The sequence below is a fragment of the Mesorhizobium sp. WSM4815 genome, assembly GCF_055811575.1.
Window position 1 is genome coordinate 1 of record NZ_JBVVQS010000083.1, and the last position, 56,696, is coordinate 56,696.

Here is a 56,696-nt window from a genome sequence, read left to right on the forward strand (position 1 = left end):
AATGCCCTTGCTCGATAGGATGGCAAACTGTTCGCGATGTCCTCGCACACCTGTTCGCGATGTCTCCGGTCCAAACACCCTTGTGGGAGAAGGTGGATCGGCGCGTGCGCCGAGACGGATGAGGGGTGTTGGACAGAGTGCCGGCAGTGCCAAGCTGGAACACCCCTGCCATGAAAGTAACTTCAAACTCTGCTTTATTTCAATGAGATAGCGGCTTGGGCCAAGGACTCGATTTTAAGCCGATATACCAGAGAAAGCGGCCCGCGCACCTTTCATCTACGATGGCGCCCGGTGCCGGGCGATGTGTCTCATCCGACCTCGCTTCGCGAGGCCACCTTCTCCCACAAGGGGAGAAGGGGGAGTCAATCGCGAAGGTCGGCGATTTGCGTGACGATGGTGCTGGACGGAGCGCCAAGGCCGGGTAATCTCGCCCGATGCCGCATCAGCCCGTCGCTCCAACCAAACGTCGCTTCGCCCGCTCGATGCGGCGCAAGCCAACAGAGGCGGAGGACCGCCTGTGGCACGAGCTGCGCGGACGCAGGCTCGACCGCATCAATTCCGGCGTCAGGTTCCTATCGGCAGATTCATTGCCGATTTCGTTTGCGCCGAGGCCAGGCTGATCGTCGAAATCGACGGCAGCCAGCATGCGGATTCAAACTATGACCGGGAGCGAGACGCCGAATTGAAGGCGAGCGGCTTTCGTGTGTTGCGCTTTTGGAACGACGACGTGCTGCGCGATTTGAACGCCGTCTGCGACACCATCATCGCTTACGTCGGCGACCAGAGTTTGCAGCCGTGGCGGTAAAAGCGCTCTTCCTTCTCCCCTTGTGGGAGAAGGTGGATCGGCGCGTAGCGCCGAGACGGATGAGGGGTGTTGGACGGAGTGCTGGCGATGCCAAGCTGGAACACCCCTCATCCGACCTCGCTTCGCGAGGCCACCTTCTCCCACAAGGGGAGAAGGGAAGATCGCGCCTTGAATTAATTAAACGTTCGTTTTATTCTTACCCTCTCAACGAGGCCTTGCATGGCGCGCACGACCGGTTCCGACGGCGAAAAGACCGAAGCAGCGGTCCGCGAGGCGGCGGTCAGCCTGATCGCGCGTCTTGGCTATGAGGCGATGTCGATGCGCCAGCTGGCCGCCGAGGTCGGCGTCCAGGCGGCGGCGCTCTACCGTTATTTTCCGACCAAGCAAGACCTGTTGTTCACGCTGATGCGTGAGCACATGCAAGGGCTGATCGAGGCGTGGGACGCGGCCCGCCCGGCCGCAGCCGATCCGACGACACGGCTCGCCGCCTATGTCGAAAACCACATCGCCTTCCATGTCGAGCGCCGCCATTCCACCCATGTCTCGAACATGGAATTGCGCAGCCTGTCGCATGACCGCCTGACGCGGATCCTGCGTATGCGCACCGCCTATGAGAAGGAGCTGCGCGTCATTTTGCGCGACGGCACGGAAGCCGGCGTCTTTGACGTCGAAGACACAGGGCTGACCGCCATGGCGCTGATCCAGATGATGACCGGCGTCATCGTCTGGTTCCGGCCGGGCGAGCGGCTATCGATCTCGGAGGTGACCGCCACATATCTTTCAATGACGATGCGCCTGGTTGGAAGCAAAGGCCCATGGCGCGACAACGACCTGCAGCGCCGCAGCCGGCGCGCAAAGGACGCTGTAGCACTTTGATTTTGCGCCCTTCCCGAAATTGAATTCGATTTCGGGGCCGTGCGCCGGGAGGAACGGCATGTACACGCACACACTCAACTTCGGGCTTGACGAAGACATCGAGGCGCTGCGCGACCTGGTGCGGCGCTTCGCCCAGGACAAGATCGCCCCGATCGCCGCCGAGATCGACCGCTCGAATGAATTTCCGGCGCATCTGTGGGCCGAGCTCGGTGGGCTCGGCCTGCTCGGCATCACCGCCGATCCGGAATTCGGCGGCACCGGCATGGGTTATCTCGCCCATGTCGTGGCGATGGAGGAGATTTCGCGCGCCTCGGCCTCGGTCGGCCTCTCCTACGGCGCCCATTCCAACCTCTGCGTCAACCAGATCAATCGCTGGGCGACACCGGCGCAGAAGGAAAAATATCTGCCTGCGCTGTGCAGCGGCGAAAAGGTCGGCGCGCTGGCAATGTCGGAATCCGGCGCCGGCTCCGACGTCGTGTCGCTCAAACTGCGCGCGGAAAAGCGCAATGATTGCTATGTGCTGAACGGCACCAAGATGTGGATCACCAACGGCCCGGATGCCGAGACGCTGGTCGTCTACGCCAAGACCGATCCAGAACTCCAGTCGCGCGGCATCACCGCCTTCATCGTCGAAAAGGATTTCGCCGGATTTTCCGTCGCGCAAAAGCTCGACAAGCTCGGCATGCGCGGCTCCAACACCGGCGAACTGGTTTTTTCGGATGTCGAAGTGCCGTTCGACAATGTGCTGCATGAGGAGGGGCGCGGCGTCGAGGTGCTGATGTCGGGTCTCGACTACGAGCGCACGGTGCTCGCCGGCGGCCCGCTCGGGCTGATGGCGGCGTGCCTCGATGTGGCGGTCCCCTATGTGCACGAACGCAAGCAGTTCGGTCAGCCGATCGGCGAGTTCCAGCTGGTGCAGGGCAAGCTCGCAGACATGTATACGACGATGAACGCCGCGCGCGCCTATGTCTATGCCGTCGGCGCTGCCTGCGACCGCGGCCAGACGAGCCGCAAGGACGCCGCCGCTTGCGTGCTGTTCGCTGCCGAGAAGGCGACGCAGATGGCGCTCGACGCCATCCAGCTGCTGGGCGGCAATGGCTACATCAACGACTATCCGACCGGCCGGCTTTTGCGCGACGCCAAGCTCTACGAGATCGGCGCCGGCACCAGCGAGATCCGCCGCTGGCTGATCGGGCGGGAAATCATGGCGGAACGAGTCTGATGGCACTATTTCCTAAATTTGCCATGCTGGACAATTTGCCCCATATTTCTCCCGAGATGTCATATTTCCGGACCGAGGCAGAACATGGCGAACGGAACCGAAAAGGTTGGGTTTGACGAGAACCCGCCGACACAATTCGACGCAGGAGCTCAAAAAACTCCGCTCCGGATGCCAGCGAAACGCGAGCGCGTCAGACTTGGCGAGGGCGGACGCTTCGTGATCCCGGCTGCGATGCGCGAGGAAATGGGCGTGAAGCCTGGTGAAGACTTGATCCTTCATGTCGAGAACGGCGAGTTGCGGGTAAGGTCGTGGCTTCGGAACCTGCGGCGCGTCCAGGCCGAATTGTCAGCGTTGAAAAAGCCCGGCGAAAGTGTCGTCGACGAATTTCTGAAGGAGCGGCGGGAAGAACAGCGTCGAAGCGATAAACGTTTGGACCGGCTTCATGCCGAAGGAACGGCGGGGAAGGGAGCGAAGTGAAAGCTTACGTCATGGACAGCTCGGCGGCGCTTGCGATCCTGCTTAACGAGAAAGGCACCGATGTTGCCTTGGGTTTCGCGCCGGATGCGCAATTCAGCTCCGTCAATGCGGCCGAAATTATCGCCAAGCTGATCGACAAGGGACGCAGCATGGAAGAGGCCGCGGACGACCTCGCCAGTCTCGGCATGCCGGTCGCTGCTTTCGACGAGATGATGGGCATCGCCGCCGGTCAGCTTCGCGAGCTGACGCGGCATCGCGGCTTGTCGCTGGGCGATCGGGCCTGCCTGGCCCTGGCAATTCGCGAGAACGCCATAGCCGTCACCGCCGACCGCGGCTGGGGCGACCTGGATATCGGCTGCAAGATCGAACTGATCCGGTAACGCCAATGGCCCCCCTCACCTCGCAAATCTCGCCAGCCTCAGACACCTTCCGCGCCAATGCCGAGCGCATGCGGGCGCTGGTCGCCGACATTGCGCAAAAGGCGGCAACCGTCGAGCGCGGCGGCTCGGAGGAAGCGCGTGAGCGCCACCAGAGCCGCGGCAAGCTTTTGCCGCGCGAGCGCCTCGCCCAATTGCTCGACACCGGCTCGCCATTCCTCGAGATCGGCCAGTTCGCCGCGTGGTCGATGTATGGTGAGGACATCGCATCGGCCGGCATCATTACCGGCATCGGCCGCGTCGAAGGCAGCGAAGTGATGGTCGTCGTCAACGACGCCACGGTGAAGGGCGGCACTTATTATCCGCTGACGGTGAAGAAGCATCTGCGCGCCCAGGAGATCGCGCTGCAGAACAGATTGCCTTGCGTCTATCTGGTCGACAGCGGCGGCGCCAACCTGCCCAACCAGGACGAGGTGTTTCCCGACCGCGACCATTTCGGCCGCATCTTCTACAACCAGGCCAACATGTCGGCTGCTGGCATTCCGCAGATCGCCTGCGTCATGGGTTCGTGCACGGCGGGCGGCGCCTATGTGCCGGCGATGTCGGACGAGACGATCATGGTGCGCAACCAGGCGACCATCTTCCTCGGCGGTCCGCCGCTGGTGAAGGCCGCTACCGGCGAGGACGTCAGCGCGGAGGAATTGGGCGGCGCCGAGGTCCACACGCGGCTTTCCGGCGTGGCCGATCATTTTGCGCTGGACGACGAGCATGCGCTGGCGATCGCGCGCCGCATCGTCAAGAACCTCAATCGAAAGAAGCAGATCGGGCTGGCGCTACGCGATCCGATTGCGCCGCTTCATGCTGCCGAAGAACTCTACGGCATCGTGCCGACCGATCTGCGCCAGCCCTATGACGTGCGTGAAGTGATCGCCCGCATCGTCGACGGCTCCGAATTCGACGAGTTCAAGCAGAATTATGGCATCACGCTGGTCACCGGCTTTGCCCATCTCAACGGCATGCCGGTCGGCATCATCGCCAACAACGGCGTGCTGTTTTCCGAAAGTGCGCTGAAGGGCGCGCATTTCATCGAGTTGTGCTGCCAGCGCAAGATTCCGCTGATCTTCCTGCAGAACATCACCGGCTTCATGGTCGGGCGAAAATACGAGGCCGGCGGCATCGCCAAGGACGGCGCCAAGCTGGTGATGGCGGTCGCCACGGCCCGCGTGCCGAAGGTCACCATGATCATCGGCGGCTCGTTCGGCGCCGGCAATTACGGCATGTGCGGACGCGCCTATTCGCCACGCTTCCTGTGGATGTGGCCGAATGCCCGCATTTCGGTGATGGGCGGCGAGCAGGCGGCCACCGTGCTGGCCGTGGTCAAGCGCGAGGGGATCGAACGCAAGGGCGGGGAATGGAGCGCGGAGGAGGAGGCAAAATTCAAGAAGCCGATCCTGATGAAATACGAGCATGAAGGCCACCCTCTGTATTCCTCCGCCCGGCTCTGGGACGACGGCATCATCGATCCGGCCAAGACGCGCGAGGTGCTGGCGCTCAGCCTGTCCGCAGCGCTGAACGCCGGGATCGAGGAGACAAGCTTCGGCGTGTTCAGGATGTGACCGATGAGCGAGATCGAGGCAAGGATTCGCGTTCATGTCGGCGACATCACCAGGCTGGCGGTCGACGCCATCGTCAACGCCGCCAACACCTCACTTCTGGGTGGCGGGGGCGTCGACGGCGCCATCCACCGTGCGGCCGGCCCCGAACTTCTGGCCGAATGCCAATCCCTCAATGGCTGCAAGGTCGGCGACGCAAAACTCACCAAGGGCTACAGGCTGCCGGCACGCTATGTCATCCACACGGTCGGGCCGGTCTGGCAAGGCGGCGGCAAGGGCGAAGCCGAGTTGTTGGCCTCCTGCTACCGCCGGTCGCTCGAACTCGCCGCCGGCAAGGATTGCAGGACGGTGGCATTTCCGGCGATCTCGACCGGTGTATACCGGTATCCAAAGGACCAGGCGACGCAGATCGCCGTTGGCACGGTGAGCGCCTTTGTCAGCCACAATGCGGTTCCTGAAACCGTCATCTTCTGCTGCTTCGACCAACAGACGGCGGACCTATACCAACAGGCGTTGCTGCTTGGCGGAGCGTGACCGGCACAGGTAGGAAAACCCCTTCATAGTTTCAGACTTATTTTCATTCACCGATCTGGTCAGACGAAAGAATCGCGGTTATTGCTTATCGCAAATACCGTGGGGATTTGGCGAAGATGAGACTGCAGATTTTTCAAAAAACAACTATGTCAGTACTTTCGACGTTGCTTATATTAGCGACCCCTGGCGTGGGAGCGGCGGAATCGCTGGCGGGAAACAAAGGCGACCGTCGTTTCGCCGTCAATTTTCCGGCAGGTTCGACCGGAGATTGCCCGAAAGCCTATAAATCCTATGTCGCGGCCAGCGGCCATTCGGCCTATGCGACGACGTTCTATTCGCGCGTCAGCGACCTCTACATCATCTGTGGTTCCACGCTCAACGCCCCCTCGCAACAGGCCGCGGAAGAGAGAGCGTTGCGCAATTGTCAGGCCGGCTTGACGAGGTGGAAACTCAAGACGGCGGCAGGCGGCTGCGCCATCGCCGCCTCCAAGTAGGTTGCTGCAGCAACGGGCGCAAATACCAGCGGGATGGGGCGAAGATGACACTGCAACGTTTTCAGACGTAAGCGGGCCTGGCTTACCGATCCTTTGACAATGGCCGGACTGCAAAGCAGGGTGTTGCCACAGCCCGCGTGAAGGAGCATTCGCGCCGTTGGCGGCAAGCTCTGGCTTTGGAGGTCCCATGTTCGCCAAAATCCTGATCGCCAACCGCGGCGAGATCGCTTGCCGGGTGATCCGCACCGCGCGCAGGATGGGCGTGCGCACGGTCGCCGTCTATTCCGACGCCGACGCCGGCGCCTTGCATGTCGAGATGGCCGACGAAGCGGTGCATATCGGACCCTCGCCGGTCGGCGAAAGTTATCTGCGCGGCGACAAGATCGTCGCGGCGGCTTTGGCCACCGGCGCCGAAGCCATCCATCCCGGCTACGGTTTTCTGTCGGAAAACCCTGATTTCGTCGATCAGGTGACAGCGGCCGGGCTCGTCTTCATCGGCCCGTCGGCCGCCTCGATCCGCGCCATGGGGCTGAAGGACGCGGCCAAGCGGCTGATGGAGAAGGCCGGCGTGCCGGTTGTGCCGGGCTATCACGGCGAGGCGCAGGAGATCGTGCTGCTCGCCTCCAAGGCACGCGAGATCGGCTATCCCGTGCTGATCAAGGCGCGCGCCGGCGGCGGCGGCAAGGGCATGCGGCGCGTCGAACATCCCGACGACTTTTCCGAGGCGCTGTCGGGTGCGCGGCGCGAGGCCAAGGCCGCGTTCGGCGACGACCGCGTGCTGGTCGAGAAATATGTCGACAAGCCGCGCCACATCGAGGTTCAGGTTTTCGGCGATATCTTCGGCAATGTCGTGCATCTCTACGAGCGCGACTGCTCGGCGCAGCGGCGCCATCAGAAGGTGATCGAGGAAGCCCCCGCTCCCGGGATGACGCCGGCATTGCGCAAGGCAATGACGGAGGCGGCGGTGAAGGCCGCCAAGGCGATCGACTATTCCGGCGCCGGCACGATCGAGTTCATCGTCGACGCCTCGCAAGGGCTGAAGGCCGACCGCTTCTGGTTCATGGAAATGAACACTCGCCTGCAGGTCGAGCATCCCGTCACCGAAATGGTCACCGGCACCGATCTGGTCGAATGGCAGTTGCGGGTGGCGTCCGGCGAAAAGCTGCCGAAGACGCAGAGCGAGATTGCGCTCTCCGGACATGCCTTCGAGGCGCGCATCTATGCCGAAGACGCGGCAAAGGGTTTTTTGCCGGCGACGGGCACGCTGCATCACCTGAAATTTCCGGATACAGCGCCCGAGGGCGCCAGCATGCGGATCGAGACCGGCGTGCGGACTGGCGATGCCATCTCGCCGTTCTACGACCCGATGATCGCCAAGCTCGTCGTCCATGGCAAGAACCGGCAGGCGGCGCTCGAAGCACTGGGCATTTCCCTTTCGCAAACCGAGATCGCCGGCTCGACCGTCAACACCGCCTTTCTCGCGGCTCTCGCCGCTGACGCGGATTTTTCGGCAGGTGAGGTCGACACCGGGCTGATCGGCAGGCACCAGCAAGCGCTGACCGCAGTGCCGCCGCCGAGCAGCGAGATCGTCGCCGCGGCCGCACTTGCAGCGTCCGGCGCCGGGGCTCAGGCGCCGACCCGCGAGCCGTGGTCGTCGCTTGCCGGCTATGCGCATTTCCACGCGATGGCGCGGCGCACGCGGCTTCGCTACGGCGAGGACGATATCCTGGCGCTTGTATCGATGCGGCCGGACGGGCGCTTCCAGGTGGCACTGGACGCACTTTATGACAGCGCGCTTGATCTTCGCGCCGCCCCTCGCCTCGCCCGCTGGCCAGGCCATGTCACTGTCTTTTCAGGCGCCGTCGGCTACAGCTTCGCGGTGCCGGACCCGTTGGCAAGGGCCGACGAAATCGCCGCCGGTGCCGACAGCCTGCGCGCGCCGATGCCGGGACTGGTCAAGTTGGTGCGCGCGGCAAAAGGCGAAACCGTCATCAAGGGCCAGCCGCTGTTGATCCTCGAAGCGATGAAGATGGAGCACACGATTTCCGCCACGCATGACGGGACGATCGCCGAGATCGCAACAGAGGGCGCACAGGTCACCGATGGGACGGTGCTGGTGCGTTTTGCCGAGGAAGCCCACGGCTGACGCTGTTCATCCAATGAGAGGCGACGACGGAAGACGCGCGCCGCAAACGCATGACCAAATGAAAATGGCCGGATCTGCCCCGGCCATCTCCGATTGTCGCCAGGCGCTAAAGCGCGTCGCACGCGACGCGCTTTAGTTCTTGTTTTTGTGCATGTCGTTTCCGCAAAACCGCTGCGCACTTTTGCGCGACATGCAATGGCGATCAAGGCTGGATCGGCGCGTATTTGCCGTCGTGCCACTGGTTGATGTCGTAGCTGACGTTCTTGAGGTCGCCCTTTTCATCGAAAGTGACAGGGCCGACGACGGTGCTGATCGGCTGGCCATTCTTCAGCGCTTCGGCAACCTTGGCCGGGTCGTCGCTGCCGGCGCGCTTGATGCCCTCGGCAAAGGCCTGGATCACGGCATAGGAGAACAGCGTAAAGCCCTCGGGCACGAAGCCGCCCGCCTTGATCTTTTCGATGGCCTGCTTGGCTTCGGGCTTCGCCTGCGGATCCGACGGGAAAACGAACATGGTGCCTTCGCCGGCCGGGCCGGCAACCTGCCAGAATTCCGGCGTGGCAATCGAGTCCGGCATGATCAGCTGGAACTTGAAGTCCTGTTCCGCCGACTGGCGCAGGATGAGGCCGGCCTCTGGGTGGTAGCCGCCGAAATAGACCACATCAGCCTTCAGTTCCTTGAGCTTGGTGACAAGCGCCGAATAGTCCTTTTCGCCGGCGTTGATGCCCTCATAGAGGATCTCGTTGAGGCCGTTCTGGTTCATCGTCGCCTTGACGGCATCGGCCACGCCCTGCCCATAGGCGCTCTTGTCATGCATGATGACGACCTTCTTGCCGGCGTATTTCTTGGCGATCCATGGACCGATGAAGGCGCCCTGCGCATCATCGCGCGTATAAAGGCGCATGATCGTCGGCCAGCCGGATTTCGCCGCCGCGTCCGTCAGCTCCGGGTTCGACGAAGCCGGCGACATCATCATCGCACCGGCTTCGGCATAGACGGCCGAGGCCGGGATGCTCGAGCCCGAGCAGGCATGGCCATCGATGAACTTGACGCCGTTGGCGACGATGCGGTTTGCGACCGAAACCGCCTGCTTCGGATCGCACTGGTCATCCTGGACGTCGAGCTTGATCTGGCGGCCGTCGACGCCGCCGGCGGCGTTGATCGCGTCGGCGGCGGCTTGCGCGCCCTGCTTGAACTGGTCGCCGATGGTGGCAAGCTGTCCGGTCATCGGTCCGACCACCGAAAAGGTGATGTCTTCGGCGAAGGCCGGCGCGCTCATCACCAGGCCGACAATGGCCGCGCTCAAAATACCCAACTTTTTCATGACGATACAACTCCTCCACTCGCGCGCGGCCGCTCCGACCGCGCCTCTTCCAGATTAGGTGGGAGAATTTCACCGTTCGCCAAGCCTGTCTTGGCGCATCGGCGGCACTCGATTGGGCCTGCCGGCTTTCTGTTTGACCATGATCTTTTCCAAAACCGGTTTCCACTTTTTGGGATCATGGTCCGACTGTTTGACCATGATCTTCTTCCAAAAACCGGTTTCCACTTTTTGGGATCATGGTCCCGAAAACGCGAAAAGCCGCGCCTGCCTTGTTCCGGCCGGTCGCGGCTTTTGTCGATCGAACAATCCCGAACGCTACGCGCGTCCCGAAAACCGCTCGCCTTCCCTGTCCGTCGCGCAGCTGGGCTGTATCCGGCCTGCGGCGTTCTTGTCATTGTTGGTCCGGCCGTCTTGCGCGGCCTTGTTCTTGCCGGTCCGGCCGTCTTCGCGCGGCCTTGAAGCGTCCCTGTCGGTGATCTCAGGACCTGATGAGTTCAGGTGAGACTTAGTGCATCGTCATCCATTCGCGGGCTTCGCGCAGCGCCCTGGCGATCTCGACTTTCGACATGGCGGCCGACAATTCCGAGCGCAGTTCCGCGGCGCGCACCGAGCCCTTGATCGCAGCGATGTTGAACCATTTGTGGGCGGCGACGACATCGGTCTCGCAATCGCGGCCGGTCGCATACATCATGCCCAGTTCGAAAAGAATGTCGGCCTGGGCAGTGGCCCCCATGGCGCCGAAGCCGGCTTCAGGCATTTCAAAACGTGCCATTTCAATCCCCTGTTCTAGCCCCTGTCAGGCTCCCGAGAGCTGCCTCGTTCTGTCCCCTGGAAACCCTTGGGGCGGCCGCTCTTTCGATGCTTTCGAGAATGAACCGAAGGCTTGAATCCGTCGTTAAACGGCGTGCTTAATTTGAGGAAAACAAAGCTAAAACAAGAGGTAAACGCGGAAATTCATTAACGATGCAAAGCCAGCAATTGCGCCGGTTTGGACTAAAATTGATGAAAATTTGCGAGGCGCAAATCAAGACTCCGCTAACCACGGAAGACAAAGCCAGCATGCCCGGTGTTTCATTTCTCGCCGACCAGACCGCTTCAGGCGGCCGGGAAAAATCCCGAAGTCTTCCGCAGCGGCACCGCTTTTGTTTTGCCGGGAGGTGGATTAGCTTACGTTTGCGTAAGAGGCAGACTGGCGGGGCGGAACGTTCGTCCGGATGCCCACAGGGAGGAGAAACATGTTTCGCAAAATCAGCATGGCCCTCGCGGCCACATTGATCATGGCCGGCACCGCTTGGGCCGACCCGATCGAAGGCAACTGGAAAACGCAAGCCGGTTCGACTGCCGCCATCACGGGCGGTGGCGACGCATTTTCCATCACGCTCAAATCCGGCAAGTTTGCCGGCAAGCGCATCGGTTCGTTCAAGGTGTCCGGCGCCAACAAATATACGGGGACGATAACCGATCCGGAGACCGACAAGACCTATTCGGGCAAGGCCTCGGTCTCAGGCGCTTCGCTCAAGATGAGCGGCTGCGTGCTCGGCGGGCTGATCTGCAGGAGCCAGACCTGGCACAAGCTCTGATCGTTTCGACTGCACCACAATGAAAACGGGGCCGCTAAGGCCCCGTTTTTGTTCGCGCCTCTGTGTTTGCGACTCCGATCGATCGCGCAGGCTGCGCCTTCTGCGCCCTACAGTCCAAATTTGAACCGCAGATGAACGCCGGCATCAGAACCGGTTCAGTTGCATCAGGGCATTCTCATGCGTGTCGAAGGAGACACCACGCCATGTTCGCCCGCCGCTTCACCATCGTCTGCCTGCTGATGAGCCTGTTCGGCATGTCGTTCGCCATCCTCGTTGCCGAGGGGCGCTCGGCCCGCAACTGGGACCAGGCCAATTCCTGCCGGTTCGGTTGCGTGAACCATTTTCGCCCCTGAACCGACAAAGACTTCGAGAGGAGAAAAGCAAAGCCATGAACCGCATCGTCGCCAACGTCCTGAAAACCCTTCGGGTCCTGCCACGGGCGGCGCTCATCCTGACGGTTCTTGCGGCCCCGGTTCTGGCCGTGCCGACGATGCGCGCCGATGCCGGCTCGACAATCGAAGCGCCGGCGCTGAAGAAGACCGGCGTCGGCTTTGTGCTGCTGATCAGCCTGCGGCGCGGCTAGGCAATCGGCCTTCATCGAAACCATGCAAAATAAAAAACGATCCTTCGGCCCCCTCCCAACCGCATGGCCAAGCCTCTATATTGGGTCATGGAAAAGCGAATCTATCCCCAAGCCATAGACTCAGTCGTGATGCCGGAGCCGTTTGGCCGGCAGATCTTCAATGATGCAGCAAAGGCCGTCGCGGCCTTGCAGGCCCTCTACGACCGCAACACCAAATTCCTGCGCGATTCGTTTACGGCGCTTGCCGCAGGCGGCGACAACAACAAGCGCTACCGGGCGTTTTATCCGGAGGTCGGTGTCACCACGACTTCGTTCACCCAGATCGACTCGCGGCAGGCTTACGGCCATATGCCGACGCCCGGGCATTTCTCGACCACCATAACCCAGCCCGCCCTGTTCGAACGCTATCTCAGCGAACAGCTTCGCCTGATCATGCGCAATCACGGCGTTCCGGTCACGGTTTCGGAATCGACGACGCCCATCCCGCTGCATTTCGCGTTCCTGGAAGGCTCGCATGTCGATGGCGCGGCAGCCGAGCGCATCAGGCGGCCGATCCGTGACCTGTTCGACGTGCCGGATCTCGACGGCACCGACGACCAGATCGCCAACGGCACGTTCGAAGTGGCGTTAGGCGAAGCCAGACCATTGGCGGCGTTCACGGCGCAACGCATCGACTACTCGCTGCACCGGATGTCGCACTACACGGCGACCAGTCCGCAGCATTTCCAGAATTTCGTGCTGTTCACCAATTACCAGTTCTACATCGACGAATTCGTCGCCCGTGCGCACGATCTGATGGCGAAAGGCGGCGGCGGATACGTCGAATTCGTCGAGCCGGGAAACGTCGTCACCAAGGCTGGACAAAACGCGCCCAGCCATGGCGTGGCGCCGCCGCGCCTGCCGCAGATGCCGGCCTACCATCTGAAGAAGCCGAACCATGGCGGCATCACCATGGTCAATATCGGCGTCGGCCCCTCCAACGCCAAGACGATCACCGACCACATAGCGGTGCTCAGGCCGCATGCCTGGGTGATGCTCGGCCATTGCGCCGGCCTGCGCAACACCCAGGCGCTGGGCGACTATGTGCTGGCGCACGCCTATGTGCGGGAAGACCATGTTCTGGACGACGATCTTCCGGTCTGGGTGCCGATCCCGCCGCTGGCCGAAATCCAGGTGGCGCTGCAGGAGGCGGTCGCCGAAGTCACCGGCCTTTCCGGCTATGACCTCAAGCGTATCATGCGCACCGGCACAGTCGCTACCATCGACAACCGCAACTGGGAGTTGCGCGACCAGCGTGGGCCAGTGCAGCGGCTGTCGCAGTCACGGGCGATCGCGCTCGACATGGAGTCGGCGACGATCGCCGCCAATGGCTTCCGCTTCCGCGTACCCTACGGTACGCTGCTTTGCGTCTCCGACAAACCGCTGCATGGCGAATTGAAGCTGCCCGGCATGGCGACCGAGTTCTACAAGCGGCAAGTGGCACAGCATTTGACCATCGGCATCAGGGCGATGGAAAAGCTGGCCGAGATGCCGATGGAACGGTTGCATTCGCGCAAGCTCAGAAGCTTTTCGGAGACGGCGTTCCAGTAGGACGGCGGCTTTCATCGATCGGAGTATGGTAACAGCGCGGCAGGGCGTTTCACCATCTTGATTGGCTGCATTTCTGCCGATAAGCAAAGGAGATGGCATCCGTTCGAGACATGATGGCTTCGATGGCATTCGTCGCAATGCTCGTCTTCTCGGTCGCGCTGGTGGCCGGGTTTTTCGGAACGCTGCATCCGGCCTTCGATTCCTTCGCTCATTTCCGCGTTCATCTTGCCGTGCTGATGGCGCTTTGCGCGCTGCCGCTGCTGGCGACCTCGTTTCGCCTGCAGGCGGCCACAGGGCTGCTCTTTGCGGTGGCTGCCTTTGCCACCACGTCGAACGCCCTGTCGGTGCCCCGCCTGTGGCCGGTCCAGGCAGCCTACGAAGTCGAGGCCGGCGATCAGCCCGTTTACTCCGGCGATCAGCCCGTTTACCCCGGCGATCAGGCAGTCCATCCCGGTGACAAGGCGGTCTACCGCCTGCTGCAGATGAACCTGCGGTTCAACAATGCAACGCCTGAAAAAGTCCTGTCGCTGATCGGCCGGACCCAGCCTGATGTGATCACCCTCGACGAGGTGTCCGACATGTGGAAGGCGAAGCTTGGCCTTCTCGCCAGCGCCTACCCCCACCGGATTCTCTGCCCCTACCCCAATGGCGTTTTCGGCGTTGCGCTGCTGTCCAGACGGCCGTTTGCCGCCGGCACGCAACCGCGCTGCGATGGCCGCGGCGCGATGGCCATCGCGACGGTCGATTTCGGCGGAACCGACGTCGACGTCGCCGCCATGCACCTCATCTGGCCATGGCCGCGCAACCAGTCATGGCAGATCGGCGGATTGTCGGGGGAGTTCGCCTCGCTCGGCGAGACATCGATCATGGCATGTGACTGCAATGCAGTGCCGTGGAGCGCCGCCGTCCGGCGCGTCGCAGGACTTGGCAAGCTGACTGTGGCGCCTTCGCCGGGGCCGACCTGGCTCCCTATCAAGCTGCCGGAATTCCTGCGCTTCGCCGGACTGCCGATCGACCTTGTTTTCAGCAAGGGCGCAGTTCTCATCCATTCGGTGTCGAGGCTGGATAACGCCGGGTCCGACCATCTTCCGCTGATGGTGGAGTTCTCGCTCAGGCCGGAACAGAAGAAGCCGGTCGATGAACACGAAACCGCGACGGCATCGGTGAGACAGAACGGCAGGACCCGAAGCTGAGCTACTGCTTGCGCAACAGCGCCCTGATGAGGTGCTCGACATGGCCGCCGTCGCGATGCTCGCGCGCGTCGAAGGCGTTCTGTTTCGCCTCGTATTCGGCATAGACGGCCTTGATCCGGCGCCTCGCCTCGCGGTGCGTCTTGCTGCAAAACAAATTGTCGGCGAACTCCAGTCCAGTGATCGATCTTTCGGTCGCCCGCATCATTGTCCTGGCGATCCGGCCATGGTTATGCTCGTGCGCACGAACGCCCGCGAAAAACCGCTTCCAGCGCTTCTGCAGTGCCGGCGTCGCGGCCGAGGCCAAACGCGGCAAGGTGTAGGTGAGATCGAGCGTGCCATTGGCCTGCCGCAGGCGGCAGACACCACCCTCCCTCGTGACGTCGAGGTCCCAATCTACGGTATAGGCGGCCAGCGCGATGGCGTGCGTCATGAAGCCGTGCCGCTTCGGACCGTTGCGGTCCATGGCCTCGATCAGGGCGGCGCCCGTGGTTCCAGTGATGTCGTAGGTCCGGGTCTTGACCAGCACCTTCGTGTCAGCCAATGCCGACGGTGCGAAGCCGCACAAGCCGCCAATCGCCGCAAGGCACGTCAGAACCGCCAGGCGCATGGTCATCTCCCGGGTCAGAAAGAATGGAACCACAGGCGCCGCCCCGCTTCAACTTCTTTTAGACGCCGCACATATAATAGGCCTTCACGCGCCTTCATTTGATCGGCGGGCGAGACAGCCGCCGGGCCGTTCTGGCTTGCTGGGCTACATGTTTTGGTAGACTGGTCCCTCTCCACCTTGTGGCGGCACCCAGGTAATGTTTCGGTTCGGATCCTTGATGTCGCAGGTCTTGCAGTGGACGCAGTTCTGCGCGTTGATGACGAAGCGCACGTCCTTCGCCTCGGGATCGGCGGCGGCGTTGCCATCCTTGTCGACCCATTCGTAGACACTGGCCGGGCAGTAGCGTGTCGATGGCCCGGCATAGACATCGTGTTCGGAACGCTGCTGCAGGTCCATATCCGCGACCAGCAGGTGGACAGGCTCGTTTTCCTCGTGGTTGGTGTTGGACAGGAACACCGAGGACAGGCGGTCGAAGGTGAGCACGCCATCCGGCTTCGGATAGGCGATCTTCTTATGCCTGGCGGCCGGCTCCAGCGTCGCATGATCGGCCTTGCCGTGCTTCAGCGTGCCAAAGGGTGAGAACCCGAACAGCGAATTCAGCCACATGTCGAGACCGCCGATGCCGACGCCGACGACGGTGCCGAAGCGCGACCACAACGGCTTGACGTTGCGCACCTTCTTCAAATCCTTGCCGATGTCGGTTGCCCGCCATGCCGCCTCGTAAGAAGCCAGTTCGTCATTGGCGCGGCCGGCGCCGATCGCCTCGGCGACATGCTCGGCCGCCAGCATTCCGGAGAGCACGGCATTGTGCGAGCCCTTGATGCGCGGCACGTTGACGAAGCCGGCAGCACAACCGATCAGCGCGCCACCGGGGAAGGACAGTTTCGGCACCGACTGCCAGCCGCCCTCGGTGATAGCACGGGCGCCATAGCCGAGCCGCTTGCCGCCCTCGAATGTGGCCCTGATCGCCGGGTGGGTCTTGAAGCGCTGGAACTCGTCGAACGGCGACAGATAGGGGTTCTTGTAGTTGAGGTGGACGACGAAGCCGACCGCCACCTGGTTGTCCTCCAGATGGTAGAGGAAGGAGCCGCCGCCGGTCTTCATGTCGAGCGGCCAGCCGAAGGAGTGCTGGACAAGGCCCGGCCGATGGTTCTCCGGCTTGACCCGCCAGAGCTCCTTGAGACCGATGCCGTATTTGCCGGGCTCGCGGCCGTCGGAAAGACGGTATTTGGCGATCAGCTGCTTGGCCAGCGAGCCGCGCGCGCCCTCGCCGATCAGCACATATTTGCCCATCAGCGCCATGCCCGGCGCGAACCCCGGGCCATGCGTGCCGTCCTTCTCGACGCCCATATCGCCGGTGACAACGCCGGTGACCGCGCCCTCGTCACTGTAAATGAGGTCCACGGCGGCAAAGCCCGGATAGATCTCGACGCCCAGCGCCACGGCCTTGGTCGCCAACCAGCGGCAGACATTGCCGAGCGAAACGATGTAGTTGCCGTGGTTGTTCATCAGCGGCGGCATCAGGAAATTGGGCAGACGGAACGAACCGGCGGGGCCGAGGACCAGGAAATGGTCTGCGGTGACCGGCGTCTTGAAGGGATGTCCCTCCTCGTCACGCCAGCCCGGCAGCAGCCGGTCGATGCCGATCGGATCGACGACGGCGCCGGACAGGATGTGAGCGCCGACTTCGCCGCCCTTTTCCAGGACGACGACGGAAAGCTCGGGATTGACCTGCTTGAGACGGATCGCGGCAGCGAGGCCGGCCGGCCCGGCGCCGACGATGACCACGTCGAATTCCATGCTTTCGCGTTCGATCTCGCTCATCAACCCCTCACTGCCCAGAGTGCCGCGCGCCCATTGGACGCGCAAAGGACACTCTGGCAACTTTATTTTCGCATGATCCTTTCCAAAAAGTGATTTCACTTTTTGGGATCATGCGAGCGCATTTGCGCATCTTGCTGGCTTATCCGCTGCATAGCGCATCAATTCGCGACGCGAAACCGGCGCTGACGTGACAATGCCGATTTCGTCAAAAAGGCCGCGCATCGTACTACAAAATCGCGATTTGCGGGTCCACCAACATCGATCCGGGTCCAAAGATCGCCGTTGCCCTGATTTTTTTTAATTGTTCGACGGCTTGCTTATCGGCCATACTTCGCACCATGCGCACATACGGGCCATCCGGCTTTTCATCGACGCGCTTTTTTTCGTCGCCCGGACGGGTTTGCCGGGCGCTCGTTTTGGCCCTTTTGCCGCTGGCGTCCGTTGGCGCCCACGCCGAGCCGCAAAGGGTCTGGGTGGCCGGAGCCTACTCCTTTTCCGACGAGCTGGGCGGCTTCCGCATCACCAGCGCCTCGGGCATCGGGACAAAGGAGGACCCGCTTGTCATCACCGAAGAGTTGAATTCGGCGACACCAGTGACACTGACGATCCGCACGACGAAGCCGATCCACCCCTTCGGCACTGCGGGCCAATTTGCCAACGGCCTCATGTATATGCGCATCGACGTGCTCAACAACAGCGGCCAGGCCTGGGTCGAGTTCCAATTCGAGCTCCAGGAGATACTCCACCGGCCGAGCGTGTTCGGCGACGGCCTGTCGTTCGACCAGCGTAACAAAACGCCTGACAACATCTGGTCGAGCAGCTTTGCCGATTTCGATCGCGACTTCGAACCCTATGACCGGCTGCTGTTCAAGAGCGGCAAGATCGACCCGTTGAAGACGGCAAAATTCGATTACCTGATCACCGACTACACACCACGCTGGACGTTCTATCTGGTGCAGGATCCGCGTATACCGTCGAGCTGAACTACTTCGTCATACTGGGTCTTCGCAACGTCTCTTCGCTCATGCTCCGCCCGAGGATGACGAAATCATGAAGCATCGCGCCAATCACGATGTTGCAAATTCCTGCCGCGCGACTGTATGTGAAAGCATGACTGCCGTTTCCCGAGACAACCGACCTGATATTGCCGAGCTGCTGGCCTTCTACGCCAGCGCCGGCGTCGATGAAGCGCTCGAAGAGGAGCCGCTGAACAGGTTTGCCGAGGCTGCGTCAAAGCCGCCTGAGCGGGCGCCAGCGACAGTTACGCCGCCAACCGGTGAAAACGCAGCGCTGCCACGCTCGACAAGCCTGTCACGCGCCGGAATGGGCGAAAGGCAAGCTGCCGCGCCGGCGGTGCGCGCGCCGTCCGGTACGGCGACAGTGCCCGACGAGCAGCAAGCGGCATTGGCTCGACACCTGGCGACGACGGCGGCAACCCTGGACGAACTTCGCCAGCACATGGCGGCTTTCGACGGCTGCAACCTCAAATTCACCGCCAAGAACCTGGTGTTCGCCGACGGCAATCCGAATGCTGCCGTCATGCTGGTCGGCGAGGCGCCCGGGCGCGACGAGGACGTCGAGGGATTGCCGTTCGTCGGCCGCTCGGGCCGGCTGCTCGACCGGATGCTGGCCGCAATCGGCCTCGACCGGACCTCGGCCTACATCGCCAATGTCATTCCCTGGCGGCCGCCGGGCAACCGCACGCCGACGCCGCACGAGACCGAGATTTGCCGGCCGTTCATCGAACGGCAGATCGAGCTGGTCAATCCGAAGGTGCTGGTCAATTTGGGCGGCCCCTCGGCAAGCACCCTTCTCAACACCACAGAGGGCATCCTGCGGCTGCGTGGCAACTGGCGCGTCCACACGACCGCCGCCGGCATTGCCATTCCCGCCATGCCAACGCTTCATCCGGCCTATCTCTTGAGAACCCCCGCGCACAAGAAGCTGGCGTGGCGGGATTTTCTTGAGGTGAAGGCGAAACTGCGGACGCTGGGTTGAGGGTGAAGGGAAGAGCGGCGCTATAACCTCCCCGGTAATTGAAATGCATCTGCGGCCGGCCTAGTCATGCGCTCATGACAGCAACCCAGACTTCCGCCGGCAGCCTCATTCGCGAATGGCGCATGCGCCGGCGCATGAGCCAGCTCGATCTCGCCATGGAAGCCGAAATCTCGCAACGGCATCTGAGTTTCGTGGAAAGCGGCCGCGCGGCACCCTCGCGCGACATGGTGCTGCATCTGGCCGAGCAGCTGTCGATCCCGCTGAGGCAGCGCAACCGGCTCCTGCTGGCCGCAGGCTTTGCCCCTAGCTTCAGCGAGCGTCCGGTCAGCGATGCCTCGCTGGCGCCGGCGATGGCGGCGGTCGAGATCGTGCTCAGGGGGCACGAACCCTTCCCGGCTCTGGCTGTCGACCGGCACTGGAACCTGGTGTCGGCGAACACCGCCATCGGCCCGTTCCTGGCCAATGTTGCCGAGCCTTCCTTGCTGAAGCCGCCGGTCAACGTGCTGCGGCTCAGCCTGCACCCGGGTGGCATCGCGCCGCGCATCGTCAACCTGGCCGAATGGCGCGCGCATCTTCTCGACCGGCTGAAACGCCAGAACGACGCCACTGGCGACCCGGTTCTGGTCGAACTGGAGCGCGAGCTTCGGACCTATCCGTCCGGCCTGAACGGCGCACGGCCGCTGCAGGTCGAGCCGAACGCGATCGTGCACCCGCTGCGGCTTGCGCATGGCGATGCCGTGCTGTCGTTCATCAGCACCATCACCGTGTTCGGCACGCCGCTCGACGTGACGCTGTCGGAACTGGCGATCGAATCTTTTTTCCCCGCCGATGAGCAGACAAGGACCGTGCTGGTGCGGTTGGCGAACGAGCGGGCCGAGCCGTCCTGATCATCCTTGCGGCGGGGTCGCCTGGCGGGTGCGGGCGCGTTCGAGGCCAAGCTGGCGCTCGCGCCAGATGATGAAGATGCCGGCGGCAACGACGATCACGCCGCCGATGAGCATATGAACCGTCGGGACGTCGCCGAAGGCGAGATAGCCGACAACGATGCCAAGCAGCATCGACGTGTATTCGAAAGGCGCCACGACCGAGGCCTCGGCATGGCGATAGGCGGCGGTCATCAGAATCTGGGCGAGCCCGCCGCAAAAGCCTGCAGCAATGAGCAGGCTCGCCTGCGCCGGTGTCAGCGCCTGCCAGCCAAACGGCAGCGAGAGCAACGCCAGGAGGCTCGCCGTCACCGAAAACCACAGCACGATGGTTGCCGTCGGCTCGCTCTGGACGAGGTTGCGCACCAGCAGCATGGCGACGGCCGAGATCGCTGCCGCGACCAGTGCGGCGATGACGCCGAGCACCTCCTGATCGCCGAGTGCTGCGCCCGAACCCAGCAGCGTCAGTTCCGGCCATGAGATGACCAGCACCCCGACCAGTCCGACCGCAACCGCGCTCCAGCGATAGACGCGGATCGCTTCGCCGAGGAAGATCGAACTGAACACCACCACCAGCAGCGGCTGTGCGTAGTTCAGCGCGATCGCTTCCGGCAGCGGCAGCCGAATCAGCGCGAAGAAGCCGAGCCCCATGGCGCAGACGCCGACAACGCCGCGCGCGATGTGGTTGAGCGGGCGCTTGGTCGAAAACGCGGTGCCAAGTTTTCCCTGGAAGGCCAGGAAGACGACGATCGGAAAGATGGCAAAGAACGAGCGGAAGAAGACGATCTGGCCGGCCGGCACCGTGCCCGCCGCCTTGATGCAGGACGACATGGCGACAAAGACCGCCACCGAGACGATCTTGAGCATGATCCCGGTCAGCGTATTGTGCCCGCCGGGTTGGTCCGTCGGGTTCACTTGGCAGCTGCTTCCTGGATCGCCGCCCAGATGCGCGCCGGCGTTGCCGGCATGTCGATGTGCTTGATGCCGTAGGTGCGATAGAGCGCATCCGTCACCGCGTTGAGGGCGGCCGGCGTCGCTCCGATCGTGCCCGCCTCGCCTGCCCCCTTGATGCCGAGCGCATTGGTGGTCGAGGGCACGTTGCGGGTCTCGAAATGGAAGAACGGCAAATCGTCGGCGCGCGGCATGGCATAGTCCATGAAGCTTGCCGTCAACAGCTGCCCGTCCTCGTCATAGACCGTGTTCTCGGTCAGCGCCTGGCCGATGCCCTGGACGACGCCGCCATGCACCTGGCCGGCCAGCAGGACAGGGTTCACGGTGACGCCGAAATCGTCGACGATCGTATAGCGGATAATTTCCGTCACGCCGGTGTCGGGATCGATCTCGACCTCGCAGATGTGGGTGCCGTTCGGATAGGTGCATTCGTCCTGCACGAACTCGCCAAAGCCCTTGAGATCGTCCGGGTTCTTGGCTGCCTTGGCGATGCTCGAAAAATCGATCGTGCGGTCGGTGCCGACGATGCGGGCAACGCCGTTGGACAATTCGATGTCGTCGGCCGAGGCTTCCAGCTCATCGGCGGCGATGCGCCTGATCTTGATGGCCAGATCCTCGCCGGCGCGAGAAGCTGACACACCGCCAAGCGGAATGGAGCGCGAGCCACCGGTGCCGCCGCCGGCCTTCAGCTCGTCTGTGTCGCCCTGGCGGACATGAATCTTGCCGATGTCGAGATGAAGCTTTTCCGAGAGGAACTGCGCATAGGCGGTCGCATGCCCCTGCCCGTTCGTCTGGGTGCCGATCTTCAGCGTCACCGTGCCGTCGCCGTTCAATTCGACAAAGGCCGGTTCGGAGCCGGGAAAAGCACAGGCCTCGATATAGGTCGCCATGCCGATGCCGCGGATTTTGCCTTCCGCCTTCGACTGCGCCAGTCGCTCCGGAAACGCCTGCCACTCCGCTTGTTCGATGGCGCGGTCCATATGGCCTGCGAATTCGCCGGTATCATAGAGGCGGTCGGTCTGCGTGCGGTAAGGGAACTGCTCGGGCCTGATGAAATTGCGCCGGCGGATCTCTTCGACTGGCAAGCCCAGGTCGTGGGCGCAGGCGTCGACGAGCTTTTCCAGCAGCAATGCCGCTTCCGGACGGCCGGCGCCGCGGTAGGCATCGACCGGGCAAGTATTGGTGTAGAGGCCGGTCACCGAAACGTCGAGCGCCTGGATGTCGTAGACGCCGGTCGACATGGTGACGCCGATATAGGGGATGAACGGGCCGTATTGCGAGATATAGGCGCCGATATTGGCGAGGAGATCGACCTTCATGCCGAGAAAGCGGCCGTCCTTGTCCATCGCCATCTCGGCGGTCACGACATTGTCGCGGCCTTGCGCATCGGTGAGGAAATGCTCGGTGCGGTCGCCGGCCCATTTCACCGGGCGGCCAAGGCGCCTGGCGGCCTCCAGCACCAGCGGATGCTCGCGATAGACGAAGCTTTTCGGCCCGAAGCCGCCGCCGACATCCGGCGTGATGACGCGCAGTTGGTTCTTCTTGATCTTGAATATGTCGGCCAGGATGTCCTGCATCGAATGCACGCCCTGCGAGCCCGTGGTCAGCACGAAGCGGTTCTCCCGCGTGTTCCACTCGCCGATCGCCGAGCGCGGCTCCATGTAGTTGCAGACCAGCCGATTGTTGATGAATTCGATGCGGGTGACATGCGCCGCCCTGGCGAATGCCGCCGCGGTCTTCGCCTTGTCGCCGATGTGGTAGCTGAAGGCGCGGTTGGAGCCGAGTTCCGGCCAGACCAGCGGCGTGCCTTCGTCAAGCGCCGTGGCGGTGCCGGACGCGGCATCCTCGCCCGCATAATCGACCTCGATCAGTTCGGCCGCGTCCTGTGCCAGCGCGCGGCTGTCGGCGACGACGAAGGCGACGGCGTCGCCGACATAATTGACCCGGTCGCGGCAAAGGACCGGAATGTCGCGGGTCGGCGCCTTGGTGCCGTCCGGCTGCCTCTGCATGACGCCGGATTTCAGCTTGCCGAGATGAGCAAGATCCGCACCGGTCAGCACCAGATGGACGCCAGATGCCGCCTTGGCCGCCTCGGTCGAACCGACGGTGAAGCTTGCCTTGGCCACCGGCGAGCGCAGGACGTAGCCGTGCAGGAGGCCGGCCGGCTGGATGTCGTCCGTATAGCGACCGAGACCCGTGATGAAGGCCTGGTCCTCGCGACGCAGCACAGAGGCGCCCATGCCGAATTTCGGTGTGACGACGGTCATGGATACCTCGCGACGATGATTGGAAAACGAGTGCCTGAAATAGGCGCTGCGCCAGTTTTGTCGAGTGACGGTTTCGTGTAAAGAGCGCGTGCTTCACATTTCTTCGACCAGCGGATCCACCTGCCGCTGCGGAAATCGACAGGAAAACCAACGGAATGCGCACGGACACCGGCCAGGTCTTCAAGCTCGAAGACTATCGCCCCACCGACTATCTCATTCCGGAAACCGGCTTGACTTTCCGGCTGTCGCCGGAAGCCACGCGCGTCATCGCCGTGCTGACGGTCGAGCGCCGTGATGGCGTCGCGGCGTCAGTGCCGCTGGTGCTGGACGGCGATGGCCTGACACTCGGCCGCATCGCAATCGACGGCCAGACACTCGCGCCGACCGATTTTTTCGCCACGCCCGATCAGTTGACGATCACCACGCCGCCTACAGCAGCCCGCTTCCAGGTCCTGATCGAAACCGAGCTGGCGCCGGCGCACAACGAAACCCTGATGGGCCTCTATCGCTCGAGCAACGTCTATTGCACGCAATGCGAGGCCGAGGGCTTTCGGCGCATCACCTATTTTCTCGACCGTCCGGATATCCTGTCGGTCTATACGGTGCGCATCGAGGCGCCGCACCACGAGGCGCCACTGCTTCTTTCCAACGGCAACCCGGCTGGCAGCGGCGAACTTGCCGACGGCTGGCACTATGCAGTCTGGCACGACCCCTTCCCCAAGCCGTCCTATCTGTTCGCCCTGGTGGCGGGGGCTCTCGGCAAGGTCGCGGACAGCTTCGTCACATTGTCCGGCCGCCAGGTCGAGCTCGGCATCTTTGTCGAGCCGGGCAAGGAGCGGCTCGCCGGCTACGCCATGGACGCCCTGAAACGGTCGATGAAATGGGACGAGGAAGCGTTCGGCCGCGAATACGACCTCGACGTCTTCAACATCGTCGCCGTGTCCGACTTCAACATGGGCGCGATGGAGAACAAGGGCCTCAACATCTTCAACGACAAGTATGTGCTGGCCGACCAGGAGACCGCAACGGACGCCGATTTCGCCAATATCGAGGCGATCATCGCGCATGAGTATTTCCACAATTGGACCGGCAACAGAATCACTTGCCGCGACTGGTTCCAGCTTTGCCTGAAGGAAGGCCTGACGGTTTTCCGCGATCACGAATTCTCCGCCGACCAACGCTCGCGAGCGGTGAAACGCATTGCCGAAGTGCGCACGCTCAAGGCACATCAGTTTCCCGAAGACCAGGGACCGCTGGCGCATCCGGTGCGACCGCGCCGCTACCGCGAGATCAATAATTTCTACACGGCGACAGTCTACGAAAAGGGCTCGGAAGTGGTGCGCATGATCCGCACCATTCTCGGCGCCGAGACGTTCCGGGCCGGCATGGATCTCTATTTCGAGCGCCATGACGGCGAGGCTGCAACCATCGAGGACTTCATCAAGGTGTTCGAGGATGTGTCCGGGCGCGACCTCGCGCAATTTTCGCTGTGGTACCATCAGGCCGGCACGCCCAATCTGACCATCAGTTCGACGCACAATGCGGCGGCCCAGGAATTCACGCTCGAGATCGAACAGTCGGTGCCGCCAACGCCGTCCGAAAGCCGCAAGCGGCTGATGCATATTCCGCTGGCCTTCAGCCTGGTCGGCACCGACGGCAAAGCGATGGAATATGGCGGCGTCGAGGGCGCCAGCGTCGAGGACGGCGTCATCCATATCCGCAAGCGCCGGCACATGGTGCGCTTCTCGGGCGTCGCTGAGCGCCCGGCGATGTCGCTCAACCGCGGCTTCTCGGCGCCGGTGACGCTTTCCGTCGAGCAGAGGGCCGACGATCAGTTCTTCCTTGCTGGCCATGACAACGATACCTTCTCGCGCTGGCAGGCGTTCAACACGCTTTTGACCGAGGCTCTGATATCCGCCTTCCGCCAGGCCCTTGACGGCAAGCAGCCCGGTTTCGCATCGCGATTGATCGAGCTTGCCGGCAAAATAGCCGGCGACGAGACACTCGAACCGGCCTATCGGGCGCTGGCTCTGGCGCTTCCGAGCGAAGCCGATATCGCCCGTGACATCGGCAAGAACATCGACCCCGATGCTATTTTCTCGGCCCGCAAGGCGCTGACGGTCGCGATCGCCGAGGCGAATCGCGAGATATTCTCCGACCTCTACGATCGACTGACCGACAAGGACGCTTTCAGTCCTGATGCGGTAAGCGCCGGTCGCCGGGCGCTGCGCAACACCTTGCTCGACTATCTTTCGCTGCTGCATGGAGGTGCGGCGCTTGCGGCCCGGCATTTCCAGTCCGCGACCAACATGACCGACCGCGCCGCCGCATTGAGCGTGCTTGCGCTGCGCCATAACGGTTCGCCCGAGACGGTCAAGGCGCTGGCGGAGTTCGAAGCGAAATATGCGACCGACCCGCTGGTGATGGACAAATGGTTCCATATCCAGGCCAGCGTGCCGGGCCCGCAAACCATTCATGCAGTGCGCGCCCTGACCAGCCACCCGGCCTTCTCAATGGCCAACCCGAACCGGGTGCGCTCGCTCGTCGGCACGTTTTCCAGCGCCAACCAGACCGGCTTCCATCGCGCCGATGGCGAAGGCTACCGGTTTTTCGTCGAAACGGTCCTGCAGGTCGAAAAGCGCAACCCGCAATTGGCCGCCAGGCTGGCGACGGCACTCAGATCATGGCGCTCGCTGGAACCTGCCCGGCAGGGCAAGGCAAGGGAAGCGCTGCTTTCGATTGCCAATACCGAGAACCTGTCGGCCGATTTGCGCGACATCATTGAGCGCACGCTGGCGTAATGGTCCTTCCCTTCTCCCCTTGTGGGAGAAGGTGGATCGGCGCGGAGCGCCGAGACGGATGAGGGGTGTTGGACGGAGTGCTGTCGGTGCCAAGCTGGAGCACCCCTCTTCCGACCGAGCTTCGCTCGGCCACCATCTCCCACAAGGGGAGAAGGGAAGTCCGCCCATAAAGCCATTATTTTAGTCGATTTTTAATCTTTTTTCGCTGCGCCTATGGACAAGCCGAATCACCTTTGATTCTTTAGCTGCAGATTCGGAAGTGCGGCGTCGCCGGATCGTCAAGCAGATTTAAGATCGGGGAGAGCCATTTATGGCGAAGGCGGACGCGTGGGGCGCGCCCGGAGGGACGGGTTTTGAGCAGCGTGAGGCGGGAAGCGACGGTCTCGCCGGCAATGCGCGGCTGATCGCCGAACCCGCGTACCGACGGCTTCTGGCAGCCGAGCCATTGCTGCGCCGATCGATACCGGCCCTCATCATCATTTTCCTGATTGTCATCGCGGCACTGCGGTTCCTGTCGCTGATGCACGAGCGCGACGACGTGGAACGCGACGCCAAGGCGATCCTCTCGCTCGCGGCGGGCCAACTGGCCAGTTCGATCAGCGTCGATGTGAACATGGCCTCGACGCCTGGCGCGACGCAGGACTTGTTGGAGGGCATCAGCCGTCAGGGCGCCATGGGCCGAAGCCACGTGCTTGCGGTCACCGACAGCGCGTTCAAGATCGTTGCCGTGACACCGCAATCGACGGGCTGGGAAGGGCGGTCGCTTGACGCCATCGCCCAGGGCGGTCAACCGCTGTTCATGTTCGGTGACCGCGCCGGGGTGATGGAGGTCAGCATCGGCGGCCAGGACTGGTATGCCGCGGTGAGCCTGGCAAATGGCAGGAATGGTGCTGCCGCAGCGCTCGTTCCGCAGGATGCGGTCTTCGACACGTGGCGCAAGACCGTTTCGCTCAACGTCACGCTGTTCGTGCTGACGGCCGGCGTGCTGATCATCGTCCTCTATGCCTATTTCGGCCAGGCGGCGCGCGCCCAGACCGCCGACCGCATTTATCTCGAAGCGCACCAGCGCATCGACATGGCGCTGGTGCGCGGCCGCTGCGGCTTGTGGGACTGGGACATGGTTCGCGGCAAGATGTACTGGTCGCGTTCGATGTACGACATGCTGGGCTATGAGCCCTGCGACACGATGCTGTCGTTCGGCGAGGTCGACGGGATCATCCATCCCGAGGACGGCGACCTATTCCAACTCGCCAACAGGATCGTCGCACGTGAGATCGACCACATCGACCAAGTGTTCCGGATGCGCCACGCCGACGGACAATGGGTGTGGATGCGCGCAAGAGCGCAGGTGATCGACCCGGAAGCGCCAGAGATCCAGTTGATCGGCATCGCCGTCGACGTCACCGAGCAGCGGCATTTGGCGCTGCGCTCCGAGGCCGCGGATCTTCGCCTGCGAACGGCCATCGAAAACATCAACGAATCCTTCGTGCTCTGGGATTCGGCCCAGCGCCTGATCATGTGCAATTCCAAGTACCAGCAGGACAACGGCCTGTCGGATCGCGACGTGATGCCGGGCGCCTCGCGCGCCGTTCTCGAAGATCGCATGCTTGCCTTCGCTTCGGAGCGCCGGCTTGCCAACACCAACGGGCAGCAAGGCGGCGTGACCTTCGAGCGGCAGCTTGCCGATGGCCGCTGGCTGCAGGTGAACGAATTGCGGACCAGGGACGGCGGCACCGTCTCGGTCGGCTCCGACATCACCCAGATCAAGCTGCACCAGGAGAAGCTGGTCGACAGCGAGCGCCGGCTGATGGCGACGATCCATGACCTCAGCCTTGCCCGCCGGGCAGAGGAAGAGCGGTCGCGCGAACTGGTCGAGCTCAATCACAAATACATGAAGGAAACCGAGCGCGCCGAGGCCGCGAACCGGGCCAAATCCGAGTTCCTGGCCAACATGTCGCATGAATTGCGCACGCCGCTCAACGCGATCATCGGCTTCTCTGAACTGATGGAACAGGCGCTGTTCGGGCCCCTGGGTTCGCCGCGCTACGAGGAATACGCCACCGACATCAACGGCAGCGGCAAATATCTTCTGGGCGTCATCAACGACATCCTCGACATGTCGAAGATCGAGGCCGGCCAGTTCTCGATGGATCAGGAGGAAATCGACCTCTGCCCGCTGATGCGGGAAACGGTGCGCGTCATCTCGCTGCAGGCGGCGGAAAAGTCGATCACCGTCGAAACACGCATCCCCGATTCGCTGACGCTGTTCGCCGACCGCCGGGCGATCAAGCAGATCATCATCAACCTGCTGTCGAATGCGGTGAAGTTCACCGGCCAGGGCGGCCGCATTGCGGTAAGGGCCCGCAACACCTCCAGCGCTCTGGTGCTGACGATCGAAGACAATGGCTGCGGCATCCCGAAGGAGGCGCTGAGCAAGCTCGGGCGGCCGTTCGAGCAGGTGCAGAACCAGTTTTCCAAGAGCCATGCCGGTTCCGGCCTTGGCCTTGCCATCTCACGCTCGTTGGCCGAGCTTCAGGGCGGCGCCTTGAAAATCCGCTCCACCGAAGGCACCGGCACGATCGTGTCGGTGCGCATTCCGACCAGGAAGCCGACGCAGCCGGTCAGGGCCGCCGCCTGAATAGTGAATAGTGAATAGTGAAATAGTCAGTAGTGAATATCTAATTCCATTCACCATTCACTACTCACTACTCATTCACACGAAGCAAAAAGCCAAAATCCTTCCTGACATTTTGCGACGTCTCCTTGAGGTGCGCTTCCAGCACGCCGAAATCTGGCAGGTCGGTGACCGCCAGTAGCAGATCCGAAAGCCCCGGCGGAACGTCGTCGCGTTCGAATACGCCGGTGAGGCAGAGCCGCGTCATCTGGGTCAGCGCCAGATAGAGCGCATAGGCATCGCAAAGCTCCTGCCTGATCTGCGCCTCGGCGAAATCCGGCGCCAGCCTCGACAGCACGTCCGCCGTCCCGGTGACCCGGCGGCCGGCTTCGACCTTTCCCGTGATCACCGCCACCTGCGCGATGAATTCGAGATCGATGAGACCACCCGGGATCAGCTTGATGTCCCAGAGATCGCGCGGCGGTTTTTCCTTCTCGATCATCGCGCGCATCTCGGCCGCCTCGGCCATCACCTTGGCGCTGTCGCGCGGCAGGGCAAGCACCTGTGCCACTTCGGTCTCGACCTCGGCGCACAGCGCTTGATCGCCGCCGATCGCGCGGGCCCTTGACAGCGCCATATGCTCCCAGGTCCAGGCGTCCTTGCGCTGGTACTTCTTGAAGGCATCGACATGGGTCGCCACCGGCCCCTTGTTGCCGGACGGCCGCAAGCGAAGGTCGAGTTCGTAGAGAACGCCCTCGGCGGTCGGCGCGGACACCGCAGCGATCAGCCGCTGCGTCATCCTGGCGTAATAGTGCGACGGGGCGAGCGGCTTGTCGCCATCGGATTCTTCGGCATCGGCATCGTGATCATAGAGCAGGATGAGGTCGACGTCTGAGCCGGCCGTCAATTCGCGGCTGCCGAGCTTGCCCATGCCGAGCAGCGCAACCGTGCCGCCGGCGATGCGACCGTGGCGTAGCGCGAACTCGGCGATGACCGCCCGCAGCGCCGCGTCGATGGTGAGATCGGCCAGATCGGAAAAGGCACGGCCGGCGCGCGCCGGATCGATCGAGCCGGCAAGCAGCCTGACGCCGATCAGGAATTTTTGCTCGGACGCAAAGATGCGCAAGCGGTCGAGCACGTCCTCATAGGCCCTGTCGCCCTCGAGGAACGCGGCGAGACGGCCGGACAGATAGGCGCGGTCCGGCAGTTCGGTCAAAAGGGCCGGATCGAGCAGGCCGTCAAACACGTGCGGCCGGCGTGTGATGATGGCGGCCAGCCGGGGCGCCGCGCCCATGATGGTCGCCAGCAGCTTCAGCAGAGCCGGATTGGAGTGGAGCAGCGAGAACAGCTGAATGCCGGCGGGCAGACCGGCAAGGAATTCGTCGAAGCGTATCAACGCCTCGTCCGCGCGGCGCGTCTGGCCGAAGGATTGCAGCAGCGCCGGAGTCAGTTCGGTCAACCGCTCGCGCGCCTCGGCTGACTGGGTGACGCGATAGCGGCCGAAATGCCAGCCGCGGATGACGCGGCAGATGTCGCTCGCCCGCTGGAATCCCAATCTCTGCAGGGTCTGCAACGTATCGGGGTCGTCGACATCGCCGGTAAAGACCAGATTGCCGATGCCCGCCGAAAGCTCGGGCGCGGTCTCGAAAAGCGCTGCGTAGTGGCGTTCGACCTGATGGAGCGCGGCGCGGAACGCCTCGGCAAAGGTCGCCGCATCGGCAAAACCGAGCAGGCGGGCAATGCGTTCGAGCCCTTCGTCATCGTCCGGCAGTATGTGGATCTGCTCGTCGGCGACCATCTGAACGGCGTGCTCGACGCGGCGCAGGAGCCAGTACTGCCTTGTGAGCGTATCGCGCGCATCGGCAGTGATCCAGCCGCGTGCCGCAAGCTGGCCAAGCATCGGCACCGTCTCGCGGCCGCGCAGTTCGGCGAAGCGGCCGCCGGCGATGAGCTGCTGGGTCTGGACGAAGAACTCGATCTCGCGGATGCCGCCGCGGCCGAGCTTGACGTTGTGGCCCTTCACCGCGATCTCGCCAAGACCCTTGTGGGCGTGGATCTGGCGCTTGATCGAATGGACGTCGGCGATCGCTGCATAGTCCATGTATTTGCGCCAGATGTAGGGCTGGAGCTCCTTCAGGAACGCAGTGCCGGCGGCGACATCGCCGGCCACCGGACGCGCCTTGATCATTGCGGCCCTCTCCCAGTTCTGGCCCCGCGCCTCGTAGTAGCGCAGCGCCGCCTCGACCGGGATCGCCAGCGGCGTCGAACCGGGGTCGGGACGAAGCCTGAGGTCGGTGCGGAAAACATAGCCGTGTTCGGTGCGGTCCTGGAGCATGCGAACCAGCCGGCGGGTCAGGCGCGAAAACAGCTCCGTCGCATCGAGCGGATCGACGACTGCTGGCGCTTGCGGGTCGAAGAAAACGACGAGGTCGATGTCGGAGGAGAAGTTCAGCTCATGCGCGCCAAGCTTGCCCATGCCGAGCAGGATCCAGCCCGACCGGCGCGCCGGATCCTCGAGATCCGGCAGTTTGAGCTTGCCTTGTCGGTGCGCGTCGCGAAGCAGGAAGTCGACGGCAGCGCGGGTGCAGGCGTCGGCAAGATCGCTCAGCCGCCGTACTGTGATTGCAGTTTCGGCCTCGCCTGCAAGATCGGCCAGCGCGATCAGGACATGCGCTTCCGCTTTCCATTGCCGCAACTCCATCATCAGGCCGTTTTCAGAGATGGCTTCCGCCCGCGCGGCCTTGCCGATGGCGGCGCCGATCGACGCCAGCCGCGCCTCGACGGTTTCATCGAAAAGCGCATCCAGGATCTGCGGGCGGCGGCGCACCGTGTCGCGCAGGAACGGCGACAGGTCGAAGACTGCCGCGAGAAACTCCTGGACGGCGCCCTCGCCGGCCAGGAATTTCGCCAGCACGACAAGCCCCTCTTCCTGCGCTGCGGAAGCGATCTCCGACAATTCCCGCCGGGCTCGGTTCTGATCCAGAGGCACGAGCCTTGCCGCCGGCTTCAGAAGCCAGTTGGTGTGTTCCGCAGCCGCCTTCACCGCCATCAGCGATCCTCCCGTTCGGGAAAACTCATGACGACGGATAATCCAGGATTGGCGGGCAGGAGATCAAGCCGCCCTTTGTGGAATGTCATGATCGCCTTGGCGAGGCTGAGGCCGAGACCGGAACCCGGCTGCGAGCGGCTCTTCTCCAGCCGCACGAAACGCTCGGTCGCTCTGGCGCGATCGGCATCGTCGGGAATGCCCTGGCCGTTGTCGGTGACGGAAAGCCTGATTTCGCTGCCGACGCGATCGAGCGCCACGCGAACGGTCGGCTTGGCTGTCGAATCGGTCGAATATTTGATCGCGTTGTCGACGATGTTCGATAGCGCCTGGCCGATCAGCTCGCGATTGCCTTCAACGGCGAAGCCGTCCTGCACAGAGGTCTCGAGTGTCACTCCCGCCTCCTCCGCCACCGGCTCGTAGAGCTCGACGACATCGCGCACGGAAGCAGCCAGATCGACCCGGCTGGTGATTTCTGAGGAATAGCCCGCCTCCAGCCTTGAGATCATCAGGATGGCGTTGAAGGTCTTTATCAGATGGTCGGACTCGGCGATGGTCGCTTCCAGCGCCTGCCGGTAGGCGGCGGAGTTGTGCTTGCCGGAGAGCGTCGCCTCGGCGCGGTTGCGCAGCCTGGTCAGCGGCGTCTTCAGATCGTGGGCGATGTTGTCGGAGACCTGCTTCAGCCCTTCATTCAGCGTGGCGATTCTGGCCAGCATAGAATTGAGATTTTCGGAGAGCCGATCGAACTCGTCGCCGGCGCCGGTGACCGGCAGCCGGCCGGAAAGGTCGCCGCCCATGATGCGGCGACTGGCCTGCGACACCGAGTCGATGCGCTTCAGCGCCGCGCGGCCGACGAAGAACCAGATCAAAATTCCGCCAAGCGCCATCATGCCGAGCGCCAACGTCAAGGCGCGGCGGATGACGGCGCGGAACCGCTCAGGCTCGCCGAGATCGCGGCCGACCAGCATGATCATCTGGTTGGGCAGGCGCAGCACCAAGGCAATGGCGTTGTGGCCCTTCTCGCCTTCGACCTGGACTTCGCTCTGGCTGGGCTCGTTCGGGTCGGCGATCGGGTTGCGTTGCCGCTCGAGCTCGCCCTCGCCAAAGCGCCGGTAGGAAAACGGCTCCGTCGTCCAGCCCTCGGCCACGAGAACGCCGGGTTCCAGGCTCTGCACGTTGCCGGTCAGGATCTGGCCGTTGGCATCCGCGATCAAATAGAGGTTGGCGCCGGGCTGGCGGGAGCGCTGCTCGACCACCCGCACCAGCAGCGGCAAGCCGCCGCGCTGATAGACCCGGGCGAGGCCGAGCACCTCGTCGTTGATGGTCTCCTGCGTCTGGCCGGTCAGCATGCGCGCCGACAGCGAGGTCATGTAGAAGACGAGCAGCACCGCACAGATGGCGAACAGCAGGAGATAGAGCGCCGAAAGCCGCGCTGCCGTCGTCTTCATGATGGCCGGCATTGAAAGGGCCATGCTAGCCGCTCTTGAGCATATAGCCGGCGCCACGAACCGTGTGCAGGATGGGCTTGTCGAAGCCCTTCTCGATCTTGCCGCGCAGCCGCGAGACGTGCACGTCGATGACGTTGGTCTGCGGATCGAAATGATAGTCCCAGACATTTTCCAGCAGCATGGTGCGCGTCACCACCTGGCCGGCATGGCGCATCAGATATTCGAGCAGGCGGAACTCGCGCGGCTGCAGCGTAATCTCGCGGGCCGCGCGCCGTACCGAATGCGACAGCCTGTCGAGTTCGAGGTCGCCGACCCGGTAGACGGTTTCGGCCTCCCTGGCGCTGGCGCGGCGGTTCAGCACCTCGACCCGGGCCAGAAGCTCGGAAAAGGCATAGGGCTTGGTCAGATAGTCGTCGCCGCCGGCGCGCAAGCCGGTGACCCGGTCGTCGACTTCGCCGAGCGCCGACAGGATCAGCACCGGCGTAGTCTTGCCTCGGGATCTAAGACCGGCGATGACCGACAGGCCGTCGCGGCGCGGCAGCATGCGGTCGACGACCATCACGTCATAGTCGCCGGAGTCAGCGAGCGCGAAGCCGGTTTCACCGTCGCCGGCGACATGGGCGGTATGTCCGGCCTCGGTAAAGGCTTTCTGAAGGTAATCGGCCGCTTCGCGATCGTCTTCTATGACGAGAATCTTCATGGGACCGTTATACGCGATTTCGCTGGAAGAATGAGTGGTCGGCATAGGCATCATGGCCTCGAGATGTATCGCCAACAAAATGATTCAAGAACGAGCAGTAAGTCTTTGTTTTAAAATGTTATTGGCGTCGAGACCCGGCATCCTCGGATTTGGGCGACATGCTTTGTTGTTTGAGCATGTCGTCATCCCAAAACCGCTTCACACTTTGGGCGACTGCTCTGTTGTTCGAGCGGCAGCGGGCGATGGGAGCCCGCTGCCGCTGGGCCGGAACACGATGACTGACTAACGTATTCAAGCCCCGTGCTTTCCCATGCTACGGCTCGGGTGTTTGAAACCGCCGCATCGGAAGAGTCTGGAACGTCAGCCCTTGGCGACAGGCAGCGCGACGAAGCGGTTGCTGTCGTCGCGGGTGATCTGCATCAGCACCGCCTTGCGGCCCGACTTCACCGCGTCGGCCATGGCCTTGGCGACGTCCTCGGTGCCATTGACCTCCGTCGAATTGACCGAGGTGATGACATCGCCGGGCTGGATCCCGCGATCGGCGGCATCGCTGTCGGGATCGACATCGGTCACCACAAGCCCTTTGCCATCGTCGGACCTGGTGACGGTGAGACCGAGGTCGGCCAGCGTATCGGCCTTTGGCGGAGCCGAAGGCTGCTGGTCGGCCGAAGCCTGCTTGTCACTCGAAGGCAGCGTGCCGAGGTCGACCTTGACCGTTTCACTCTTGCCGTCACGCCACAGCGTGACGTCGACCGGCTTGCCGGGCGTGTAGGCGCCGATCAGGCGGGCGAGTTCCTTCGGCGAAGCGACGTCCTTGCCGTCCACCTGAGTGATGACGTCACCAGCCGATATGCCGGCCTCCTTGCCGGGACCATCGTCCTGGGCGCTGGAAACGAGAGCGCCCTTATCGGACTTCAGCCCGAGCGATTCGGCGATTTCGGAGGTGACCGGCTGGATCTCGACGCCAAGCCAGCCGCGCTGGACGGTGCCGTCCTTCATCAGATCCTGAACGACCTGTTCGGCGGTCGAGGCGGGAATGTCGAAGGCAATGCCGACGCTGCCGCCGGACGGCGAGAAGATCGCGGTGTTGATGCCGACGACCTGGCCGTTGAGGTTGAAGGTCGGGCCACCCGAATTGCCGCGGTTCACCGAGGCATCGATCTGGATGAAATCATCATAAGGACCGGCGCCGATGTCGCGACCACGGGCCGAGACAATGCCGGCAGTAACTGTGCCGCCGAGGCCGAACGGATTGCCGACGGCCACCACCCAGTCGCCGACGCGAACCTTTGCATCATCGGCGAAGTCGACATAGGTGAACTTGCCGTCGCCTTCGACCTTGAGCACTGCGAGATCGGTGCGCGGATCTGTGCCGACCAACTTGGCGTCGAGTTCCTTGCCGTCATGCATCACCACCGTGAAGGACGAGCCCTCTCCGACGACATGGTTGTTGGTGACGAGGTAGCCATCCTCGGAGATGAAGAAGCCGGACCCTTGAGCGACCGGCCGTGGCTGGCGGTCACCGCGTCCGAAACGTCGCATTCCATCCCGGCCATCCTGATCGCCAAAGCCACGGAACTCCCTGAAGAAGCGGCGCAATTGCGGATCGTCGGGGAGATTGCCGAAGGCGTCGGGAAGGTCGGAGCCGTCGTCAGCGGTCGATTCTATCTTGGCTTTGACGCGGACACTGACGACCGCCGGCGAAACGCGCTCGACCACGTCGGCGAAGCTCGGGACCTGAGGCGCCTCGACACGCACGGCCTCGGCCAGGACGGGGGCTGTCCCGGTGGCAACCGCGCCGAAGCCGATCGCGCCGGCAATGGCCACTGATGCGGCGGCAGCCATCAGGCGTTTGCGGGTGCGGGAATGTGAATTGGGGGCAATATTCATGGGTCTCGTATCCTCTTTCAAGGGATGCGCTTCGGTCGGCATCCTCGGCCAAGAGAAATAGAGGCGCGCACATTACGGCGCCATTTCCAGTGCATGAAACTTTGGTAATGTTTGCAGGCACCAACCCTTTGGTTGCGCCCGCCCGTTGTCATATGTTGTACACAGTTCAGCACAAGGCTTTCACCATGACCGCAAGCGCCATGACGATTCGGGTTTCGTCCGAAACCAAGCTGAAGCTGGAGCGGATCGCCGCCGACACGCGGCGCAGCAAATCCTTCCTCGCGGCCGAGGCGATATCGGCCTATGTCGATCGCGAGCTTGAGATCATCGAAGGCATCAAACGCGGCATGGCCGATGCGGCAGCTGGCCGTGTCGTGCCGCACGACGAAGCCATGGCGGAAATCGACGCCATCATCGAAGCGTCGGAAGCCAGGCGCGCAGACAAGGCTTGAAGCGGTTCGTCACCTGGTCGCGAGACATCGTGACACGGCCGTGGCCTTGGCGGCGGGGCGGCCGGGCCGAATTAGTTACCCAGCACCTTGTCCAACGCTGCCTTCTCCTCGGCGGTGAGCATGGCCGCAGGCGTTGAACGGCGCGACCGGGCGGTCAGCACGATGAAAATCCCGCCGGCAAGCAGCAGAAGGACCGGCGTGCCCCACAACAGCGCATTGCGCAGGCTGAAGCGCGGCTTCAACAGCACGAACTCGCCGTAGCGGGAAACGATGTAATCGATCACCTGCCGGTCGGTATCGCCGGCGACCAGGCGCTGGCGCACCAGCACGCGCAGGTCGCGGGCAAGCTCGGCATCGGATTCGTCGATCGACTGGTTCTGGCAAACCATGCAGCGCAGTTCTTCCGAAAGCGTCCGCGCCCGCGCCTCGAGCGCCGGGTCGGCCAGAACCTCGTCCGGCTTCACCGCAAGTGCGGCGCCAGCAAACAACAGCGTCAGCAGCAGGATCAGGGAGGCCAGTGAAGTTTTTCTTGCGGTCATGGCAGGCTCGCCGAAGGCATGGCGCCCGCCGATCTGCGGCGGCGCGACGGTGCGCCGACGCGCAGCCGCCGGTCCATCAGCGACATCGCAGCACCTGCCATCATGACAAGGGCGCCGCCCCAGATCAGCGTCACCAGCGGCTTCCACCACAGCCGCACCACGACGGAGCCGTCGGTCGGCTCGTCGCCAAGCGAGAGGTAGAGCTGGCTGAAACCGATCGTCTTGATACCGGACTCGGTCGTCGTCATCTGCCGGACCGGATAGGAGCGCTTGGACGAGGTGATCACGGCGGTGGTGCTTCCATCGGCGCCGAGCAGGGCGAAGCGGCCGCGATCCTCGCTGTAGTTAGGCCCCTGGGCCGGATAAAGCCCTTCGAAGCGCAGTGTGTGGCCGGACAGTTGCACGGTCTCGCCGGCACGCATCGACAGTATCTTCTCGGTGCCGAAGCAAAGTGTGCCGACGATGCCCAGCGTCGTCAGCCCAAGACCGAGATGGGCGAGCGCGGTGCCGAAGACCGAACGCGGCAGGCCGGCGAAGCGCCTGAGCATGACGCCGGGCGCGACACTGCCAAGGCCGGACTTGACGGCAATATCGGTGAGCGCGCCGCAGATCAGCCAGAAAGCCAGGCCGACGCCAAGTGTTGCGAACACCGACGCGCCGTCGATGAACAAGGCCGTCACCAGCACGGCCAGAAGCGCGGCGGCGAAGGCCGCCATCAGCCGCTGGGCGACGGCGAAAATGTCGCCGCGCTTCCAGGCCAGCAGCGGCCCGAACGGAACCGCTACCAGGAGCGGCACCATCAGCGGGCCGAACGTCAGGTTGAAGAACGGCGCGCCGACCGAAATCTTGTCGGCCGAAACGGCCTCGACGACCAGCGGATAGAGCGTGCCGATCAGCACGGTGGCGGTGGCCGTGGTCAGGAACAGATTGTTGAGGACCAGCGCCCCTTCGCGCGAGATCGGATGAAACAGGCCGCCGGCCGTCAACCTCGAGGCGCGAAAGGCGAACAACGCCAGTGAGCCGCCGATGAACAGTGTCAGGATGCAGAGAATGAACACGCCGCGCGTCGGATCGGTGGCGAAGGCGTGGACGGAGGTGAGCACGCCGGAGCGCACCAGGAAGGTGCCGAGCAGCGAAAGCGAGAAGGTCAGGATCGCCAGCAACAGCGTCCAGATCTTCAGGGCCGAGCGCTTTTCCATGACGATCGCCGAATGGAGCAGCGCGGTGCCGGCCAGCCAAGGCATGAACGAGGCGTTCTCGACCGGATCCCAGAACCAGAAACCGCCCCAGCCAAGTTCGTAATAGGCCCAGTAGGAGCCCATGGCGATACCGCCGGTCAGGAACATCCACGCGACCAGCGTCCATGGCCGCACCCAGCGCGCCCAGGACGCGTCGATGCGGCCTTCGATGAGGGCGGCGACCGAGAAGGAAAAGCAGATCGAGAAGCCGACATAGCCGAGATAGAGCAGCGGCGGATGGATGGCGAGGCCGAGATCCTGCAGGATCGGGTTGAGATCGCGGCCCTCGATCGGCGCCGGATTCAGCCTGGCGAACGGGTTGGACGTCGCCAGGATGAACAGCAAGAAGGTGGCGCCGATCGCGCCTTGCACGGCCAGCACGTTGGCTCGAAGGGTTGCTGGAAGATTGCTGCCGAAAGCAGCGACGAGCGCCCCGAAGAAGCTCAGGATCAGCACCCAGAGCAGCATCGAGCCCTCGTGATTGCCCCATGTGCCGGTGATCTTGTAGATCAGCGGCTGCAGCGAATGCGAGTTGTCCCAGACGTTGGCCACCGAAAAGTCGGACGTCGCATAGGCCGTCGCCAGCGCCGCGAAGGACAGAGCGGTCAAGGCGAAGCCGGTCACCGCGACCGGACCGCCGACGGCCATCATCTTCTGGCTGTTGATACGCGCGCCGAACAGCGGCACCAGCGCCTGTACCAAAGACAGCGCGAACGCCAGGACCAGCGCGAAATGTCCGGTTTCAACCATTGTGGCCAAGCCCGCCAGGTTTTTGCTTTGCCGCAGGGTCTTGCCGCAAAATCGTGGGAACCCTCGGGTCAAGCCCGAGGGCAGGCTTTTGCGGAACCTGCTTAGTCACTTTTTGGTCTCCTGCCACACGCCTCTGGACTTGAGGCCGTCGGCCACCTCCTTGGGCATGTAGTTCTCGTCGTGCTTGGCCAGCACGCTGTCGGCGACGAAGACGCCGTCCGGGCGAAAAATGCCTTCAGTGATGACGCCCTGCTCCTCGCGGAAAAGGTCGGGAAGAATGCCGGTGTAGGTAACCTTGACCTGCTTCTGGTTGTCGGTCACCGAAAAGGCGACGGTGGTCCCCTGACCGCGCTCGATCGTGCCTTTTTCGACGAGGCCGCCGAGCCTGATACGCTGCCCGGGCTGCAGGCTGGCGGTGGTCAGATCGGCCGGCATGTAGAAGTAGGAGGCCTTCTGGCCGAGCGCGTAGAAGGTCAGGCCGGTGGCGGCACCGAGGAAGGCCAACCCTCCGGCGATCACCGACAGTCGTTTCTGCTTGCGCGTCATTTCTTACTCCGTCGCCGTCAGGCCAAGCGAGACGGCAAAGGCGGTGAATTTCTTCGCTTCGTCACTATCGGGGCCAAAAACGGCGATACCGCGATTGAGCGCGTCGCGCGCCTGATCGGCCTTGCCCAGCACGACATAGGAACGAATAAGCTGCATCCATCCTTTCACATCGCGCGGGTTTTGACGCAGTTTTTCATCAAGCCCCGCAACCATGGTGTTGATCATCGCTTCCCTATCCTGCGGCGACATCGACGCGGCGGCATCGACATCCCCGGCGTTCGGGCCTTTTGCAGGTACTCCCGAAGCGATGCTGCGCCTGGCGGATTCGGCCAGTGCCTGCTCGACGGCGCCGCGCCAGGGCGAGTCCTGTGGCAAGGCCGCGAGCATTTTCTGCCAGCCAATCGTCGCCTCCTCGATGCGGCCTTCCTGCGCCATGCCCATCGCCAGATAAAAGCTGGCCTTCGGATTCGCCGGATCGAGCTTCAGCGCCGCCTCGAAGGCTGCCTGAGCATCGGCCGAGACAATGCCGCCCGCTTCGCTGGCGATCGCCTCGCCGAGGCCGGCCTGGCGAGTTGCGCTGTCGCCGTCGAGGCGAATGGCGTTGCGGTACGCCGTCACCGCGTCGGAGAACCGCTGCATGCGCAGATAGATTGGCGCCAGCACGTCCCAACCCCTGCCATCGGACGGGTTGGCGGCAAGGTGGGCCTCGGCGCGTGCCACCAGTTCGTCGACCGAACTGTCGGCGGGATTCTTGGCCAGTCGCTCGCTGAGCGGCTGCGACGGCAGATCGGGCGAGCCGAGTTGGCTGTACAAGCCCCAGCTGACCAGCGGGACCGCCAGGACCGCAGCCGTCGCAACCAGCCTGGTCGCCATCGACGGTTGCCGCGCCGCTGCCTTGTCGGCGGCATTGTCGAGGCGAAGGATGCGGCGGGCGATCTCCGCACGCGCCTCTTCGGCCTCGGCCGGCTGGATCAGGCCACGCGCCACGTCGCGGTCAAGCTCGGACAACTGGTCGCGATAGACTTCAAGGTCATGATCGCTGCTTGGCGACCCACCCTTCGGGCCGCCGGCCAGCGGCAGCAGCACCGCCAGGCTTGCACCCAGCGTGAGAATGGCGGCTATGACCCAGAACAGCATGCTTCTTCCAATAACGGCAGAGCCCTGCCTTGCCAACACAGGCGTCCTGCGACGCTTTGACGGCAGATGCGTCGCATGTCCTTGATTGATGTCAACCGGACCTAAAGCGCGTCGCGATCGACCGGCGTCATGCGACGCGCCTTAGATAGTTGTTTTCATGCATATCGTCATCGCAAGATCGCTGCACACCCCGGGGCAGGTCCCGAGGGCACGCTTTTGCGCGAATTCTTGTTTTTATGCATGTCGTTATCGCAAAACCGCTGCACACTTTTGCGCGACATGCATTATCCGGCCGGTCGTTACGTCAGCGGCGTCCAGCTGCCATCGGCGTTGCGGCAAGCGGTTCCGCGCGCGGTGGCGCCGGCGGCGCCGGTGAACACCGTATGGGTGTATTGTCGGCAGTCCTGCGAGCCGACGCGATAGGGCTGGGCGGGCACGACTTCACCGTAATGCGCCGACCGATCGCTCTTCCACGTCACCTTCTGGCTGCTCGCCGTGTACTCGAGCGCCCTGTATTCCGCCTCCAGCGCCTTGCGCTTTTCGGGGCCGCTCAAGCCGGTACCGATCGATCCGCTGACGAGGCCGCCGCCCATGGCGGAAATGACCGTCGTCGCGATCTTGCCTTCACTTGGCGGCGTTGCGGCCGGCTGCGGAGCCACCATGGGGCCAGGGTTCCTGCCCAGCGTCGTGCAGCCGGAAACGACCAGCAGTGCGGAGACGAGCGCGACGCGAATCTTCATGCCAAAAACCGGTCTCTTGAGTTAAAGCTGGGGGGCCGCGCCATCGGGGAAGTCGGCGTGGCCATAGTGTTGATGTTTGTCGGAAATTTGGCCGCGGCCGACGGCTCCGGGACCAGTCGACATGCCGCCATATCACGCACCGTCGATCAATGTCGACTGGCCCAGCAAAAAGCATAGGCCTAAAGCGCGTCGCATTTGGCCGGCCTCGTGCGACGCGCTTCAGGTTGTTGTTTTTACGCATGTCGTTATCGCAAAACCGCTGCACACTTTTGCGCGACATGCATTAGTGAAGGCTCCGCAATCGAACCACCGCCTTCAACCCGCCCATGCTGGACCGTTCCAGAGCCAGAACGCCTCCGTATTCGTTGACGAGATCGGCGACGATGGCAAGTCCAAGCCCGGTGCCCGGCCTTGTCTCGTCGAGACGCCGTCCGCGCTTCAGCGCCTCGCGTGCCTTGTCCTCTGGAATGCCCGGGCCGTCATCCTCGATGCTGATCTCGAACAGGTTGACGGCACCCTCCTTGCCGGAGCCAGTCTTCTTGCCGGGGATTGGCGCCACCGATACCGCGACCGCGCTCTTTGCCCATTTCATGGCGTTGTCGAGCAAATTGCCAAGCAATTCTTCCAGATCCTCGCGTTCGCCGGCAAAGACGATATCGACTGCCGGCAGCGAAAGCGAGAGAGCGGTCTGCGGATTGAGTTTTTGCAGCACGCGCACCATGCGCTGGACCAGCGGCGCCACCGGCGTACGGTAGACGACGCTGTCACGTTGCGCCGCAACGCGGGCGCGCTGCAGATAATGGTCGATCTGCTTCTGCATCGAGGCGGCCTGTTCGGCTATGAGCTGGCCCTTGGCGCCGCCGAGCGCCCGTCCCTCGTTGATCAGCACTGCCAGCGGCGTCTTCAGCGAATGAGCGAGGTTGCCGACCTGCGTCCGCGAGCGCTCGACGATACGCTTGTTGTTTTCGATCAACGCGTTGGTCTCGTTGGCGAGCGGCTCGATCTCGGCGGGGAAGCGACCGTCGAGCTTTTGCGCGGTTCCTTCGCGCACCATGGCGAGAGCGTCCCTGACCCGGCGCAATGGCTGCAGGCCCAGCAGGATGGCGATGGCGTTGATGGCGATCATGCCGACGCCGAACAGCGAAAGATAGGTCAGCAGGCGACGCTGAAAGGCGCTTATCTCCTGCTCGAGCTCGGTCCGGTTGCCCATGACGCGGAAGCGCGCTGCGCGATTTTTCGCGTCGAGAACGAACTCGCTCTCGAACACTTCCAGTTCCTCGCCATCGATGCCTTCTGTCGTATAGCTGCGCTGGAAGCTGGCATTGAAAGGAACCTCGGCGACGCTTGGCGACAGGATCGCCTTGGTCATCGAGGAGGAGTGCAACTCACCACTCACGCCTTCCGACGCAGGCTCCACCGACCAGTACCAGCCGGAATTCGGCTCCGAGAACCGAAGGTCGCCCAGGTCGGGAGCGCCGGTCAGCGAACCGCCTTCGGACACGCCGACCGAGCCGATCAGATTGAACAGATGCGCCGACAGCAGGCTGTCGAAACCGCGCTCGCTCGCCTGGCGATAAAGGGTGGTGATCAGCGTGAAGATGACAATCAGGGTGAGTATCGCCCAGACCGTGGAAAAGGCGATCACCCGGAACGCCAGCGAACGCGGCCCGAACCGCAGTGAAAGCGGCGTCCTTGCAGTCTGTCTGAGCGGTTCCGCCTTACGCCTCCGGCTCACGCATCCGATAGCCCATGCCGCGAACGGTTTCTATCATGTCGATGCCCATCTTCTTGCGAAGCCGCCCGACAAAGACCTCGATTGTGTTGGAATCGCGGTCGAAATCCTGATCGTAAAGGTGCTCGACCAACTCGGTTCGGGACACGACCTCGCCCATATGGTGCATCAGATAGGCAAGCAGGCGAAATTCGTGCGACGTCAGCTTCAACGGCACGCCGTCGACATCGGCCTTGGAGGCTTTGGTGTCGAGCCGCAGCGGTCCGCAGGTCAGTTCAGACGACGCATGGCCGGCAGCGCGCCGGATGAGCGCTCGGACCCTGGCCAGCACCTCCTCGATGTGGAACGGCTTGGTGACATAATCGTCGGCGCCGGCGTCGATGCCGGAGACCTTGTCGCTCCAGCGGTCGCGCGCCGTCAAAATCAGGACAGGCATCTTGCGGCCGCCGCGCCGCCAGCGTTCGACCACGCTGATGCCGTCCATCTGCGGCAAGCCGATGTCGAGCACCACGGCGTCATAGGGCTCAGTGTCGCCGAGGAAATGCCCTTCCTCACCGTCGAAAGCCCGGTCGACGACATAGCCGGCATCGACCAGCGCGTCGGATATCTGCCGGTTCAGGTCCTTGTCATCTTCGACAACGAGTACGCGCATATGGGATCATACCAGTTGAGGAATCGGCCTGTTGAGGAGCTGGACGTCAGATATAGGCCGATTCCAGCGCCTGGGATACGGCAGGCATCAGTTCAGCGGAACGACGATCTCCGTGCGGCGCGGACGCTGCCCATCCTTGCCCGGAACCAGCACGACGATGACGCAGACCGGCTGGCCACCGCGCGTCGACTGCGACGCCTTGGCCAGCGTGCCGCCATTCTGCTCGGCGACCTGCTGACCGATCGCGTAGCAGTCGGAGGCGGCCAGGACGATCGGCCGGTTGTGCTCGGGCACGACGACCGGCAGCGCCGTCGCCTGCGACGCAAACAGACCGGCAGCGCAGAGAGCAAGTGTCGCGGTTGGGAAGTGGGAGCGAAGCGTTTTCATGATCAGCGTCCTAACGCATCGGTGCTGAACGTGATATGAACATTGCCTGCAACACATGCCTGTCTCACCCCCTGAAATGCGACACAACCAACCCCGGTGATTTGGCCGCCCCAACCCGGCAAATCCAAGCGCCAGTCTAGACTGTGTTGCAGCCTCATTGAAAGCGCGTCAGGCGTTTTCTTCCGTCACGGCACGAAAGCGCAGCAGCCCGTGACAGGCTGAAAGATCCTCGTCGTAACGGACCTCGGTGAATTCGAGCCGGAGATTGACGCGGTGATGCTCGTCGAGCGCCAGCGCCGCATGCTGGAGGCGGGCGCTGACCATGTCCATCACGTCGAGCATTTCTTTCCTGGCCTCGGATTTCGACCAGAAATGCAGAGTGAAGAGCTGCTCGGCATCATTCTCCCTGCCTGTTACGCAGTCATAGACGCTGGTCCGGCCGAACGTCACATAGGGAAACGGGATATTTTCCGGGACATGGTCGAATAGTTTTGCGCCGCCCAATGCCGCTGACAGGGAACCGTCAGCGTCCAGCGCCTGGAACAAGGCCTTCTGCAACGCGGCAGCCGGCGCGGTCATTTTATTCTCCCTCGCCCGTCGCGGCTGAACAGGCCTTCATCCGACAGCGATTTCCGCCTGCAGCGTAGCTGCGTTGAAATCCTGCCGCCAGTTCACGGGATTTCCAAGGCCGCAATCGCGCGGACACTGGGGATTTATCGAAAATCGGCTGCGGTCAGCACATACATGCTCTTGCCGGTACGGGCATAGGCGTTCCTTGCGACGTCATGTATGGGACCGACGGCCGAATCGAAGGCGGCGAGATATGTGGCTTCGGCCGTCGCCGTCCCCGGCGGCGCCGTCGAGATGGCGTCTGCATGGACAAAGAAAGAGATCTGGCACATGCCATCATAGCCGACGAAGCGGATCCGCCGGCTCGCCTCGTCGTAGCTTCGGCTTAGGTTTGGAAACGTCAGGCTCATGACTTGATGCCGTCAAGCGGCCCCCGCTTTCTTGCCTGCCGCCCGCTTTTTCTTTGGAGCGACGGGATTGAGGGCTTCCGCCGCACGGTCGGCCTCTTCCTTGGCCAGCCGCAGTGCCCGCAACTTTTCGGTCTTGATGGTCCTGGCCTTGGCCTCGGAAATATATTCGGCCGTAGCCTGGTTTCGCTCGGCGGTTTTCTTCTGCTTCTCCATGAAGCGCGCTTCAGCTTTTTCCATGATATTCTGATTGGGTTCCGCCATCGATAAAATCTCCTTTCGCTGAGGTGATGAAAATTTGTTTCTCTCCTAAAATAGGAGCTCGGAACGGAAAAACCAATTTTCAGAATGTTTTTGATTGAACAAATGCTTGAAATGACATTGTGAAATAATACTGAATTCATTCGCACAGAACTCAATGCGGCACCGACTGCTCATGTACGTCCGCTCCGACCAGCGCTAGCCTGGGCTCACGGCCGCCACTTGTTCGTGCAGGGACTGCGCTGATCCTCACGAGACCGGTGCTGCGCCACCCTCTTCCGTGCGCCGCGCAATGAATTCGTCGAGAACACCTGATGTGGCAGCGGCGCAAGCCGGCGGCCGAAAATCGGCCAGCAGCCGTTTCCAGATGCCGGTGGCGCGCTCGGTGGCGGTTCTTGACCCGGCCTGCGTCCAGTTGCCGAAATTCGACCAATCGGCGACCAGCGGTTCGTAGAATGCGGTGCGGTAGCGCGCCATAGTGTGCCCGGTCGAGAAGAAATGCCCGCCTGGCTGCACTTCGGCGATGGCCTCGAAGCCGATCGCGGCCTCGTCGCCGGGCGTCGCCGCGCAGAGTTCCGCGATGGTCTGCAGCGCCTCGATATCGGTGATCAGCTTCTCGAACGAGACGCTCAACCCGCCTTCGAGCCAGCCCGCAGCATGGATGCAGACCGTCGCGCCGGCGAGCACCGAACCCCATAGCGCGAACTGCGTTTCGTGGGCTGCCTGCGCGTCCGAAATGTTGGCGGCACTGCCGCCGCCGGACCGCCAGGGAAGGCCGGTGAAGCGTGCAAGCTGACCGGCGCCGAGCGTCGCCTTGACGTGCTCCGGCGTGCCGAAGGCCGGCGCCCCAGACTTCATGTCGACATTGGAGGAGAAGGAGCCATAGACCACCGGCGCGCCCGGCCGCACGATCTGGGCCAGCGTCAGCCCGGCCAGCGCTTCGGCGTGCTGCAGCGTCAGCGCGCCGGCCACGGTGATCGGCGCCATGGCGCCGGCCAGGCAGAAGGGCGTGATGATCAGCACCTGCCCCGCCTTGGCAAAGTCGATGATGCCTTGTGCCATCGGAACATCGAGCTGACGCGGCGAGTTGGTGTTGATGACGGTGTAGCAATGAGCGCCCGAACGGAATTCGTCCTCGGACAGGCCGCGCGCCAGCCGCAGCATCTCGAAGCCGTCCTCGACCTGCGGCGTGCCGCGCGCGAAGACGAACGGCAGCTTGTCCGACAGCGTCAACTGCGCGCGGTTGACGGCATAATGGCGGAAGCGGTTGTCGATGTCCTGCGGCTCGATGCAAGGTCCCAGCATGTGCAGCACGTCGAAATGCTGCACCAGGCGGATGAGATCCTCGAAAGCGGCAAGCGTTCCGGGCCGCCGGCCGTGCTCCAGATCGGTGACGTTCGGCGCCCCGGATCCTGCCAGGAACGTCATCGAGCCGAGTTCGAGCGTCAGGTCGCGGGCACGGTCACCGGCATGGACGCGGATCGATTTCGGCGCCGAGCCCAGCGCCGCCGCGACGATGTCGCGGCCGATGCGCACCATCTGGCTGTCCTCGTCGACCAAAGCGCCGGCACGGGAAAGAATGGCGCGCGCCTCCGGCAGCAGCACCTTGACGCCGAGTTGCTCGAGCACGCGCAGCGCCGTGTCGTGGATCGCGGCGACCTGGTCGGCCGAAAAGATCGGCTGCGGCAGAAACGGGTTCTTCAGCGAACGATAGTCCGGCCGGCGGCTGGTCTCGCTGCCGGCCTCGCCGGTTCGTCCGCGCCTGCGTTCGCGCCTGAGGTTGCGTGCGGCGTCATCGACCATGGCGGATACTCCTCATTGCCGTATTGCCCTGCGTTGCGGATCGTAGGCAGGAGCCGCGATGACGCGCGTCGGCCGCTCGGCCCAGTTCGTAGAGGCAGACAGGATACTTGCACTGTACATATGTGTCTAGTATGGTTGTATGCAGTTCGCCCTCATGCCTAAGTGCGGCCATGATCATGATTTCTCCGCAGGACGAGCCGGCGTCCGGCAACACCAAGGTGACGCGCCGGGACTGGATCAATCTTGCGTTCCAGACACTGATTTCAGACGGCATCGCAAGCGTGCGCGTGCTGCCGCTTGGCCAGAAGCTCGGCGTATCGCGCTCAAGCTTCTACTGGTATTTCGAGAGCCGTCAGGACCTGCTCGACCAGTTGCTTGCGCATTGGCGGGACACCAACACCAAGTCGATCATCGAACGCGCGCAGCGGCCGGCCGAAAGCGTCATCATGGGGGTCATGAACGTGTTCGAATGCTGGGCCGACGAGCGCCTGTTCGATCCCAGGCTCGACTTCGCCATCCGGGAATGGGCGCGCCGCTCCGAGGACGTGCGCCGGGCCATCGACCAGGCCGACAATGACCGACTGGGTGCGATCCGCGACATGTATCGCCGGCATGGCTACGGCGAAGAGGATGCCTTCATCCGCGCCCGTGTGCTCTACTACATGCAGATCGGCTATTATGTGCTCGACCTCAAGGAACCGGTCGAGTCAAGAGTCAGTCATCTCGCCGCCTATCTGCGCAGTTTCACCGGCCAGGAGCCAAGCGATGCCGACGTGGCGCATTTCATGCGCTTTATCGCGGCGCGTTAAGTGAGTGCGAGGTGGCAGAGGTGGCAGGCCCGACCCTGGTATCAACAAACTGTACCGCGAAAGCCCCCCTCACCCTTGTGAGCGAGGCCAAAATGGACAAATAGTCTGGTATGAGTGCCGCTTCTCAGTGGGAGGCGTAGCCGCAGCCGGATCTTGGAATGGCCAGTCCTTTGAAAACACGCAGGAGAAGGGGTCCGATTGCCGCAAGACTGCTGGCGGCGGATGCGTGGTTCGATTCCTCGCTCTACGAGACCGGCTTCAAGGCGCGCCGGTTCTGGGAAGCGGCCACCATTTTTTTCCGGCGCTTCCGCGTCTCCGGCTGGCGCCGCGGCATCATCGAGCTGTTGAGCGAAGGTTTCACGCTCGGCGCCGGCGGCATCGTCGTCATGCTGGCGCTCGCCTTGCCGGCCTTCCAGGAAACCGCCGGCGACTGGCGCGCCCAGGGCGATTTCGCCATCACCTTCCTCGACCGCTACGGCAATGAGATCGGCCAGCGCGGCATCATCCAGCGCGATTCGGTGCCGGTCGACGAGATGCCCGACCAAGTCATCAAAGCGGTTCTGGCCACCGAGGATCGGCGTTTCTTCGATCACTACGGCATCGACGCGCTCGGCCTTTCGCGCGCGATCTTCGCGAACGTGCGGGCGAATTCCGTGGTGCAGGGCGGCTCGAGCATCACCCAGCAACTGGCCAAGAACCTGTTCCTGACCAATGAACGGACGTTGGAGCGCAAGGTCAAGGAAGCCTTCCTGGCGCTGTGGCTCGAGGCCAATCTGTCGAAGAAGGAGATCCTGCAGCTCTATCTCGACCGCGTCTATATGGGCGGCGGCACGTTCGGCATCGAAGCGGCCGCCGATTTCTATTTCGGCAAAAGCGTCAAGGATGTGAACCTCGCCGAAGCGGCGATGCTGGCCGGCCTGTTCAAGGCACCGACCAAATACGCGCCGCACATCAACCTGCCTGCTGCCAGGGCGCGGGCCAATGTGGTGCTGTCGAATCTCGTCGAAGGCGGCTTCATGAGCGAGGGTCAGGTGCTGCAGGCGCGGCTGCATCCGGCTGAAATCGTCGACCGCGGCGAGCAGAAGAGCCCGGATTACTACCTCGACTGGGCATTCGAAGAGGTCAAGAAGATCGTCGCGAAGTCCGGCCAACATTCGCTGGTCGCCCACACCACTTTCGACGCCAACATCCAGAAGGCGGCGGAAGAATCGATGGAGTTCCATCTCCGCCAGTTCGGCAAGGAATACAACGTCACCGAAGGCGCCATGGTCGTCATCGAAACCAATGGCGCAGTCAGGGCGATCGTCGGCGGCCGCGACTACGGTGCCAGCCAGTTCAACCGCGCCACCAAGGCGCTGCGCCAGAGCGGCTCGTCGTTTAAACCCTACGTATACGCAACGGCGATGGAGCACGGCTTCACGCCGGACTCCGTCGTTTCCGGCGCGCCGATCTCCTGGGGTGCCTGGTCGCCGCACAATTACAATGACGGACGGGCCGGCAAGGTCACGCTGATCACGGCGATGGCCAAATCGGTCAACACCGTGCCGGTGCGGCTGGCCAAGAATCATCTCGGCATCAAGCCGATCAAGGCGATGGCGGAAGCCATGGGCGTCGAATCGCCGCTCGAATCGCACAAGACGATGGTGCTCGGCACATCGGGCATGACCGTCATGGACCAGGCGACAGGCTTTAGCGTGTTCGCCCAGAACGGCTTAGTCGGCTCCCGGCATGGCGTCACCCAACTCGTCACCCGTACCGGCGAGGTGGTTTACGATTTCGCCAAGGATGCGGCGCCGCCGCGCCGTGTGCTTTCGGAGCAGGCGCTGAAATCCATGAACACCATGCTGGCGGCGGTGCCGGTGATGGGCACGGCGCGGCGCGCTGCGCTTCCCAATATCGTTTCGGCCGGCAAAACCGGCACAACGCAGTCTTACCGCGACGCCTGGTATGTCGGCTTTACCGGCAACTATACGGCTGCCGTGTGGCTCGGCAATGACGACTTCACCCCGACCAACAACATGACCGGCGGCTCGCTGCCGGCGATGGTTTGGCAGCGGCTGATGGTCTATGCGCACCAGAATATCGACCTCAAGCCGATCCCCGGCCTCGATCATCCCTTCGTCGACGAAGAGATCGCCGCCAAGGCCGAGGAAGCGGAAAAGAAGAATGCCGAGCAGGCAGCGGCCGACACTGCCGCCGAGCGGCCGCCGGTGCTGTCCAGCCAGACGACGCGGGCGCTCAGGGACATCACCAGGCTGTTCCAGTCGGCGCCCGTCCTCCAGGCGCCTGCGACACCGGAGACGCTGTCGGCGCTTTGATGCCGGCACGACGGGCCAGGCCATCCCTCGCGCCGCAATTCCACAGAGGTCCGCTTGCCATGGCCCCCTGCCCCGCGATATCCCGAGCGGCACTCCTCTTGCCCGCGGCTCTTCATGCTCAAGAACGCATTCCTGACGCTCCTCGCGCTTGCCATAGCCATCGGCGGCGGCGGCGGCAGCGTCTGGTACGCTCTCAAGACGCAGGATGGCATTGGCGCGATCAGGATCGGCCAATGGACGGCGTTTCCCGATATCGGCACGCAGACGGCGGATCCTTATTCGAAAGCCCGCGTGGCGCGCGAGGGCGTCCTTGCACTCGGGCAGGCAGAAGGCCTGTCGTTTATCGCCGAACGCGATTCAGATGGCGAACTATTGAAACGCCAATGCGGCTATGAAATCGAAGGCGGGTTTCCCACAGCCCGGTTCTGGACCCTCTATGCCGCCGATCGGTCGCTCGGCGTGGTCGAGACCGGCAAGCCAAGGCTTGCGGCACTTCAGTCCTACCAGGTGCTGCGCCAGCCCGACAATTCCGTGCTTATTTCCGTCAGCAACCGCCCCGCGCCCGGCAACTGGCTGCTTTCCGACGGCTTCGGCCGGATGTATCTCGTGCTGACATTCTACGACACGCCGATCGCCAGCAGCACGGGCCTTTCGGATGTCACGCTGCCGCAGATCGTGAAGGTCGGCTGCAATGCGTAGGCTGCTGCACGCGATCCTGCTCGGCCTGCTTGGCGCCGGCATCGTACACATCGTCGTGCTGCTGCTCGCCCCGGAATTTTCCGAACGCAATGCCTGGTCGCGGCTGGCCATGGCCTCCAACCTTTATCGGATGACCAGGCTGGACGCTGAGGCCGGCGGTACGCCTGTGGTGAAATCGGTCGATCCGCTGTTTTATGCTGCGGCTTGCCGCTTCGATCTGTCCGATGGGATGGTTCGGGTGAAGGCACCGGGAAACGTCCCGTTCTGGTCCGTATCGGTCTATGACCGCAGCGGCCATAACATCTACTCCTTCAACGACCACAGCGCGACCGGAAGGGTGCTGGACAGTATCGTACTGACGCCGGCGCAGATGATCGAGATCCGCAAGGATCTCCCGGAGGAATTGCAAGGGGCAATCTTCGTCGAAGCGCCGATCGACGAAGGCATGTTCGTCATCCGCTCCTTCGTGCCCGACGACAGCTGGAAGCCGACCGTGTCGCGGTTTCTTGAGCAGAGTTCCTGCGAGCTGCAGGACTACTGACGTCAACCGAGACATGCTGCCGGTTCCGGCCCCATGCCTTGCGACCCGCCGCGGCGGTCGTTCAAGGGGATAGAGCATCCTTGCGCGCCCAGCCAGCCGCGACGCGCTTTAGTGATGCGGAACAGGCAACGTCCCCGACGTCCCCGGCATCGTCCTTGACGAACCCGGCTTGTCCGGACCGGCGCCTGGCCGCGTCTCGCCCGTCAGTGGCGGTTGCTCGTAGCGGACGCCGGGAAAAATGATCACCGCCGCCGGCGCTCCGGTGTTTCGGTCTGCTCGATTGGTTGCCGCCGGTCGCGGCACGAAAGACAGTACCATGCCCATGGTTCGTGCATTCCTCTCGGTTGCCCCGGAGCACAACGCAACGCCTCCAATCTGATTAAGGAGCCAGTAGGTTAACGGAACGCTAACGGATCGCCGCTAATTTGATCTTTGTTCTGAGGTCAGGAAGTCCTGACCCGTGGCAAATGCGAAACCGACACAGTCCCGGTCGAGCATGGTCAAGATTGTGTCGAGTGTCAGGCGTATCCTTCGTGTCATCTGCGGATTTCAGGCAAATCGCTATACGGGCTGAATCGGGAAAGGCCGAAAGGCTGTTCCGCGCCACGGTGTCGGCGTTCTGTTCGCTCACCCGCCCTTCGCGCCGGGAGATCGCGCAACTTGAGGATCTGACGCTGCCGCTTTTCGCCGATGTGTCGGTCGAATCGCGCCGCTACGTCGCCGCCGCCCTTTCCGAATGCGAATATGCGCCCGCTGCGCTGGTCCGGCGGCTTTGCGAGGAGCCGGTCGACGTTGCCGCGCCGCTGCTCATCCGCTCGCGCGCGCTCAGCGATATCGACCTCATCGCGCTGATCGGACGCCATGGCCTGCCGCATGCGCGCGCCATTGCGCGCCGCAAGGATCTGAACCCGACCATCGCCCACCTGATCAGGGCGCTTGAAAAGCCGACGCTGGTAAGCGTGCGGCAGCCTGAGGCGAACGCCAAGGCGGTGCCGGAAAGCGCCGAAGTCGTCGCCGACAGCCAGCAGGTGCCCGGCACCGCCGCCGAGGCTGCACGACGCCGGCTGCGGTCGATGATGCGTGATGCCGAAAGCGGCGGCGCGACGATCAATCCGTTCGCCGGCGCTAACACCTATGTCAAACTGCGCGAGACGGCGCTGACCGGCAATGCCGCATTCTTCCAGACAGCACTGGCCGACGCGCTCGAGATCGATTTTTCAACGGCACGGTCGCTCACCGCGCACCGGAGCTACACGTCGCTGCTGGCCGCCCTGCGCGCGCTCGATCTCGGCGAAGAGAGGGCGTTCCTGATCACCGCCGCCGTCTATCCCACAGAGTTCTCGCATCCGCAGGCCATCCGCATCTTCCTCGACCGCTATCGGCTGCTGCATCGCGACGCAGCGCTGGACAGGCTACGCGGCTGGAAAGCCGAGACACTGTCGAAGGCCATTCGCAATGCCGGACCGATCGCGGCTAACGCCGACGTCCGCAAAGCGGACAGCGACAATGCTGCCGCCAGCCCTAAAGCGCGTCGCGTTTGACCCGCCGTCGCGCCTGAAAAGAGATTCAAGCGAACGCTCTAAGCCTTTGTCTGCATATCGCTATTGCGACTTGACGGAAAGAAGCTCCTCGACGGGAACAGAGCCGGCCTCGATCTCGACCACCCAGATGTCGGGGTCGAATTTCTTCTCCCTCTCCAGTCGCCCGTCAAAGACGGCGGCATCGTCGCCGGCGCCGAGCAAACTGAAGTAACGGTCGTCGGGTTTGGCTGAATCGTAGCTCGTCTGCGGCGCCGGGCCAAACAAGGCAATCTCGCCCATGCGGCCTCGCGCCAGCACGAAGACGGCGCCGGCCTCGGTTGCGCCGCGCTTGACCACGGCGGCAAAGCCGCCGGCGCCGAAAACCCGGCGCAGCAGGGCCGACACCCACAGATCGGTGGTTACGCGCATGGCAAGATTCCGGACGACATCGGACGGTACTTAGAGCGCTTTGCGTTTGGGTGAAACCAAAAACCGCCCGCCTCCAATCATCAGTTGGTCAGGCCGATCTCGCGCATCTTGACGTAGACGACCTCGTCGGGCTCGCCGGTCTCAGGCAGCCCGAACAGCGACTGGAACTCCCTGATCGCTGCCTTGGTGCGGGCCCCGACCACGCCATCGAGTTGCATGTCGTCATTGCCGAATGCCTTCAACCCGGCCTGGATCTTGATGATGCGGGCGTCGGGTGCCTGCGCCGGCGCATCTGCCGGCGAAGCCGAGACGTGAATCGCGGCTATGTCGTCCGGACGCGGTGCCGGATGCGGCACGACCGTCGAGGCGGTTGGCATGGCGCCCAGTTGATCGAGCAGAATGCTGTCGATCTCGCCGGAAGCGTTGAGCCCGACCTTCTGCTGATAGGCTTGGATGGCCTTACGCGTGTTGGGGCCGGAAATACCGTCGACGGTGCCGGAATAGAAATCGAGATCCTTCAATATGCCCTGGACCTGCTCGACGACCGGATCGCTCTTGATCGGGGCCGGCTCCGGCCGCACGATGTTGATGGTGGTTTCAGGCTCGTCGGCGCCGGCTCGAGGAAACCCCTCCATGCTCCTAGTCGCAAAAAACGCGCCGGCATGAGGAAAAGGCTGATACCACAAAGCGTTCGCCGAGACGTAGAACAGCGTCACCAGGAAGGCGGTCGAACCGCCAACCAGAACCGGATTGCGTGAAATCTGGCTGCCGAGGGCGACCGCGCTGCGTTGGAAGGCATTGCCGCGGCGCTTGACCGCCCTAGGCTGTTTTGCGGAGCGAGCCATGCCTGTCCCCTTTCGTCTCCGCCTTGGCTGCAGGCATCGGCAGTACGCCGGGCTTGTCGTTCGAACGTCCTTTCGGTCCGTTCACCGGCAAGCTGATCGTGACCGTGGTGCCCTCCCCCGGCATGCTTTCGATCGACATCGTGCCCTCGTGCAGCGCCACCAGACCCTTCACCAGCGACAGGCCGAGCCCGGTGCCCTCGAAGCGGCGCGTATAGTCGTTCTGGATCTGCATGAACGGCTTGCCGAGATTGGCAAAGTCTTCCTCGGCGATGCCGATGCCGGTGTCCCTGACCCAGAAATGCAGTCGCGAGCCGATCCGCTTGGCGCCGACGACAACATCGCCGCCATCGGGCGTGAACTTGATGGCGTTGGAGACGAGGTTGATGAGTATCTGCTGCACGGCACGACGGTCGGCGTTTATCTCGCCTGCATCCGGTGCGATCTGGGCCTGTAGATCGATGTTCTTTGCCTTAGCCTGCAAGCGCATCATCGATTGGCACATTTCGACCGCTTCCACGAAACGGAATGGTTCCGGCTCGGTTGCGTAGGCGCCGGCTTCGATCCTCGATACGTCGAGTATCGAGGTGACGACGGCAAGCAGATGCTGGCCGGACTCCTTGACCAGGCCGACATATTCCTTCTGGCGCGGGTCCTTGAAGGTGCCGAACATCTCATGCAGCAGCATGTCGGAAAAACCGATGATGGCGTTCAACGGCGTGCGCAGCTCGTGGCTGACGACCGCCAGAAACCGTCCCTTTGCCACTTCGGCAGACGCGGCCGCCTCTTTCGCAGCCGCTAGCTCTTCGCGCAAGCCGGCGAGTTCGTCGTTTTCGCGCAGGACGAACGTGAGGACGTCCTGCTGCTCTTCCCCGCGCGCCAATTCAAGCGAAAACGGCCGGTAATTGTCCGCCGTCGGGCCATTGCCGTTTTGCGGCAGCCGAACGCGAAGATCCAGCCGGCGCGCCGGCGCGCCATCGCGCATGTCGGCCAGCGCGCTGAGGTATGCGACGCGATCGGACAGATGGATGCGGTCGAACAGGCCGGTACCGAACAGCAGTTCCGGCTGCAGCTTCAGGATCGTGCGCGCCTTTGCCGACGCATCCAGAACCTCGCCATGCCGGCCGGCCCGCAGGACAACGGCGTCGATGATGTTCTCGAGCCGATCGTCGGTCGCCGGATCAAGCTGCGCGCCGGCCGCGCTGCCAAGCGCTGCGACGCGGGGAACGAGGGTGAGCGCCCAGGCCAGCGGCAGCAGCCAATGCCAGGCGGCGATTTCGGTCGGACCGAACGGGAAGACAGAACCGGCAAAAGCCTGCAGCAGGATAGCGACACATGCGGATAGGGCACCCCAGAGTGCAGCGCGACGAGACGCGCCGATCCACCAGGCTTCGAACGGCAGCGCCACGACAAGCATGGCGACCGGCGAGGCCATCCCGCCCGCCGCGGCGATGACACCGGCAAGAGCAAGACTGCCCATCACCAGGGCGACCTGGCCGGCGAACGCCATCTTGCCCGATGCTGCCACCAGCAAGGCAGCAAACCAGCAGAGGCCGAACGTCGCAAAGATCGCAGCCATGGTCACGGCCACGCCCATGCCCGAGGTGACCAGCGTGACTGCTGCGCCTGCGGCGAAGAACGGAGCGGCCAGCATGACACCGATAAACCGCCTCTGGCACCGGCGGTCGTTCTGTCCGAGGATCGACGGATGAACCATACGTTCGCAACCGGCTGCCATCGCGCCGGGCAACTCAACGTATCTGGCCCTTATCGAACTCAACTCAACGCACTCGCACCTGGTCGTGAACAGCCCTGCTTCGCAGATGCTTTTGTCGATCTGAAACTCGCATCCAGCGTTTAAGGAATGGATAAGGCAGGACCGATCGATGCCCGGCCCGAGGCAGATATTGGGAGGCCGGCACGGGGCAAACCTTGGCAATTGCGGCCATAGTAAATGGAGCGTTATCCGGGCGAACCGCCCTCCCGCCTTTGACAGTCGCCCCCGGTAAGCCGTGCTTCTGGGAAATACATAAGGAAAACAGCTGGATAGATGGTTAAGCTTAAGTGAAGAGAATCGGCTGGATTTGAGACAAATCCATTGCAAAATGCTTCGTTTCGAATTTGCCTAAAACTTGAGGAAAATTTTCGCTGACCGGGCAAGCCGTCCTTTGCGCGTCCATGCCACTATCGCATCCATAAAGAGGTCATGCCGCATGAACGCATGATCCGGTCACGAATGAGGGCATACAGATGGGCTTTCTGATCAGAGTGGCTTTCTGGTTTTCGCTGGTGCTTCTGGCGCTGCCGCTGAATGTCGGCTCCGACGAGACCGGCCACCAAAGCGTCGGGCCGATCCAGGCGTTGTTTGCGGCACGCGAAGCCGTCGGCGACATTGCCGGCATATGCGAGCGCAAGCCCGACGTCTGCGAGACCGGCAAGTCCGC

51 protein-coding genes and 1 pseudogene (1 of these 52 running past the window's edge) are annotated in these 56,696 nt (G+C 63.1%); 27 read left to right on the forward strand and 25 right to left on the reverse strand.

Going from position 1 to position 56,696, the window contains the following annotated elements; translation table 11 throughout:
• The first annotated feature begins 434 nt into the window (after nt 1–434).
• The 9 genes and pseudogenes from AC0L2B_RS07760 to AC0L2B_RS07800 all read left to right on the forward strand — a co-directional run bounded on the left by AC0L2B_RS07760 (nt 435) and on the right by AC0L2B_RS07800 (nt 8,544).
• Nucleotides 435–805: pseudogene (locus tag AC0L2B_RS07760) on the forward strand (endonuclease domain-containing protein).
• A 219-nt stretch (nt 806–1,024) separates the two neighbouring features.
• Complete coding sequence (locus AC0L2B_RS07765; protein ID WP_473744817.1) at nt 1,025–1,681, forward strand: TetR/AcrR family transcriptional regulator; 657 nt, start codon at nt 1,025–1,027, stop codon at nt 1,679–1,681.
• A gap of 58 nt (nt 1,682–1,739) precedes the next feature.
• Nucleotides 1,740–2,903: an isovaleryl-CoA dehydrogenase gene (locus tag AC0L2B_RS07770; RefSeq protein WP_473744818.1), complete on the forward strand. Its 1,164-nt coding sequence runs from the start codon at nt 1,740–1,742 to the stop codon at nt 2,901–2,903.
• 84 nt (nt 2,904–2,987) lie between these two features.
• Nucleotides 2,988–3,380 (forward strand): AbrB/MazE/SpoVT family DNA-binding domain-containing protein, encoded by a 393-nt coding sequence (locus tag AC0L2B_RS07775; RefSeq protein WP_473744819.1) that lies wholly within the window; start codon nt 2,988–2,990, stop codon nt 3,378–3,380.
• Complete coding sequence (locus AC0L2B_RS07780) at nt 3,377–3,760, forward strand: type II toxin-antitoxin system VapC family toxin (protein WP_023800786.1); 384 nt, start codon at nt 3,377–3,379, stop codon at nt 3,758–3,760. Before AC0L2B_RS07775 ends, AC0L2B_RS07780 begins: the two co-directional genes overlap by 4 nt.
• Nucleotides 3,761–3,765: 5 nt before the next feature.
• Entirely contained in the window at nt 3,766–5,373 is a 1,608-nt protein-coding gene (locus tag AC0L2B_RS07785) for a carboxyl transferase domain-containing protein (protein WP_473744820.1), read from the forward strand.
• A gap of 3 nt (nt 5,374–5,376) precedes the next feature.
• Nucleotides 5,377–5,904 (forward strand): O-acetyl-ADP-ribose deacetylase, encoded by a 528-nt coding sequence (locus AC0L2B_RS07790; RefSeq protein ID WP_473509926.1) that lies wholly within the window; start codon nt 5,377–5,379, stop codon nt 5,902–5,904.
• Nucleotides 5,905–6,020: 116 nt separating this feature from the next.
• Nucleotides 6,021–6,398 (forward strand): hypothetical protein, encoded by a 378-nt coding sequence (locus tag AC0L2B_RS07795; RefSeq protein ID WP_473494154.1) that lies wholly within the window; start codon nt 6,021–6,023, stop codon nt 6,396–6,398.
• A gap of 187 nt (nt 6,399–6,585) precedes the next feature.
• Nucleotides 6,586–8,544 carry an acetyl/propionyl/methylcrotonyl-CoA carboxylase subunit alpha gene (locus tag AC0L2B_RS07800; RefSeq protein WP_473744821.1) on the forward strand — a complete coding sequence of 653 codons (1,959 nt, stop codon included), beginning with the start codon at nt 6,586–6,588 and terminating at the stop codon, nt 8,542–8,544.
• Between the two features lie 202 nt (nt 8,545–8,746).
• Here the strand turns inward: AC0L2B_RS07800 and AC0L2B_RS07805 are convergent, their stop codons facing one another.
• The gene (locus tag AC0L2B_RS07805; protein WP_128172686.1) at nt 8,747–9,865 is read right to left on the reverse strand and encodes an ABC transporter substrate-binding protein; all 1,119 of its coding nucleotides are present in this window, start codon (nt 9,863–9,865) and stop codon (nt 8,747–8,749) included.
• 133 nt (nt 9,866–9,998) lie between these two features.
• Here AC0L2B_RS07805 and AC0L2B_RS07810 point away from each other — a divergent pair, with 133 nt between their 5' ends.
• Entirely contained in the window at nt 9,999–10,367 is a 369-nt protein-coding gene (locus AC0L2B_RS07810) for a hypothetical protein (protein ID WP_473744822.1), read from the forward strand.
• Nucleotides 10,368–10,370: 3 nt separating this feature from the next.
• On the opposite strand, the gene AC0L2B_RS07815 is transcribed toward AC0L2B_RS07810, so the two are convergent.
• Entirely contained in the window at nt 10,371–10,637 is a 267-nt protein-coding gene (locus tag AC0L2B_RS07815; protein WP_027152750.1) for an SEL1-like repeat protein, read from the reverse strand.
• A gap of 463 nt (nt 10,638–11,100) precedes the next feature.
• On the opposite strand from AC0L2B_RS07815, the gene AC0L2B_RS07820 reads away from it, so the two are divergent.
• The 5 genes from AC0L2B_RS07820 to AC0L2B_RS07840 all read left to right on the forward strand — a co-directional run bounded on the left by AC0L2B_RS07820 (nt 11,101) and on the right by AC0L2B_RS07840 (nt 14,811).
• Nucleotides 11,101–11,445: a DUF2147 domain-containing protein gene (locus AC0L2B_RS07820; RefSeq protein WP_027152751.1), complete on the forward strand. Its 345-nt coding sequence runs from the start codon at nt 11,101–11,103 to the stop codon at nt 11,443–11,445.
• A 203-nt stretch (nt 11,446–11,648) separates the two neighbouring features.
• The gene (locus AC0L2B_RS07825; RefSeq protein ID WP_287258542.1) at nt 11,649–11,798 is read left to right on the forward strand and encodes a hypothetical protein; all 150 of its coding nucleotides are present in this window, start codon (nt 11,649–11,651) and stop codon (nt 11,796–11,798) included.
• A gap of 35 nt (nt 11,799–11,833) precedes the next feature.
• On the forward strand, nt 11,834–12,028 hold the full coding sequence (locus tag AC0L2B_RS07830; RefSeq protein ID WP_128168071.1) for a hypothetical protein: 195 nt from the start codon (nt 11,834–11,836) through the stop codon (nt 12,026–12,028).
• A gap of 129 nt (nt 12,029–12,157) precedes the next feature.
• Complete coding sequence (locus AC0L2B_RS07835) at nt 12,158–13,618, forward strand: AMP nucleosidase (protein ID WP_473744823.1); 1,461 nt, start codon at nt 12,158–12,160, stop codon at nt 13,616–13,618.
• 122 nt (nt 13,619–13,740) lie between these two features.
• Complete coding sequence (locus AC0L2B_RS07840) at nt 13,741–14,811, forward strand: endonuclease/exonuclease/phosphatase family protein (protein WP_473744824.1); 1,071 nt, start codon at nt 13,741–13,743, stop codon at nt 14,809–14,811.
• Between the two features lies 1 nt (nt 14,812).
• On the opposite strand, the gene AC0L2B_RS07845 is transcribed toward AC0L2B_RS07840, so the two are convergent.
• Both AC0L2B_RS07845 and AC0L2B_RS07850 read right to left on the reverse strand, forming a co-directional pair.
• Nucleotides 14,813–15,418, reverse strand: a complete 606-nt coding sequence (locus AC0L2B_RS07845) for a DUF922 domain-containing protein (RefSeq protein WP_473744825.1) — start codon at nt 15,416–15,418, stop codon at nt 14,813–14,815.
• Nucleotides 15,419–15,562: 144 nt separating this feature from the next.
• Nucleotides 15,563–17,242, reverse strand: a complete 1,680-nt coding sequence (locus AC0L2B_RS07850; protein WP_473744826.1) for an electron transfer flavoprotein-ubiquinone oxidoreductase — start codon at nt 17,240–17,242, stop codon at nt 15,563–15,565.
• 338 nt (nt 17,243–17,580) lie between these two features.
• Between AC0L2B_RS07850 and AC0L2B_RS07855 the strand changes: the two genes are divergently transcribed.
• The 3 genes from AC0L2B_RS07855 to AC0L2B_RS07865 all read left to right on the forward strand — a co-directional run bounded on the left by AC0L2B_RS07855 (nt 17,581) and on the right by AC0L2B_RS07865 (nt 20,127).
• Entirely contained in the window at nt 17,581–18,225 is a 645-nt protein-coding gene (locus AC0L2B_RS07855) for a hypothetical protein (protein ID WP_473744827.1), read from the forward strand.
• 127 nt (nt 18,226–18,352) lie between these two features.
• Nucleotides 18,353–19,240: a uracil-DNA glycosylase gene (locus AC0L2B_RS07860; RefSeq protein WP_473744828.1), complete on the forward strand. Its 888-nt coding sequence runs from the start codon at nt 18,353–18,355 to the stop codon at nt 19,238–19,240.
• Nucleotides 19,241–19,314: 74 nt separating this feature from the next.
• Nucleotides 19,315–20,127, forward strand: a complete 813-nt coding sequence (locus tag AC0L2B_RS07865; protein WP_027152758.1) for a helix-turn-helix domain-containing protein — start codon at nt 19,315–19,317, stop codon at nt 20,125–20,127.
• Here AC0L2B_RS07865 and AC0L2B_RS07870 read toward each other — a convergent pair whose 3' ends face one another.
• Nucleotides 20,128–21,030: a DMT family transporter gene (locus AC0L2B_RS07870; RefSeq protein ID WP_287235213.1), complete on the reverse strand. Its 903-nt coding sequence runs from the start codon at nt 21,028–21,030 to the stop codon at nt 20,128–20,130.
• Between the two features lie 44 nt (nt 21,031–21,074).
• On the reverse strand, nt 21,075–23,381 hold the full coding sequence (locus AC0L2B_RS07875; protein ID WP_473744829.1) for a xanthine dehydrogenase family protein molybdopterin-binding subunit: 2,307 nt from the start codon (nt 23,379–23,381) through the stop codon (nt 21,075–21,077).
• Nucleotides 23,382–23,536: 155 nt separating this feature from the next.
• Between AC0L2B_RS07875 and pepN the strand changes: the two genes are divergently transcribed.
• On the forward strand, nt 23,537–26,182 hold the full coding sequence (pepN, locus tag AC0L2B_RS07880) for an aminopeptidase N (RefSeq protein WP_473744830.1): 2,646 nt from the start codon (nt 23,537–23,539) through the stop codon (nt 26,180–26,182).
• 310 nt (nt 26,183–26,492) lie between these two features.
• A complete protein-coding gene (locus AC0L2B_RS07885; protein ID WP_473744831.1) occupies nt 26,493–28,820 on the forward strand; it encodes a PAS domain-containing sensor histidine kinase in 2,328 nt (775 codons plus the stop codon).
• Between the two features lie 67 nt (nt 28,821–28,887).
• Here AC0L2B_RS07885 and AC0L2B_RS07890 read toward each other — a convergent pair whose 3' ends face one another.
• The 4 genes from AC0L2B_RS07890 to AC0L2B_RS07905 all read right to left on the reverse strand — a co-directional run bounded on the left by AC0L2B_RS07890 (nt 28,888) and on the right by AC0L2B_RS07905 (nt 35,880).
• Nucleotides 28,888–31,845 (reverse strand): bifunctional [glutamine synthetase] adenylyltransferase/[glutamine synthetase]-adenylyl-L-tyrosine phosphorylase, encoded by a 2,958-nt coding sequence (locus tag AC0L2B_RS07890; RefSeq protein ID WP_473744832.1) that lies wholly within the window; start codon nt 31,843–31,845, stop codon nt 28,888–28,890.
• Nucleotides 31,845–33,314 carry a sensor histidine kinase gene (locus AC0L2B_RS07895; protein WP_287064264.1) on the reverse strand — a complete coding sequence of 490 codons (1,470 nt, stop codon included), beginning with the start codon at nt 33,312–33,314 and terminating at the stop codon, nt 31,845–31,847. Before AC0L2B_RS07895 ends, AC0L2B_RS07890 begins: the two co-directional genes overlap by 1 nt.
• Nucleotide 33,315: 1 nt before the next feature.
• Nucleotides 33,316–33,990 carry a response regulator transcription factor gene (locus AC0L2B_RS07900; RefSeq protein ID WP_023800810.1) on the reverse strand — a complete coding sequence of 225 codons (675 nt, stop codon included), beginning with the start codon at nt 33,988–33,990 and terminating at the stop codon, nt 33,316–33,318.
• Nucleotides 33,991–34,350: 360 nt separating this feature from the next.
• The gene (locus AC0L2B_RS07905) at nt 34,351–35,880 is read right to left on the reverse strand and encodes a Do family serine endopeptidase (RefSeq protein ID WP_473744833.1); all 1,530 of its coding nucleotides are present in this window, start codon (nt 35,878–35,880) and stop codon (nt 34,351–34,353) included.
• A gap of 185 nt (nt 35,881–36,065) precedes the next feature.
• Between AC0L2B_RS07905 and AC0L2B_RS07910 the strand changes: the two genes are divergently transcribed.
• On the forward strand, nt 36,066–36,332 hold the full coding sequence (locus AC0L2B_RS07910) for a CopG family ribbon-helix-helix protein (protein WP_473744834.1): 267 nt from the start codon (nt 36,066–36,068) through the stop codon (nt 36,330–36,332).
• A gap of 71 nt (nt 36,333–36,403) precedes the next feature.
• Here AC0L2B_RS07910 and AC0L2B_RS07915 read toward each other — a convergent pair whose 3' ends face one another.
• The 12 genes from AC0L2B_RS07915 to AC0L2B_RS07970 all read right to left on the reverse strand — a co-directional run bounded on the left by AC0L2B_RS07915 (nt 36,404) and on the right by AC0L2B_RS07970 (nt 47,094).
• Complete coding sequence (locus tag AC0L2B_RS07915) at nt 36,404–36,871, reverse strand: cytochrome c-type biogenesis protein (RefSeq protein ID WP_473494136.1); 468 nt, start codon at nt 36,869–36,871, stop codon at nt 36,404–36,406.
• Complete coding sequence (locus AC0L2B_RS07920; RefSeq protein ID WP_473744835.1) at nt 36,868–38,859, reverse strand: heme lyase CcmF/NrfE family subunit; 1,992 nt, start codon at nt 38,857–38,859, stop codon at nt 36,868–36,870. Before AC0L2B_RS07920 ends, AC0L2B_RS07915 begins: the two co-directional genes overlap by 4 nt.
• 105 nt (nt 38,860–38,964) lie before the next feature.
• Entirely contained in the window at nt 38,965–39,405 is a 441-nt protein-coding gene (gene ccmE / locus AC0L2B_RS07925) for a cytochrome c maturation protein CcmE (protein WP_287228810.1), read from the reverse strand.
• A 3-nt stretch (nt 39,406–39,408) separates the two neighbouring features.
• Nucleotides 39,409–40,542, reverse strand: a complete 1,134-nt coding sequence (gene ccmI, locus AC0L2B_RS07930; protein ID WP_473744836.1) for a c-type cytochrome biogenesis protein CcmI — start codon at nt 40,540–40,542, stop codon at nt 39,409–39,411.
• 299 nt (nt 40,543–40,841) lie between these two features.
• Nucleotides 40,842–41,282, reverse strand: a complete 441-nt coding sequence (locus AC0L2B_RS07935) for a hypothetical protein (RefSeq protein ID WP_473744837.1) — start codon at nt 41,280–41,282, stop codon at nt 40,842–40,844.
• A gap of 283 nt (nt 41,283–41,565) precedes the next feature.
• Entirely contained in the window at nt 41,566–43,017 is a 1,452-nt protein-coding gene (locus tag AC0L2B_RS07940; protein ID WP_473744838.1) for an ATP-binding protein, read from the reverse strand.
• Nucleotides 43,001–43,666, reverse strand: a complete 666-nt coding sequence (locus AC0L2B_RS07945) for a response regulator transcription factor (protein WP_023800820.1) — start codon at nt 43,664–43,666, stop codon at nt 43,001–43,003. Before AC0L2B_RS07945 ends, AC0L2B_RS07940 begins: the two co-directional genes overlap by 17 nt.
• 87 nt (nt 43,667–43,753) lie before the next feature.
• The gene (locus AC0L2B_RS07950) at nt 43,754–44,053 is read right to left on the reverse strand and encodes a hypothetical protein (protein WP_077381969.1); all 300 of its coding nucleotides are present in this window, start codon (nt 44,051–44,053) and stop codon (nt 43,754–43,756) included.
• A 168-nt stretch (nt 44,054–44,221) separates the two neighbouring features.
• A complete protein-coding gene (locus tag AC0L2B_RS07955; protein ID WP_473744839.1) occupies nt 44,222–44,632 on the reverse strand; it encodes a DUF3168 domain-containing protein in 411 nt (136 codons plus the stop codon).
• Between the two features lie 134 nt (nt 44,633–44,766).
• Nucleotides 44,767–45,033, reverse strand: a complete 267-nt coding sequence (locus AC0L2B_RS07960; RefSeq protein WP_292426355.1) for a DUF1488 family protein — start codon at nt 45,031–45,033, stop codon at nt 44,767–44,769.
• A 12-nt stretch (nt 45,034–45,045) separates the two neighbouring features.
• Entirely contained in the window at nt 45,046–45,294 is a 249-nt protein-coding gene (locus AC0L2B_RS07965) for a hypothetical protein (RefSeq protein ID WP_023800824.1), read from the reverse strand.
• Between the two features lie 246 nt (nt 45,295–45,540).
• Nucleotides 45,541–47,094, reverse strand: coding sequence for a trimethylamine methyltransferase family protein (locus AC0L2B_RS07970; protein ID WP_473744840.1), 1,554 nt, complete (start codon nt 47,092–47,094; stop codon nt 45,541–45,543).
• A 170-nt stretch (nt 47,095–47,264) separates the two neighbouring features.
• Between AC0L2B_RS07970 and AC0L2B_RS07975 the strand changes: the two genes are divergently transcribed.
• The 5 genes from AC0L2B_RS07975 to AC0L2B_RS07995 all read left to right on the forward strand — a co-directional run bounded on the left by AC0L2B_RS07975 (nt 47,265) and on the right by AC0L2B_RS07995 (nt 53,002).
• On the forward strand, nt 47,265–47,903 hold the full coding sequence (locus AC0L2B_RS07975; protein ID WP_473744841.1) for a TetR/AcrR family transcriptional regulator: 639 nt from the start codon (nt 47,265–47,267) through the stop codon (nt 47,901–47,903).
• 158 nt (nt 47,904–48,061) lie between these two features.
• A complete protein-coding gene (locus AC0L2B_RS07980; protein ID WP_473744842.1) occupies nt 48,062–50,221 on the forward strand; it encodes a transglycosylase domain-containing protein in 2,160 nt (719 codons plus the stop codon).
• A gap of 114 nt (nt 50,222–50,335) precedes the next feature.
• Complete coding sequence (locus AC0L2B_RS07985) at nt 50,336–50,920, forward strand: DUF1214 domain-containing protein (RefSeq protein WP_027152780.1); 585 nt, start codon at nt 50,336–50,338, stop codon at nt 50,918–50,920.
• A complete protein-coding gene (locus tag AC0L2B_RS07990; RefSeq protein WP_473744843.1) occupies nt 50,913–51,461 on the forward strand; it encodes a DUF1254 domain-containing protein in 549 nt (182 codons plus the stop codon). Before AC0L2B_RS07985 ends, AC0L2B_RS07990 begins: the two co-directional genes overlap by 8 nt.
• A 533-nt stretch (nt 51,462–51,994) precedes the next feature.
• Nucleotides 51,995–53,002: a hypothetical protein gene (locus AC0L2B_RS07995; RefSeq protein ID WP_473744844.1), complete on the forward strand. Its 1,008-nt coding sequence runs from the start codon at nt 51,995–51,997 to the stop codon at nt 53,000–53,002.
• 60 nt (nt 53,003–53,062) lie between these two features.
• Here the strand turns inward: AC0L2B_RS07995 and AC0L2B_RS08000 are convergent, their stop codons facing one another.
• From AC0L2B_RS08000 to AC0L2B_RS08010, 3 genes are all read right to left on the reverse strand, one after another.
• Entirely contained in the window at nt 53,063–53,410 is a 348-nt protein-coding gene (locus AC0L2B_RS08000; protein WP_128168044.1) for a DUF1491 family protein, read from the reverse strand.
• Nucleotides 53,411–53,490: 80 nt separating this feature from the next.
• The gene (locus AC0L2B_RS08005) at nt 53,491–54,255 is read right to left on the reverse strand and encodes a peptidoglycan-binding domain-containing protein (protein WP_473744845.1); all 765 of its coding nucleotides are present in this window, start codon (nt 54,253–54,255) and stop codon (nt 53,491–53,493) included.
• Entirely contained in the window at nt 54,230–55,969 is a 1,740-nt protein-coding gene (locus tag AC0L2B_RS08010) for a PAS domain-containing sensor histidine kinase (RefSeq protein ID WP_473744846.1), read from the reverse strand. The genes AC0L2B_RS08005 and AC0L2B_RS08010 overlap by 26 nt, the downstream gene beginning before the upstream one ends.
• Nucleotides 55,970–56,502: 533 nt before the next feature.
• Here AC0L2B_RS08010 and AC0L2B_RS08015 point away from each other — a divergent pair.
• On the forward strand, nt 56,503–56,696 hold the 5' portion of the coding sequence (locus tag AC0L2B_RS08015) for a DUF5330 domain-containing protein (protein WP_473744847.1). Its footprint extends 157 nt past the window's final position; only the first 194 of its 351 coding nucleotides appear in the window; it begins with the start codon at nt 56,503–56,505; its stop codon lies off the right edge, out of view.

Bases quoted from the DNA above. Each gene is read 5' to 3' on its own strand.
- AC0L2B_RS07765 (WP_473744817.1), top strand. From the start codon at position 1,025: ATGGCGCGCACGACCGGTTCCGACGGCGAAAAGACCGAAGCAGCGGTC.
- AC0L2B_RS07770 (WP_473744818.1), top strand. From the start codon at position 1,740: ATGTACACGCACACACTCAACTTCGGGCTTGACGAAGACATCGAGGCG.
- AC0L2B_RS07775 (WP_473744819.1), top strand. From the start codon at position 2,988: ATGGCGAACGGAACCGAAAAGGTTGGGTTTGACGAGAACCCGCCGACA.
- AC0L2B_RS07785 (WP_473744820.1), top strand. From the start codon at position 3,766: ATGGCCCCCCTCACCTCGCAAATCTCGCCAGCCTCAGACACCTTCCGC.
- AC0L2B_RS07790 (WP_473509926.1), top strand. From the start codon at position 5,377: ATGAGCGAGATCGAGGCAAGGATTCGCGTTCATGTCGGCGACATCACC.
- AC0L2B_RS07795 (WP_473494154.1), top strand. From the start codon at position 6,021: ATGAGACTGCAGATTTTTCAAAAAACAACTATGTCAGTACTTTCGACG.
- AC0L2B_RS07800 (WP_473744821.1), top strand. From the start codon at position 6,586: ATGTTCGCCAAAATCCTGATCGCCAACCGCGGCGAGATCGCTTGCCGG.
- AC0L2B_RS07805 (WP_128172686.1), bottom strand. From the start codon at position 9,865: ATGAAAAAGTTGGGTATTTTGAGCGCGGCCATTGTCGGCCTGGTGATG.
- AC0L2B_RS07815 (WP_027152750.1), bottom strand. From the start codon at position 10,637: ATGGCACGTTTTGAAATGCCTGAAGCCGGCTTCGGCGCCATGGGGGCC.
- AC0L2B_RS07820 (WP_027152751.1), top strand. From the start codon at position 11,101: ATGTTTCGCAAAATCAGCATGGCCCTCGCGGCCACATTGATCATGGCC.
- AC0L2B_RS07825 (WP_287258542.1), top strand. From the start codon at position 11,649: ATGTTCGCCCGCCGCTTCACCATCGTCTGCCTGCTGATGAGCCTGTTC.
- AC0L2B_RS07830 (WP_128168071.1), top strand. From the start codon at position 11,834: ATGAACCGCATCGTCGCCAACGTCCTGAAAACCCTTCGGGTCCTGCCA.
- AC0L2B_RS07835 (WP_473744823.1), top strand. From the start codon at position 12,158: ATGCCGGAGCCGTTTGGCCGGCAGATCTTCAATGATGCAGCAAAGGCC.
- AC0L2B_RS07840 (WP_473744824.1), top strand. From the start codon at position 13,741: ATGGCATTCGTCGCAATGCTCGTCTTCTCGGTCGCGCTGGTGGCCGGG.
- AC0L2B_RS07845 (WP_473744825.1), bottom strand. From the start codon at position 15,418: ATGCGCCTGGCGGTTCTGACGTGCCTTGCGGCGATTGGCGGCTTGTGC.
- AC0L2B_RS07850 (WP_473744826.1), bottom strand. From the start codon at position 17,242: ATGAGCGAGATCGAACGCGAAAGCATGGAATTCGACGTGGTCATCGTC.
- AC0L2B_RS07855 (WP_473744827.1), top strand. From the start codon at position 17,581: ATGCGCACATACGGGCCATCCGGCTTTTCATCGACGCGCTTTTTTTCG.
- AC0L2B_RS07860 (WP_473744828.1), top strand. From the start codon at position 18,353: ATGACTGCCGTTTCCCGAGACAACCGACCTGATATTGCCGAGCTGCTG.
- AC0L2B_RS07865 (WP_027152758.1), top strand. From the start codon at position 19,315: ATGACAGCAACCCAGACTTCCGCCGGCAGCCTCATTCGCGAATGGCGC.
- AC0L2B_RS07870 (WP_287235213.1), bottom strand. From the start codon at position 21,030: ATGCTCAAGATCGTCTCGGTGGCGGTCTTTGTCGCCATGTCGTCCTGC.
- AC0L2B_RS07875 (WP_473744829.1), bottom strand. From the start codon at position 23,381: ATGACCGTCGTCACACCGAAATTCGGCATGGGCGCCTCTGTGCTGCGT.
- pepN (WP_473744830.1), top strand. From the start codon at position 23,537: ATGCGCACGGACACCGGCCAGGTCTTCAAGCTCGAAGACTATCGCCCC.
- AC0L2B_RS07885 (WP_473744831.1), top strand. From the start codon at position 26,493: ATGGCGAAGGCGGACGCGTGGGGCGCGCCCGGAGGGACGGGTTTTGAG.
- AC0L2B_RS07890 (WP_473744832.1), bottom strand. From the start codon at position 31,845: ATGGCGGTGAAGGCGGCTGCGGAACACACCAACTGGCTTCTGAAGCCG.
- AC0L2B_RS07895 (WP_287064264.1), bottom strand. From the start codon at position 33,314: ATGGCCCTTTCAATGCCGGCCATCATGAAGACGACGGCAGCGCGGCTT.
- AC0L2B_RS07900 (WP_023800810.1), bottom strand. From the start codon at position 33,990: ATGAAGATTCTCGTCATAGAAGACGATCGCGAAGCGGCCGATTACCTT.
- AC0L2B_RS07905 (WP_473744833.1), bottom strand. From the start codon at position 35,880: ATGAATATTGCCCCCAATTCACATTCCCGCACCCGCAAACGCCTGATG.
- AC0L2B_RS07910 (WP_473744834.1), top strand. From the start codon at position 36,066: ATGACCGCAAGCGCCATGACGATTCGGGTTTCGTCCGAAACCAAGCTG.
- AC0L2B_RS07915 (WP_473494136.1), bottom strand. From the start codon at position 36,871: ATGACCGCAAGAAAAACTTCACTGGCCTCCCTGATCCTGCTGCTGACG.
- AC0L2B_RS07920 (WP_473744835.1), bottom strand. From the start codon at position 38,859: ATGGTTGAAACCGGACATTTCGCGCTGGTCCTGGCGTTCGCGCTGTCT.
- ccmE (WP_287228810.1), bottom strand. From the start codon at position 39,405: ATGACGCGCAAGCAGAAACGACTGTCGGTGATCGCCGGAGGGTTGGCC.
- ccmI (WP_473744836.1), bottom strand. From the start codon at position 40,542: ATGCTGTTCTGGGTCATAGCCGCCATTCTCACGCTGGGTGCAAGCCTG.
- AC0L2B_RS07935 (WP_473744837.1), bottom strand. From the start codon at position 41,282: ATGAAGATTCGCGTCGCGCTCGTCTCCGCACTGCTGGTCGTTTCCGGC.
- AC0L2B_RS07945 (WP_023800820.1), bottom strand. From the start codon at position 43,666: ATGCGCGTACTCGTTGTCGAAGATGACAAGGACCTGAACCGGCAGATA.
- AC0L2B_RS07950 (WP_077381969.1), bottom strand. From the start codon at position 44,053: ATGAAAACGCTTCGCTCCCACTTCCCAACCGCGACACTTGCTCTCTGC.
- AC0L2B_RS07955 (WP_473744839.1), bottom strand. From the start codon at position 44,632: ATGACCGCGCCGGCTGCCGCGTTGCAGAAGGCCTTGTTCCAGGCGCTG.
- AC0L2B_RS07960 (WP_292426355.1), bottom strand. From the start codon at position 45,033: ATGAGCCTGACGTTTCCAAACCTAAGCCGAAGCTACGACGAGGCGAGC.
- AC0L2B_RS07965 (WP_023800824.1), bottom strand. From the start codon at position 45,294: ATGGCGGAACCCAATCAGAATATCATGGAAAAAGCTGAAGCGCGCTTC.
- AC0L2B_RS07970 (WP_473744840.1), bottom strand. From the start codon at position 47,094: ATGGTCGATGACGCCGCACGCAACCTCAGGCGCGAACGCAGGCGCGGA.
- AC0L2B_RS07975 (WP_473744841.1), top strand. From the start codon at position 47,265: ATGATCATGATTTCTCCGCAGGACGAGCCGGCGTCCGGCAACACCAAG.
- AC0L2B_RS07980 (WP_473744842.1), top strand. From the start codon at position 48,062: ATGGCCAGTCCTTTGAAAACACGCAGGAGAAGGGGTCCGATTGCCGCA.
- AC0L2B_RS07985 (WP_027152780.1), top strand. From the start codon at position 50,336: ATGCTCAAGAACGCATTCCTGACGCTCCTCGCGCTTGCCATAGCCATC.
- AC0L2B_RS07990 (WP_473744843.1), top strand. From the start codon at position 50,913: ATGCGTAGGCTGCTGCACGCGATCCTGCTCGGCCTGCTTGGCGCCGGC.
- AC0L2B_RS08000 (WP_128168044.1), bottom strand. From the start codon at position 53,410: ATGCGCGTAACCACCGATCTGTGGGTGTCGGCCCTGCTGCGCCGGGTT.
- AC0L2B_RS08005 (WP_473744845.1), bottom strand. From the start codon at position 54,255: ATGGCTCGCTCCGCAAAACAGCCTAGGGCGGTCAAGCGCCGCGGCAAT.
- AC0L2B_RS08010 (WP_473744846.1), bottom strand. From the start codon at position 55,969: ATGGTTCATCCGTCGATCCTCGGACAGAACGACCGCCGGTGCCAGAGG.